At 71.8% G+C, this 56,105-nt stretch carries 53 protein-coding genes and 1 riboswitch (2 of these 54 only partly in view); of the genes, 18 read left to right on the top strand and 35 right to left on the bottom strand.

Translation table 11 applies throughout. From position 1 onward, the window contains the following. From ACFYXV_RS22805 to ACFYXV_RS22790, 4 genes are all read right to left on the bottom strand, one after another. Positions 1–192, bottom strand: partial view of a 6-phosphofructokinase gene (locus tag ACFYXV_RS22805; RefSeq protein WP_385475278.1) — the beginning only. The gene continues 837 nt to the left of window position 1, outside the view; only the first 192 of its 1,029 coding nucleotides appear in the window; it begins with the start codon at positions 190–192; its stop codon lies off the left edge, out of view. Between the two features lie 187 nt (positions 193–379). Next, positions 380–1,024, bottom strand: coding sequence for a response regulator (locus tag ACFYXV_RS22800; RefSeq protein ID WP_385475319.1), 645 nt, complete (start codon positions 1,022–1,024; stop codon positions 380–382). Between the two features lie 62 nt (positions 1,025–1,086). Then, positions 1,087–2,298, bottom strand: a complete 1,212-nt coding sequence (gene macS / locus ACFYXV_RS22795) for a MacS family sensor histidine kinase (protein WP_383344019.1) — start codon at positions 2,296–2,298, stop codon at positions 1,087–1,089. Positions 2,299–2,336: 38 nt separating this feature from the next. Next, positions 2,337–3,068: a lysophospholipid acyltransferase family protein gene (locus ACFYXV_RS22790; protein WP_389383894.1), complete on the bottom strand. Its 732-nt coding sequence runs from the start codon at positions 3,066–3,068 to the stop codon at positions 2,337–2,339. A 157-nt stretch (positions 3,069–3,225) separates the two neighbouring features. Between ACFYXV_RS22790 and ACFYXV_RS22785 the strand changes: the two genes are divergently transcribed. Further along, positions 3,226–4,008, top strand: coding sequence for an alpha/beta hydrolase (locus ACFYXV_RS22785; protein ID WP_383495753.1), 783 nt, complete (start codon positions 3,226–3,228; stop codon positions 4,006–4,008). Beyond that, positions 4,001–4,621, top strand: a complete 621-nt coding sequence (locus ACFYXV_RS22780) for a hypothetical protein (protein WP_389383862.1) — start codon at positions 4,001–4,003, stop codon at positions 4,619–4,621. The genes ACFYXV_RS22785 and ACFYXV_RS22780 overlap by 8 nt, the downstream gene beginning before the upstream one ends. Before the next feature lie 125 nt (positions 4,622–4,746). Here the strand turns inward: ACFYXV_RS22780 and ACFYXV_RS22775 are convergent, their stop codons facing one another. From ACFYXV_RS22775 to ACFYXV_RS22750, 6 genes are all read right to left on the bottom strand, one after another. After that, positions 4,747–5,490, bottom strand: coding sequence for an endonuclease/exonuclease/phosphatase family protein (locus tag ACFYXV_RS22775; RefSeq protein ID WP_389383861.1), 744 nt, complete (start codon positions 5,488–5,490; stop codon positions 4,747–4,749). Between the two features lie 71 nt (positions 5,491–5,561). Continuing rightward, the gene (locus ACFYXV_RS22770) at positions 5,562–6,503 is read right to left on the bottom strand and encodes an ROK family glucokinase (protein ID WP_376015470.1); all 942 of its coding nucleotides are present in this window, start codon (positions 6,501–6,503) and stop codon (positions 5,562–5,564) included. Positions 6,504–6,564: 61 nt separating this feature from the next. Further along, entirely contained in the window at positions 6,565–7,071 is a 507-nt protein-coding gene (locus ACFYXV_RS22765; RefSeq protein WP_389383860.1) for a DUF5304 domain-containing protein, read from the bottom strand. 105 nt (positions 7,072–7,176) lie between these two features. Beyond that, complete coding sequence (locus ACFYXV_RS22760; RefSeq protein WP_389383859.1) at positions 7,177–8,418, bottom strand: ArsA family ATPase; 1,242 nt, start codon at positions 8,416–8,418, stop codon at positions 7,177–7,179. A gap of 3 nt (positions 8,419–8,421) precedes the next feature. After that, positions 8,422–8,862, bottom strand: coding sequence for an SRPBCC family protein (locus ACFYXV_RS22755; protein ID WP_030863550.1), 441 nt, complete (start codon positions 8,860–8,862; stop codon positions 8,422–8,424). Between the two features lie 121 nt (positions 8,863–8,983). Then, positions 8,984–9,766 (bottom strand): metallophosphoesterase, encoded by a 783-nt coding sequence (locus tag ACFYXV_RS22750; RefSeq protein ID WP_385474211.1) that lies wholly within the window; start codon positions 9,764–9,766, stop codon positions 8,984–8,986. A gap of 229 nt (positions 9,767–9,995) precedes the next feature. On the opposite strand from ACFYXV_RS22750, the gene ACFYXV_RS22745 reads away from it, so the two are divergent. From ACFYXV_RS22745 to ACFYXV_RS22735, 3 genes are all read left to right on the top strand, one after another. Then, on the top strand, positions 9,996–11,792 hold the full coding sequence (locus ACFYXV_RS22745) for an AMP-dependent synthetase/ligase (protein WP_389383858.1): 1,797 nt from the start codon (positions 9,996–9,998) through the stop codon (positions 11,790–11,792). Between the two features lie 101 nt (positions 11,793–11,893). Beyond that, entirely contained in the window at positions 11,894–12,295 is a 402-nt protein-coding gene (locus ACFYXV_RS22740) for a hypothetical protein (RefSeq protein ID WP_389383857.1), read from the top strand. Between the two features lie 11 nt (positions 12,296–12,306). After that, on the top strand, positions 12,307–13,878 hold the full coding sequence (locus tag ACFYXV_RS22735) for a caspase domain-containing protein (protein ID WP_389383856.1): 1,572 nt from the start codon (positions 12,307–12,309) through the stop codon (positions 13,876–13,878). 19 nt (positions 13,879–13,897) lie between these two features. Here the strand turns inward: ACFYXV_RS22735 and ACFYXV_RS22730 are convergent, their stop codons facing one another. The 7 genes from ACFYXV_RS22730 to ACFYXV_RS22700 all read right to left on the bottom strand — a co-directional run bounded on the left by ACFYXV_RS22730 (position 13,898) and on the right by ACFYXV_RS22700 (position 22,320). Next, on the bottom strand, positions 13,898–15,514 hold the full coding sequence (locus ACFYXV_RS22730) for a GMC oxidoreductase (protein WP_385474219.1): 1,617 nt from the start codon (positions 15,512–15,514) through the stop codon (positions 13,898–13,900). Between the two features lie 203 nt (positions 15,515–15,717). Continuing rightward, positions 15,718–16,860 (bottom strand): glycosyltransferase family 4 protein, encoded by a 1,143-nt coding sequence (locus tag ACFYXV_RS22725; RefSeq protein WP_385474221.1) that lies wholly within the window; start codon positions 16,858–16,860, stop codon positions 15,718–15,720. Between the two features lie 58 nt (positions 16,861–16,918). Then, on the bottom strand, positions 16,919–18,052 hold the full coding sequence (locus ACFYXV_RS22720) for a hypothetical protein (protein WP_385474222.1): 1,134 nt from the start codon (positions 18,050–18,052) through the stop codon (positions 16,919–16,921). A gap of 36 nt (positions 18,053–18,088) precedes the next feature. Beyond that, the gene (locus ACFYXV_RS22715) at positions 18,089–19,132 is read right to left on the bottom strand and encodes an NlpC/P60 family protein (protein ID WP_389383855.1); all 1,044 of its coding nucleotides are present in this window, start codon (positions 19,130–19,132) and stop codon (positions 18,089–18,091) included. Between the two features lie 247 nt (positions 19,133–19,379). Beyond that, complete coding sequence (locus tag ACFYXV_RS22710) at positions 19,380–20,414, bottom strand: NlpC/P60 family protein (protein WP_383343988.1); 1,035 nt, start codon at positions 20,412–20,414, stop codon at positions 19,380–19,382. Positions 20,415–20,675: 261 nt separating this feature from the next. Further along, positions 20,676–22,040: an NYN domain-containing protein gene (locus ACFYXV_RS22705; RefSeq protein ID WP_389383893.1), complete on the bottom strand. Its 1,365-nt coding sequence runs from the start codon at positions 22,038–22,040 to the stop codon at positions 20,676–20,678. Positions 22,041–22,080: 40 nt separating this feature from the next. After that, positions 22,081–22,320 carry a hypothetical protein gene (locus ACFYXV_RS22700; protein WP_008738811.1) on the bottom strand — a complete coding sequence of 80 codons (240 nt, stop codon included), beginning with the start codon at positions 22,318–22,320 and terminating at the stop codon, positions 22,081–22,083. Positions 22,321–22,447: 127 nt separating this feature from the next. Here ACFYXV_RS22700 and ACFYXV_RS22695 point away from each other — a divergent pair, with 127 nt between their 5' ends. Together ACFYXV_RS22695 and ACFYXV_RS22690 are read left to right on the top strand one after the other, a co-directional pair. Next, a complete protein-coding gene (locus ACFYXV_RS22695) occupies positions 22,448–23,170 on the top strand; it encodes a rhomboid family intramembrane serine protease (RefSeq protein ID WP_383343985.1) in 723 nt (240 codons plus the stop codon). Continuing rightward, positions 23,167–23,448, top strand: a complete 282-nt coding sequence (locus tag ACFYXV_RS22690; RefSeq protein ID WP_008738815.1) for an Lrp/AsnC family transcriptional regulator — start codon at positions 23,167–23,169, stop codon at positions 23,446–23,448. Before ACFYXV_RS22695 ends, ACFYXV_RS22690 begins: the two co-directional genes overlap by 4 nt. 427 nt (positions 23,449–23,875) lie before the next feature. Here the strand turns inward: ACFYXV_RS22690 and ACFYXV_RS22685 are convergent, their stop codons facing one another. From ACFYXV_RS22685 to ACFYXV_RS22660, 6 genes are all read right to left on the bottom strand, one after another. Further along, positions 23,876–25,270: an aminotransferase class V-fold PLP-dependent enzyme gene (locus tag ACFYXV_RS22685; protein ID WP_389383854.1), complete on the bottom strand. Its 1,395-nt coding sequence runs from the start codon at positions 25,268–25,270 to the stop codon at positions 23,876–23,878. A 238-nt stretch (positions 25,271–25,508) separates the two neighbouring features. Continuing rightward, positions 25,509–25,625, bottom strand: a riboswitch (SAM riboswitch). An 88-nt stretch (positions 25,626–25,713) separates the two neighbouring features. Then, positions 25,714–26,778 carry an anthranilate phosphoribosyltransferase gene (gene trpD, locus ACFYXV_RS22680; RefSeq protein WP_385474229.1) on the bottom strand — a complete coding sequence of 355 codons (1,065 nt, stop codon included), beginning with the start codon at positions 26,776–26,778 and terminating at the stop codon, positions 25,714–25,716. A 166-nt stretch (positions 26,779–26,944) separates the two neighbouring features. After that, positions 26,945–28,573, bottom strand: a complete 1,629-nt coding sequence (locus ACFYXV_RS22675) for a cytochrome bc complex cytochrome b subunit (protein ID WP_383343972.1) — start codon at positions 28,571–28,573, stop codon at positions 26,945–26,947. Continuing rightward, positions 28,570–29,628 carry a Rieske 2Fe-2S domain-containing protein gene (locus ACFYXV_RS22670; RefSeq protein WP_382989733.1) on the bottom strand — a complete coding sequence of 353 codons (1,059 nt, stop codon included), beginning with the start codon at positions 29,626–29,628 and terminating at the stop codon, positions 28,570–28,572. The genes ACFYXV_RS22675 and ACFYXV_RS22670 overlap by 4 nt, the downstream gene beginning before the upstream one ends. Further along, complete coding sequence (locus ACFYXV_RS22665) at positions 29,625–30,434, bottom strand: c-type cytochrome (RefSeq protein ID WP_385474232.1); 810 nt, start codon at positions 30,432–30,434, stop codon at positions 29,625–29,627. The genes ACFYXV_RS22670 and ACFYXV_RS22665 overlap by 4 nt, the downstream gene beginning before the upstream one ends. A gap of 76 nt (positions 30,435–30,510) precedes the next feature. Then, positions 30,511–31,131, bottom strand: coding sequence for a heme-copper oxidase subunit III (locus ACFYXV_RS22660; protein WP_048476286.1), 621 nt, complete (start codon positions 31,129–31,131; stop codon positions 30,511–30,513). A 198-nt stretch (positions 31,132–31,329) separates the two neighbouring features. Here ACFYXV_RS22660 and ACFYXV_RS22655 point away from each other — a divergent pair, with 198 nt between their 5' ends. Then, positions 31,330–31,731 carry a hypothetical protein gene (locus tag ACFYXV_RS22655; protein ID WP_048476285.1) on the top strand — a complete coding sequence of 134 codons (402 nt, stop codon included), beginning with the start codon at positions 31,330–31,332 and terminating at the stop codon, positions 31,729–31,731. Positions 31,732–31,902: 171 nt separating this feature from the next. On the opposite strand, the gene ACFYXV_RS22650 is transcribed toward ACFYXV_RS22655, so the two are convergent. From ACFYXV_RS22650 to coxB, 4 genes are all read right to left on the bottom strand, one after another. Further along, positions 31,903–33,150 (bottom strand): Ig-like domain-containing protein, encoded by a 1,248-nt coding sequence (locus ACFYXV_RS22650; protein WP_385474235.1) that lies wholly within the window; start codon positions 33,148–33,150, stop codon positions 31,903–31,905. Positions 33,151–33,266: 116 nt separating this feature from the next. Further along, positions 33,267–33,665 (bottom strand): cytochrome c oxidase subunit 4, encoded by a 399-nt coding sequence (locus ACFYXV_RS22645; protein ID WP_383343959.1) that lies wholly within the window; start codon positions 33,663–33,665, stop codon positions 33,267–33,269. Continuing rightward, positions 33,662–35,392, bottom strand: a complete 1,731-nt coding sequence (gene ctaD, locus ACFYXV_RS22640; protein WP_366104235.1) for a cytochrome c oxidase subunit I — start codon at positions 35,390–35,392, stop codon at positions 33,662–33,664. The genes ACFYXV_RS22645 and ctaD overlap by 4 nt, the downstream gene beginning before the upstream one ends. Then, positions 35,389–36,363 (bottom strand): cytochrome c oxidase subunit II, encoded by a 975-nt coding sequence (coxB, locus tag ACFYXV_RS22635; RefSeq protein WP_383343956.1) that lies wholly within the window; start codon positions 36,361–36,363, stop codon positions 35,389–35,391. Before coxB ends, ctaD begins: the two co-directional genes overlap by 4 nt. Positions 36,364–36,646: 283 nt before the next feature. Here coxB and ACFYXV_RS22630 point away from each other — a divergent pair, with 283 nt between their 5' ends. Further along, the gene (locus ACFYXV_RS22630; RefSeq protein WP_385474237.1) at positions 36,647–38,026 is read left to right on the top strand and encodes a cysteine desulfurase/sulfurtransferase TusA family protein; all 1,380 of its coding nucleotides are present in this window, start codon (positions 36,647–36,649) and stop codon (positions 38,024–38,026) included. Positions 38,027–38,075: 49 nt separating this feature from the next. On the opposite strand, the gene ACFYXV_RS22625 is transcribed toward ACFYXV_RS22630, so the two are convergent. After that, positions 38,076–39,053, bottom strand: a complete 978-nt coding sequence (locus ACFYXV_RS22625; RefSeq protein ID WP_385474238.1) for a carbohydrate kinase family protein — start codon at positions 39,051–39,053, stop codon at positions 38,076–38,078. 133 nt (positions 39,054–39,186) lie between these two features. On the opposite strand from ACFYXV_RS22625, the gene ACFYXV_RS22620 reads away from it, so the two are divergent. Both ACFYXV_RS22620 and ACFYXV_RS22615 read left to right on the top strand, forming a co-directional pair. After that, positions 39,187–39,426: a hypothetical protein gene (locus ACFYXV_RS22620; protein WP_385474240.1), complete on the top strand. Its 240-nt coding sequence runs from the start codon at positions 39,187–39,189 to the stop codon at positions 39,424–39,426. A 92-nt stretch (positions 39,427–39,518) separates the two neighbouring features. Beyond that, positions 39,519–40,976: a hypothetical protein gene (locus ACFYXV_RS22615; RefSeq protein WP_389383853.1), complete on the top strand. Its 1,458-nt coding sequence runs from the start codon at positions 39,519–39,521 to the stop codon at positions 40,974–40,976. 75 nt (positions 40,977–41,051) lie between these two features. On the opposite strand, the gene erpA is transcribed toward ACFYXV_RS22615, so the two are convergent. After that, positions 41,052–41,408: an iron-sulfur cluster insertion protein ErpA gene (gene erpA, locus ACFYXV_RS22610; protein WP_030010511.1), complete on the bottom strand. Its 357-nt coding sequence runs from the start codon at positions 41,406–41,408 to the stop codon at positions 41,052–41,054. 317 nt (positions 41,409–41,725) lie between these two features. On the opposite strand from erpA, the gene nadA reads away from it, so the two are divergent. Beyond that, positions 41,726–42,913, top strand: coding sequence for a quinolinate synthase NadA (nadA, locus tag ACFYXV_RS22605; protein WP_078988697.1), 1,188 nt, complete (start codon positions 41,726–41,728; stop codon positions 42,911–42,913). 97 nt (positions 42,914–43,010) lie between these two features. Here the strand turns inward: nadA and ACFYXV_RS22600 are convergent, their stop codons facing one another. From ACFYXV_RS22600 to ACFYXV_RS22590, 3 genes are all read right to left on the bottom strand, one after another. After that, on the bottom strand, positions 43,011–46,154 hold the full coding sequence (locus ACFYXV_RS22600; protein WP_389383852.1) for an efflux RND transporter permease subunit: 3,144 nt from the start codon (positions 46,152–46,154) through the stop codon (positions 43,011–43,013). Positions 46,155–46,330: 176 nt separating this feature from the next. Then, positions 46,331–47,029, bottom strand: a complete 699-nt coding sequence (locus tag ACFYXV_RS22595) for a response regulator (RefSeq protein WP_383343937.1) — start codon at positions 47,027–47,029, stop codon at positions 46,331–46,333. Positions 47,030–47,063: 34 nt separating this feature from the next. Then, positions 47,064–47,906 (bottom strand): adenosylcobinamide-GDP ribazoletransferase, encoded by an 843-nt coding sequence (locus ACFYXV_RS22590; protein WP_385475671.1) that lies wholly within the window; start codon positions 47,904–47,906, stop codon positions 47,064–47,066. Positions 47,907–47,993: 87 nt separating this feature from the next. Between ACFYXV_RS22590 and ACFYXV_RS22585 the strand changes: the two genes are divergently transcribed. Beyond that, positions 47,994–48,764, top strand: a complete 771-nt coding sequence (locus tag ACFYXV_RS22585; protein WP_385475669.1) for a hypothetical protein — start codon at positions 47,994–47,996, stop codon at positions 48,762–48,764. 55 nt (positions 48,765–48,819) lie between these two features. On the opposite strand, the gene ACFYXV_RS22580 is transcribed toward ACFYXV_RS22585, so the two are convergent. Beyond that, positions 48,820–49,098: a hypothetical protein gene (locus ACFYXV_RS22580; protein WP_385475667.1), complete on the bottom strand. Its 279-nt coding sequence runs from the start codon at positions 49,096–49,098 to the stop codon at positions 48,820–48,822. Positions 49,099–49,110: 12 nt separating this feature from the next. Next, complete coding sequence (locus ACFYXV_RS22575) at positions 49,111–49,908, bottom strand: PspA/IM30 family protein (protein WP_385475665.1); 798 nt, start codon at positions 49,906–49,908, stop codon at positions 49,111–49,113. 262 nt (positions 49,909–50,170) lie between these two features. Here ACFYXV_RS22575 and ACFYXV_RS22570 point away from each other — a divergent pair, with 262 nt between their 5' ends. Continuing rightward, positions 50,171–50,779, top strand: a complete 609-nt coding sequence (locus ACFYXV_RS22570; protein WP_383343922.1) for a DUF3043 domain-containing protein — start codon at positions 50,171–50,173, stop codon at positions 50,777–50,779. Positions 50,780–50,829: 50 nt separating this feature from the next. Further along, positions 50,830–51,588, top strand: a complete 759-nt coding sequence (locus ACFYXV_RS22565; RefSeq protein WP_385475676.1) for a class I SAM-dependent methyltransferase — start codon at positions 50,830–50,832, stop codon at positions 51,586–51,588. A 69-nt stretch (positions 51,589–51,657) separates the two neighbouring features. Here ACFYXV_RS22565 and ACFYXV_RS22560 read toward each other — a convergent pair whose 3' ends face one another. Then, positions 51,658–51,870 (bottom strand): hypothetical protein, encoded by a 213-nt coding sequence (locus ACFYXV_RS22560; protein WP_385475663.1) that lies wholly within the window; start codon positions 51,868–51,870, stop codon positions 51,658–51,660. 114 nt (positions 51,871–51,984) lie between these two features. Between ACFYXV_RS22560 and ACFYXV_RS22555 the strand changes: the two genes are divergently transcribed. The 3 genes from ACFYXV_RS22555 to ACFYXV_RS22545 form a co-directional block, all read left to right on the top strand. After that, entirely contained in the window at positions 51,985–53,190 is a 1,206-nt protein-coding gene (locus ACFYXV_RS22555) for a bifunctional adenosylcobinamide kinase/adenosylcobinamide-phosphate guanylyltransferase (RefSeq protein WP_385475661.1), read from the top strand. 71 nt (positions 53,191–53,261) lie between these two features. After that, complete coding sequence (gene cobT, locus ACFYXV_RS22550; RefSeq protein WP_385475659.1) at positions 53,262–54,371, top strand: nicotinate-nucleotide--dimethylbenzimidazole phosphoribosyltransferase; 1,110 nt, start codon at positions 53,262–53,264, stop codon at positions 54,369–54,371. Positions 54,372–54,407: 36 nt separating this feature from the next. Then, a protein-coding gene (locus ACFYXV_RS22545; protein WP_385475657.1) for a phosphatidylglycerol lysyltransferase domain-containing protein crosses the window boundary here: on the top strand, positions 54,408–56,105 show its 5' portion. 201 nt of this gene lie beyond the right edge of the window; the window shows 1,698 of its 1,899 coding nt (coding positions 1–1,698); the start codon lies at positions 54,408–54,410; its stop codon lies off the right edge, out of view.

The following is a 56,105-nucleotide window of genomic DNA, read 5'->3' as shown; positions in this document are numbered from 1 at the left end:
CCCGCGCGGCAGGATGCCGCGGACGGCGGGGATGCCGAGCGGGACGGTGTCGCCCTCGATCGCGCCGCGCCAGCCGTCCTTGAACCCGGTGAACTCGCACCCGTACTCCTGGGTGCCCTTGCGGACGACGGCCCGGATGACCGCGTTGAGACCGGGGCAGTCGCCGCCGCCCGTCAGCACTCCGACCTTCATGGAATCTCCCTTCGCCACAGGGCCCACTGAGCAGACTGAGCCCGCATGGCGGTCACGCTAGTGGTGACTCAGGTCACAGCAAGTGCCCGGGAAGGGTCAATTCCGGTGGATTCAAGGGGCGTTGCGTCTCCCCGTTCACTCGTACGAGGACATGAGTGCGAGGTACGAGACGGTGAACGTCCCCCCGTTACTCGTCGTCGAGGCCGCGCTCTATCGCGTACCGGACGAGCTCCACCCGGTTGTGCAGCTGGAGCTTGCCCAGGGTGTTCTGCACGTGGTTCTGGACCGTGCGGTGCGAGATGACGAGGCGCTCCGCGATCTGCTTGTAGGAGAGCCCCTTGGCCACCAGCCGCAGCACCTCGGTCTCCCGGTCGGTCAGCTGGGGGACCTTCGGCTCGTCGGGGGCGGCGGGCGCCGGGTCGGTGGCCAGGCGCCGGTACTCGCCGAGCACCAGCCCGGCCAGGCCGGGGGTGAACACCGGGTCGCCGGCCGCGGTGCGGCGGACGGCGTCGATCAGCTCCTGGGCGCCCGCGGACTTCAGCAGGTAGCCGGTGGCGCCGGACTTCACCGCCTCCAGGACGTCCGCGTGCTCCCCGCTCGCGGACAGGACCAGGACGCGCAGCGCGGGGTTGGATCCGACGAGTTCCTTGCAGACCTGCACCCCGGGCATGCCGGGCAGGTTGAGGTCGAGGACCAGGACGTGGGGGGCGGCGGGCGCGGCCCGGCGGACGGCCTCGGGGCCGTCGCCGGCCGTGGCGACCACGTCGAAGCCCGCCGCGGCGAGGTCACGGGCGACCGCGTCCCGCCACATCGGGTGGTCGTCGACGACCATCACCTTGATCTCGTGCGGCTGCGGCTGCGCCTGCGACGGCTGTCGCGGCTCGGCGGTCTGGCTCACTGGGTCCTCCCCCTCGGTACTTTCAGTTCCACTTCGGTGCCCTGCCCGGGGACGGACACCAGCTCGGCGCTCCCGCCGAGGTCCCTCAGCCGGCCGCGGATGGACAGGGCCACGCCCATCCGGCCCTCGCCCTCGGCCTGGTCGAGGCGGCCGGCCGGGATGCCCGGGCCGTCGTCCCGGACGGTCACGATCACCTCGTCGCCCCAGTCCTCGACCAGGATCCAGGCCCTGGCCCCCTCGCCGGCGTGCTTGCGCACATTGTCGAGGGCGGCCCCGACGGCCGCGGCCAGCTCCTTCGCCGCGGGCGCCGGCAGCGGCACGGGCGTGCCCGGCTCGGCGAAGCTGACGCGGGATCCGGCGTGCGGGGCCAGCAGGCTCCGCAGGTCCAGCTCGCCCTCGTCCGCGCCGGACTCCTCCACCTCGTACGCGTCCACCAGCGCGCCGAGCGACTCGTCGCGGGAGATCCGGGAGGTGGGCACCAGCCCGCTGGAGACCAGGGTACGCAGCGCCACCTCCTGGTCCCCGGCCATCCGGCCGAGCTCGGCCGCCTCACCGCCCAGCTCGGTCCCGCGCCGCTGGACCATGGCGAGGACCTGGAGGACCCCGTCGTGGATGTCGCGGGCGAGCCGCTCGCGCTCGCGGGTCGCGGCCTCGATCTCCAGGGCGCGGGCCAGGGTGGCCTCACTGGCCCGGGCGACCTCGACGACGTACCCGATCGCGATGGAGGCGACCCAGACCAGCAGCACGTTGTGCAGGGTGTCGCGGGTGGGCTGGCCGCCGTGGACGACGATGTTGGCCACGGCCACGAAGGTCGAGGCGAAGCCGGCCCAGCGCCAGCCGCCCTTGATGGCGAAGGCGAGGACGGAGCCCGCCGTCCAGATGGAGGGGAGGGTGGGGCCGCCCGCGGCGATCCGCGCGTGGGTGTCCGCGATCGGGGTGAGCAGGATGCCGGCGAGGGCGACGGTGAGGTCGGCGCCCAGGAACCGCTTGGTGCAGCTGGCGGCGTTCGCCACCCGGCGGTGGGTGGCCAGGGTCCAGACGGTGAGGACGGCGAGGTAGCCGGCCGCGACCCAGGGCCGGTCGAAGTCCCGGTACGCCGAGGCGAACAGCAGGGCCGCGTAGACCATGGTGAGCAGCCGGTAGGCGGTCAGCGCCCGCCACAGCGGCTGCTCGACCGACATGCGCACGACACGCTCGCGTTTCGCCATCTCCCCCACCCACCCGTGCGGGCGATGCCGCCCGTGTCCTACTCCGCGGCCTTCTCGGCGTTCTTGTCGGCTGCGGCCCTGGCGGCCTTCTCGGCCTTCTCCGCGTCGGCGATCTGCCGCTTGGCGGCCGTCGCGTAGATGTCGACGTACTCCTGGCCGGACAGCTTCATGATCTCGTACATGACCTCGTCGGTCACCGAGCGCAGGATGAAGCGGTCGCCGTCCATGCCGTGGTAGCGGCTGAAGTCGAGCGGCTTGCCGATCCGGATGCCGGGGCGCATCAGCTTGGGGACGACCTTGCCGGGCGGCTGGATCTTCTCCGTGTCGATCATCGCGACGGGGATCACCGGCGCGCCGGTGGCCAGGGCCACGCGGGCCAGCCCGCCGGGCTTGCCGCGGTAGAGGCGGCCGTCGGGTGAACGGGTCCCCTCGGGGTAGATACCGAACAGCTCCCCGCGCTCGATGACGTCGATGCCGCTCTTGATCGCGGCCTCGCCCGCACCGCGCGCTCCGGAGCGGTCCACCGGGAGCTGGCCGACGCCCTTGAAGAAGGCGGCCGTCAGCTTGCCCTTGACGCCCGGGGAGGTGAAGTACTCCGCCTTCGCGATGAAGGTGACCTTCCGGTCCAGCACGGCCGGCAGGAAGAAGGAGTCCGAGAAGGACAGGTGGTTGCTCGCGAGGATCGCCGGCCCCTCGGCGGGAATGTTCTCGAGGCCCTCCACCCACGGCCTGAAGGCGAGCTTCAGGGACCCCCCGATGGAGAACTTCATTGCGCCGTAGATCAACTCGAAAGCCTTCCTGTGTCTGTCGAACAGACCATATCCCCTGGCTCGGGGCGGAGGGGGCGACGACCCTGGTCGGTGTCACCCCCGTCGCGTACGGTGAAGTCACACAGCGCTACGCACCCCCCACCCGTCGAAGGAGACCCTGGTGCCCGTCCTCCCTGGAGCCGAGCCGTTCCGCCACGAGGGCGGAGAGGTCGGTGTCCTCCTCTGCCACGGCTTCACCAGTACCACTCAGTCCATGCGCCCGTGGGCGGAGTACCTGGCCGAGCAGGGTCTGACGGTTTCCGTGCCGCTGCTGCCCGGGCACGGGACGCGCTGGCAGGACATGCAGCTCACCGGCTGGCAGGACTGGTACGCCGAGGTGGACCGGGCGCTGCGGGAGCTGCTGGAGCGGTGCACGAAGGTGTTCGTCTTCGGTCTGTCGATGGGCGGGGCGCTGACCCTGCGGCTGGCCGCCCGGCACGGGGACGCCGTGGCCGGCATCGTCCTGGTCAACCCGGTCAACAAGATCAACGACCCGCTGGCCTTCGCGCTCCCGGTGGCGCAGCACTTCCTGCGCTCCACCCCGGGCATCGCGAGCGACATCGCGAAGCCGGGCGTCGCCGAGGTCGGCTACACCCGGGTCCCGACCCGGGCCGCGGCCTCGCTGAAGCAGTTCCTGAAGCTGGTCGACACCGAGCTGCCGCAGGTCACGCAGCCGGTGCTGCTGCTGCACAGCGTGCAGGACCACGTCGTGAACCCGGCCGACTCGGCGCGGATCCTCGCGCGGATCTCGTCGACGGACGTCACCGAGACCCTGCTGGAACAGAGCTACCACGTCGCGACGTTGGACCATGACGCGGAGCGGATCTTCGCGGACAGTTTTGCGTTCGTCGGGCGGCTCGCGGAGAGCGTCGGCAGGGAGGGGGCGGCCAGCGGTGGCTGAGCACGAGGAGTCCCCGGGGGGTGTTCCCCCGCTGGACGAGGAGGCGGCCTGGGCGGCGATCGTCGCCGGGTACGGGCAGGAGCCGCCGGACCCGCCGGGGGCGAGGCCGTTCCGGCCGATCGAGAACCTGATGCTGCCGGAGGAGGACGTGGAGCCGGAGCCTCCGGCCGCCGCGTCGCCCGCGCCGCAGCCGGAGCCTCCGGCCGCCGCGTCGCCCGCGCCGCAGCCGGAGGCTCCGGCCGAGCCGCCGCCGGCGCCGAAGGCGCTGGGGAGTTCGGTGGTGTTCGCGCCCGGCGTGGGAGTCGGCGCCGCGGGGCCCGGGAGCGGGCCCCGCGATCACACTCCGGCGGAGCCGGACGAGGCGGACGAGGGCCATTTCGTCCCGCCGGAGCCGGAGCTGCCGGAGGCGGACACGACGGCGAAGTTCGCGTGGCTGGCGGTGGTGGGCGGGCCGGTGCTGCTGCTGGTGGCGGTGCTGTTGCAGTGGGAGATGACCTGGTGGCTCACGGCCCTGGGGATCGGCGGTTTCCTGGGCGGGTTCGCGACGCTCATCGCGCGGATGTCCCAGGGAGACGACGAGGACGACGATCCGGGCCGCGGAGCCGTCGTCTGACCTTCTTTGACGCGCCGCTCGCACGGCCCGGCCCTGGCGGGCCTCCCCGGCTTCGCGCCGCTGCGCCGGCTTCCGACCGACCGGCGGGGCGGGGCCCCGGGGGGCCCGCCCCGGCCCGCCCCGGCCTAGCAGGGTGCCGGCAGGCGGAGGGTGGCCAGGACCGGGAGGTGGTCCGTGGCCCTGTCCAGGTCCGATTCCGTGACGTCCGGCAGCGAGGTCGGCACTCCGCAGCTGAGGACCTCCACGTCCCGCGTCGCGAAGATCGCGTCGATCCGCCTGGGCGGGGCGGAGCGGGTGAAGGTGTGTTCGCCGCCCCAGGGGGCGACCGTCCAGCAGTCCTGGAGCTCCGTGGACAGGCGGCGGAACGCCGGGCCCGTCGGGGGCTCGTTGATGTCGCCCGCCGCGATGGCGTACGGGGCGTCCGCGGAGCCGAGCCGGTCCAGCAGGAGGTCCGCCTGGGCCCGGCGTTCCGCCGCGTCCAGCGACAGGTGCGCGCTGAGCACCGCCACCCGCGCGGCCCCGAACCGGACCACCGCCGTCGCGAAGCCCCGCCGGTGCAGGCCCGGAGTCCGCGGGAGCAGGACGTCCTCCGTCCGCTCCACGAAGGCCCGTAGCGAACACAGGAGCAGCGGGCCCGCGGCCGTGGCGCCCCCGCTCAGCACCACCAGGTCCGTCTTCGAGGCCAGCCGCGCCGCGTGCTTGCGCCAGCGGAAGAACCGCGGGGCCTCCTGGACGAACACCAGGTCGGGGGCACAGGCGCGGATCACCCGGACCAGCGCCTCCTCGTCGTCGCGCATCGAGCGGACGTTGTAGCTGAGGGCTCGGATCACCGCGGAACCGTCGGGTTCCGTCACAGAGTTCGGCAGCATGCACGGCAACATAGCCAGACTGCCCGCCGTGCCACAGGGGGCGCGACGGGCAGTTCGGACAACAGCGGGTGTCAGCCCTGGCGGGCCAGGTCCGCGGCGCCGACGAGCCCGGCCTTGCCGCCGAGCTGCGCGGCCAGCACCTGTGCGTGCGGGCGCCAGGCGCCGCCGACCAGCCAGCGCTTGAAGGACTTGCGGATCGGGTCGAGGACGAGGTCGCCCTCGTCCGAGACCCCGCCGCCGACGATGAACGCCGACGGGTCGAAGAGCGAGGCCAGGTCGGCCAGGCCGGCGCCCGCCCAGCGGGCCAGCTCGCGGAAGGCGTCGACGGCCACCAGGTCACCGGCCCGCGCGGCCTCGCTGATGTGCTTGCCCTCGATGCCCTCGGGGGTGCCGTCGCCGAGCGCGAGCAGGGCCACCGCGTTCTCGGGGGTGGCGTTGGCGCGCTGCTTCGCGTACCGCACGAGCGCGCGGCCGGAGGCGTACTGCTCCCAGCAGCCCTGGCTGCCGCACCCGCAGAGAAGGCCGTCCGGGACGACCCGGATGTGCCCGAACTCGGCGGCCACGCCGAAGCGTCCGCGGCGCAGCTTGTTGCCGATGATGATGCCGCCGCCCAGGCCGGTGCCGAGCGTGATGCAGATGACGTCCTCGTGGCCCTGGCCGGCGCCGAAGCGGTATTCGCCCCAGGCCGCGCAGTTGGCGTCGTTCTCGACGACGACCGGCAGGCCGATGCGCTGCTCGACCTTGTCCTTGAGCGGCTCGTGGCGCCAGTTGATGTTGGGCGCGAAGAGTACGGTCGCGCGCTTGTCGTCCACGTATCCGGCGGCGCCGATGCCGACGGCCTCGATGGTGTGGTTGCTGCTGACTTCGGACACTGCGGCGCAGATCGCGTCCGTCACTCCGTCCGCGGTCGGCGGGGTGGGCACCTTGTACGTCTCAAGGATGGTGCCCTCTTCGTCGACCACGCCGGCCGCGATCTTCGTGCCGCCGATGTCGACGCCGATGGTGAGTCCCATTAGTCCCTCGGTTTCCGGTCAAACCCCGCCACGGCCAACCGTACCCGAGGGCAGCGGCGTCTCAGTCGAGATCGATCCGCTGGGCCGGACCGCTCCCGCCCTCGTCGCGCGGGTCGGAACGGTCGCCGGAGGGACGGTCCGCGGGAGGGCCGGGGGCGGGCTCGTCGCGGGTCCAGCGGCGCTCGTGGCCCTCGACGGCCGAGCGGTACGCGGCGAGCAGCTCGGAGCCGGCGGCCGCGAGGTGGTCGAAGACCTCGGGGTTGCGCTCGACGACGGGCTTGGCGGCGGCCTTCGCCTGGTTGACGAACTGGCGTACGGCGCCCTGGGCGGCGGCGCCGAGCACCGGGTTGTTCAGCGCGGACACCTTGTCGGCGACGGCCTCGAACAGCTTGAACAGCTCTTCGGCGGCGGTCCCGGTGCCGCTCCCGGCGCCGGTGCCGCTCCCGGCGCCGGGGCCGCTCCCGGCGCCCTCGCGGGCCCGGCGGCGCTCCCGCTCCGCGGCGAGGTCCTCGGCGCAGGCCTTGGCCCAGGCGTCGTCGTCGGTGGGACGGTCGGTGGCCTCGCTCATGGCGGACTCTCCTGCGGCAGCTGCTGGGCGTGCGGTACGTACTACCTTCGACGGTACCCGAACGGGGGTACGCGGTTCAGGGCCGCGTACCGCCCCGCGCGGGGTTCAGGCCCGGCGCGGCCACAGGTCCGGGTCCGGTGTGAAGCGGATGCGGAGCACCCCGTCGGCGAGCGCGGCGCCGGAGACCGTGCAGCGGCGCAGCACCGACGGGAGCGGAACGATCCTGCGGTACGGGCCGGCGGCGAGCAGCAGCTCGTCGCCGCGCCGGACCAGGTCGAGGTCCCGCTTGCGGGCGCCGGGCAGCGGCACCACCCAGACGAGTACCCCGTCGTCGGCGAGGCGGTCCTCGACCACCCACTCGCGGCGGGCGCGGGAGTCTGCCGAGACCTGCGGAACGAGCCCGTCCGCCCCGGTGAGCCGGGTCAGGTCGTCCGGCCCCGCCGGATCCCGCCCGAGGTGGCCGAGCGGCAGTACGGGCACGTCCCCGGCCGGTCCGGCCCCGGCCCACTCGGACCCGGCCCACTGGGCGGCGTACTTCTCCTGCTGGGCGCCGAGCCCGGCCAGCCAGGGGTCGGGCGAGCCCTGCGGCACCATCCGGTTGGCGACGACCGCGCGGACCGGGAGCTGTTCGAGGGCGAGTCCGAGCAGCCCGGTCCGCAGGGCGGCGTCGGCGCCGGGCCCGGGCTCCGCGACCACGTGGAGCGAGGTGGTGCCGGCCTCGATGACGGCCTGGACGGCGGCCAGCTCCTCGTCCCAGCGCGCGGCGGCCTCGTACAGCCACTGCGCGGGCATGGGTACGCCGGCCAGCTGGGCCAGTACGGGCCGCAGGGCGCGGGCCGCCTGCCGCTCGGCCGGGAGCAGCCGGGCCAGGTAGCGGCGCAGCTGGGCGGGGAGGGCGAGGGTGGCCACGGTCTGGTGGAGCGGGGGCATGTCCACGACGACGAGGTCGGTGCCGGGGGCCGCGGCGGCCCGCCGCAGCGCGCGCAGCAGGGCGAACTGCTCGGCGCCGGGCAGTTCGGTGAGCTCCTCGGCCCCGAGCGGCCGGGCCCCGACCATGCCGAGGAGAGCCGATCCGCGCTCCTGGAGGGCGACGAGCTCCGCGCGGAACTCCTCGCCGGAGTCCACGCGGGCCACGAGCACCCCGGCGGCGGCCCGTACGGCGGCCAGCCCGGGCGCGGCTTCGACGGGCTCCCCCGCCGGCTCCCCGAACAGCGCGGCGAGGGGATCCCCGGGGTCGCCGGAGAGCAGCAGCACCCGCGCACCGTTCTCCGCGGCGGTGAGGGCGGTGGCGGCGGCCACCGTGGTCCGTCCTGCCCCTCCGGGGCCGGTGACGAGCAGGATGCGCATCGGTCAGGCCGACTCGACGCGCTTCTTCAGGCCCGCCAGGGCGCGGTCGATGATGACCTTCTCGGCCTTGCGCTTGATCATGCCGAGCATGGGGATCTTGACGTCGACGGTCAGCTGGTAGGTGACCTCGGTGCGCTTGCCGCCGTCCAGCGGGGCGAGCCGGTAGGAGCCGTCGAGCTGGCGCAGCATCTGCGACTTGTCCAGGGTCCAGCTGACCTCGTCGGCGCCCTTCCAGCTGTAGGCGAGGGTGTGGTCGTCCTTGATCGCGCCCGCGTCGAGCAGCAGCCGGACCTTCTCGGCGCGGCCCTCGGCGTCGGTGGCCAGCACCTCGGCCTCCTTCACCTCGCCGGTCCACTCGGGGTAGCGCGCGAAGTCGGCGATCACGGCCATCACGTCGGCCGGCGCCGCCTCGATCGTGATGCTCGAGCTGGTGTGTTCGGCCATGGCGGTCGCCCCTCCAGGGAGTTTTCGAGGAAGTGTGCGGCCTGCGGCCGCCGCGTGCAGGCTACCGTGCGTGCGGAGGTCACCACTCCAGGGCCCGGGATCACCACTCCAGGGCCGGGGATCACCACTCCAGGGCCCACGGCCTCCCCGTGGCGGCGAAGTGCCCGACGTTCACGCACTCCGTGCCGCCGATCCGCATCCGCCGGGCCAGCGGCTGGTGGACGTGCCCGAACAGCGCGTACCGCGGCCTGGTCCGCCGGATCGCCGCGAGCAGGGCCTCGCTGCCGCGCTCGAAGCGGCGCGCGACCGTGTCGTAGCAGAGCTCCGGCACCTCCGGCGGGATGTGCGAGCACAGCACGTCCACCTCGCCGAGCGCCTCGACCTTGGCGGCGTACTCCTCCTCGTCCACCTCGTAGGGGGTGCGCATCGGGGACGGCAGGCCGCCGCCGACGAAGCCGAAGACGCGGCCGCCGATCTCCACCCGCTGCCCGTCGAGGACGGTGGTGCCGGGACCGGCGTACTCGGTCCACAGACCCGGGATGTCGACATTGCCGTAGGTGGCGTACGTGGGCTGCGGGAACGCGGCGAACATCTCGGCGTACTGGCGGCGCACCGCGCCTTCGATCAGCCGTTCCCGGTCGAGTCCGGCCCACAGCCGGCGCCCGAGGTCTCGCGCCTCCTCGAAGCGGCGCGCGGTGCGCAGCTCGACGATGAGGTCGGCGTTCTCGACGCCGAACAGGTCGGGGAAGATGCCGCGCGAGTGATCGGCGTAGTCGAGGAAGAGCACGAGGTCACCGAGGCAGATCAGCGCGTCGGCGCCGTCTCCGGCCCGGGCCAGCGCTTCGGCGTTGCCGTGGACGTCGCTGACGACGTGGACTCTCGTGCTTCTCTTCCTGCCACCCATGCGCCCCACCCTAGGGGGGCTTGGGGGCAGCGGGTAGAGGAACCTTCACAGGCTGCCTACCTGCGGTTACTTCCGAGTCGTCAACGGGGTCGACTACTGTCGGCATGGCACGGCCGCGTCATGTGACGCACGGAACATCTGGCCGGTTCCCTCTATCCGGAACCCACTACCGGTGGGTAACGTCCGGTCGGTCCACATGGTGGCGATGGCGCCCAGAGGAGCAGCAGTCTTGCGCGAGTTCAGCCTTCCGGCCCTGTACGAGGTCCCGTCGGACGGGAACCTGACGGATCTCATCCGCCGCAACGCCGCTCAGCATCCCGACACCGCAGTCATGGGCCGCAAGGTCGACGGCGGCTGGCAGGACGTGACGGCGACCGAATTCCTCGCCGAGGTGCGCGCCGCCGCCAAGGGGCTGATCGCGGCCGGGATCCGGCCGGGCGACCGCGTCGCGCTGATCTCCCGCACCCGCTACGAGTGGGTCCTGCTCGACTTCGCGATCTGGAGCGCGGGCGGCGTGACCGTCCCGGTGTACGAGACCAGCTCGCCCGAGCAGATCCAGTGGATCCTCGGCGACTCCGGCGCCGTCGCCGTGATCGTCGAGAGCCCGGCGCACAGCGCGGCCGTGGCCTCCCTGCGCGACCGGCTGCCGGAGCTGCGCGAGGTCTGGGAGATCGAGCAGGGCGCGATCGCGGCCCTGAACGCCGCGGGCGGCGAGGTCACCGACGCCGAGGTCGACGAGCGCAGCTCGCTCGCGAACGCCGACGACCCGGCGACCATCGTCTACACCTCGGGCACCACCGGCCGCCCCAAGGGCTGCGTGCTGACCCACCGCAACTTCTTCGCCGAGTGCGGCAACGTGGTGGAGCGCCTGAGCCCGCTGTTCCGCACCGGCGAGTGCTCCGTGCTGCTCTTCCTGCCCGCCGCGCACGTCTTCGGACGCCTGGTGGAGGTGGCCGCCGTACTGGCCCCGATCCGCCTGGGCTGCGTACCGGACATCAAGAACCTCACCGACGAGCTGCAGTCCTTCCGCCCCACGCTGATCCTCGGCGTGCCGCGCGTCTTCGAGAAGGTCTACAACTCGGCGCGCGCCAAGGCGCAGGCCGACGGCAAGGGCAAGATCTTCGACGCGGCGGCCGAGACGGCGATCGCGTACAGCCGCGCGCTGGACGCCCCCGGCGGCCCGTCCTTCGGCCTGAAGCTGAAGCACAAGCTGTTCTCGAAGCTGGTCTACAGCAAGCTGCACACGGTCCTCGGCGGACGCGGCGAGTACGCGATCTCCGGCGGCGCCCCGCTGGGCGAGCGGCTCGGCCACTTCTTCCGCGGCATCGGCTTCACGGTCCTGGAGGGCTACGGCCTGACGGAGTCCTGCGCGGCCACCGCCTTCAACCCCTGGGACCGTACGAAGATCGGTACGGTCGGCCAGCCGCTGCCGGGCTCCGTGGTGCGCATCGCCGACGACGGCGAGGTGCTCCTGCACGGCGAGCACATCTTCAAGGAGTACTGGAAGAACGAGACGGCGACCGCCGAGGCGCTGACCGACGGCTGGTTCCACACCGGCGACGTCGGCACCCTCGACGAGGACGGCTACCTCGCGATCACCGGACGCAAGAAGGAGCTCATCGTCACGGCGGGCGGCAAGAACGTGGCCCCCGCGGTGATCGAGGACCGGATCCGGGCGCACGCGCTGGTCGCGGAGTGCATGGTGGTCGGCGACGCGAGGCCGTTCGTGGCCGCGCTGGTCACCATCGACGAGGAGTTCCTGGGCCGCTGGGCGGCCGAACACGGCAAGCCGGCCGGGGTCACCGCGGCGGAGCTGAGCCAGGACGCGGACCTCATCGCCGCCGTCCAGCAGGCCGTGGACGACGGCAACGCGGCGGTTTCCAAGGCGGAATCGGTACGGAAATTCCGCATCCTGCCCTCCCAGTTCACGGAGGAGTCGGGTCACATCACGCCTTCGCTGAAGCTGAAGCGGAATGTGGTGGCGAAGGACTTCGCGGACGAGATCGAGGCCCTGTACCGGGGCTGAGGTCGCACGAACTCCCTGACGCGGAGGCCGAGTTCAGGCCATACTTGAGCCGCTCGGCCATCTGCCGCTCCGCGACCACGGGAATCCCATTGGACGCCATATTGGTTGTATCAAGCACCGACCTTGGTGAGGGCGAGAAGTCCACGGCTTCGCTGCTCAAGTGGCTGTCCTACGACTCGGCGGTACGAAGGCACTGCCGGCCCGCTCCCGTGTACGCGCGGCCCGAGACCGGAGCCATGGGGTCCACGCTGGACGCGATCAGCGTGGTCATCCAGGACGTCAGCGCGCTCGGCGGCCTGGCGGCGGCGATCGCCGGCTGGATGGAGCTGCGCCGGCGCTCCGCGACCGTACGGATCACCAGGGGCGACACCGCGGTCGCCATCGAACGGGCCTCGCCCCGGCAAGTGGCCGAGATCGCCGAGGCCCTCGGCATCCCGGACGCGGCGGACACGGCGGACACGGGGCCTGCGGGTGGTCCCGGCCCCGGGACGGGCGGCGAGTAGCCGCCGCGGCCATGACCGTGCTTCCCGATCCGGCGTCCTCGCGATGCCTGCTGGTCGGCGTGTCCGCATACAGCGAAGAGGGCATGGACGACCTGCCCGCGGTCGCGAACAACCTCGAAGAGCTGCGGGCCGTGCTCACGGACCCCGAGGTGTGGGGCCTGCCGGAGGAGCACTGCGTCATCCTCCGGCCCGCAGGCGCCGAGGACGTGCTCGACGCCATCCACTCCCTCACGGAGCGGACCGAGGACACCTTCGTCCTGTACTACGCGGGGCACGGCCTGCTCGACCTGGAGAGCGGCAAGGGCCTGCACCTGGCGATGCCCCGGTCTTCCCTGGACCACCTGCACCGGGCCCTCCTCTACGGATCCGTCGTCGAAGCCCTCCAGGACCCGCGGTCCGGGGTCCGGCGCAACATCGTCGTCCTGGACTGCTGCTACAGCGGAGCGGCTTCGCGCGGAAGAATGGGAAGGAAGCGGCCACCACCCGAAGAGCCGCCCGCGGAAGGCGTCTTCCTGCTGACCGCCACGAAGCGCAACGAGCAGGCGAAAGCCCCCGAAGGGCAGCCGTTGACCGACTTCACCACCGAACTCGTGTCCGTCCTGTCGGAGGGGGTTGCGGGCGATCGCCCGCTCCTGGACCTGGACACCCTGTACCGCGAGCTCTACGGCAGGATGCGCCGACGCAACAAGACCAGTCCGCAGCTGCGCACTTCGAGCCCCCCTGCGGATCTCGCCCTCGCCCGCAACCGGCAGTACCGGGAACCGCCGCCCGGGCCGTCGGCACCGGAGCGGGCCGCCGCCGCGACCGGGGCGCGTTCACGCAGGCTGACCGGCGCCCTGGCCGCGGCCGTGACGGTCCTCGCGGCGGTCACCGTTCTGGTGCTGGACCCCTTCTCCTCCTCCGGCGCGGGCTCGAAGGACGGCGGGAACTCCGCGTCCCCGCCCGCCGCCGGCAGCCTGCTCCGGGCTTCCGCAAGCGGCTTCACCGGGAACGTCGACCTGTCGCGGGAGGGGAGGACCGACTGGGTGCAGTGGGGCTACCTCCCCAAGGACCGCGGCGTCACGGCCGAGTTCACCGGCGGGCCCGCGGAGTCGGAATGCCGCCAGACGAACGTCACTTGCGTCACCCGCAGGGCGGACGCCTTCGTCATCGGGGACTTCACCGCGCTCGGCACCGAGGCCCCGTTCAGGCTGCACGCGAGCCGGCAGCCCGTGTCGTTCTCGTGGACCGGGGGCGCCGCCCCGCACGAGTCGGCGAGCGGAGTCCGTTCGGTGGTCTACCAGGGCGGCCCCGGCGCGGGGTTCCGCATCCTCGTCCCCGCCAAGGGCACGACCCGCGTGTTCCGCCTGTACGTCTCCTACCGCCAGGGTTCGATCCGCTTCTCCGCGTCCCTCAGGAACGGCGGAGCACCCGCCTACTCGGCCTCCGCCGACACCGCATCCGGACCACCGAACGAGAACTACTTCCGGGTGTACGAGATGACCTTCCGGACCCCTGAGCCCTCGCTCCTGGAAGTCGCCGTCACGCTCGAAAGCAACCACGGGGGCGGGAACGTCACCCTGATGGCGGCAACCCTGCAGTGAGCGGATGCGGTGCGCGTGCTCAGCGCGGGTCCTCCGCGAGGATCCGCTCCATGTTCCGCTCGGCGAGCGCGGTGATGGTCACGAACGGGTTCACCCCGAGCGAGCCCGGGATCAGGGAGCTGTCGACGACGTACAGCCCCTGATGTCCCTTGGCCCGACCGTAGTCGTCGGTCGCGTCGCCGAGGACGCAGCCGCCGAGCGGGTGGTACGTGAAGTTGTCGGCGAAGTTCCTGTTGTCGCCGAACAGGTCGTACCGGTAGATCGTGAAATTGGCCCGGTTGATCCGGTCGAAGAGGTTCCTGGCGGCCTGGACGGAGGGGGTGTTCTGGTCGCGGCGCCAGTTGAGCCGCGCCGAGTCGGTGGCCGCGTCGTACGTGAAGTGCCCGCGCTCGGGGTTCTTGGTGATGGCCAGGTACATCGAGATCCAGTGCTCGAAGCCCATCGGCAGCGGGGCGATCTCGGCGAACACGGGGTTGGCGGCGTTGTCCCAGTCGTCGATGCCCAGGGCGGGCATGGTGGCCTGGTTGCAGCCGACCGTGTCCCACAGGTGGTTGGCCCGGGCGGTCATGACGTTGCCGTTGTGGCCCCAGCCGAGCCCGACCTTCTCGTTGAGCCCGGGCAGGGTGCCCCGCTCGCGGGCGCGCAGCAGGATCTCGGTGGTGCCGAGGCTGCCGGCGCCCAGGAAGAGCTGTTTGCAGCCGAGTTCCCTGACCTGGGTGACCTTCCCCGTCACGTCGCTGGTCTGCACGGTGAGCACGTACCCGCCGGCCGGGTCCTGGCGGACGCCGACGACGCGCTGCATGGTCTCGATGGTGACGTTGCCGGTGCCGATCGCGGCCGCGAGGTAGGTCTTGTCGACGCTCTTCTTTCCGAAGTTGTTGCCGTAGATGACCTCGCCGGCGAGCGCGGAGCGGGTGGCGGTGCCGGCGGCCTCGCGCTGCATGTACCCGAAGTCGTACACGTTGGGCACGAAGGTGGTCTTCAGGCCGGTGTTCCGGGCGTGCTTGCGGGAGATCCGGGCGAAGCGGTACCACTCCGTGGACTCGAACCAGGCCGGGTCGATGTCGTTGACGCCGAGCATGGCGCGGGCGCGCGGGTAGTACGTGCCGTACATCTCGTCGGCGTTCACCCGGGGCAGCACCTCGGTGAAGTACGAGCGCCGGGGCGTGGGGGCCATGCCGCCGTTGACGAGGGATCCGCCGCCGACGCCCCGGCCGAGGTAGACGGACATGTCTCCGTGGTTCACACGGTCGAGGACACCGGGGTAGGGGCTGATGTCCCGGTTGACGACGTCGAGCCAGAGGAACTGGGCGAGCGGGGCCTCGGTGCGGGTGCGGAACCACATGGAGCGCTGGTCGGGCGCGGAGGTGGAGGGGAAGACCTTGCCGTCCGGGCCCGGGGTGTTCCAGAGCCGGCCCATTTCGAGGACGACGGTCCGTACCCCGGCCTGGCCGAGCCGGAGGGCGGCCACGGCGGAGCCGTAGCCGGAGCCCACGACGATGGCGGGGGCGTACTGGGCGGCGGGGGGCTCGGCGGCGGCCGCCGACTGGAGCCCGATGCGCGTGAAGCCGAGGGCTGCGGCGGTCTGGAGGGCGCCGATGCCCAGGAAGTGACGGCGCGTCAGCTGAGGTGTCATGGCCGCATCATGGGCGGAATCGGGCCGTCCACCCAGAGGCGGTGTTGACAGACATCTGAGGAACAGTCAGGTGTGGCGGAGGATCACGGGCCCGCGGCGGGCGCGCCGGGGCCTCGGCAGGCGCTCCCGGCCCGCCGCCGACGCGCCCCCGCCGGCGGCGTCCCGCGGCGGATCGCGGACAGCGCCGGCAACCCCGGGCGGCGTCAGAGCAGTGCGCGCAGGCGCTCGGCCAGCAGGTCCCAGCGCCACTTCTCCTCGACCCAGGCGCGACCCCGCTCCCCCATGCGACGGCGCAGCTCCGGGTCCCGGAGCAGGGCGATCACGCGGTCCGCCGCGTCCTCGGGGACGCCGCCGCGGACCACCCAGCCCGTCTCGCCCTCCAGCACCGCGTCCGGGGCCCCGCCCGAATCGCCCGCGACCACCGGCAGGCCCGTCGCCGAGGCCTCCAGGTAGACGATGCCGAGGCCCTCCACGTCCAGCCCGCCCCGCCGGGTCCGGCACGGCATCGCGAACACGTCCCCGGCGCCGTAGTGCGCGGGCAGTTCGGCCCACGGGACGGCGCCCGTGAAGACCACCGAGTCCGCGACACCGGTGGAGACGGCCAGCGCCCGCAGGTCCGCCTCGTACGGGCCGCCGCCGACCACCAGCAGTACGGCGTCCGGCACCGCGGCCAGGATCCGCGGCATCGCCTCGATCAGCGTGTCCTGTCCCTTGCGCGGGACCAGCCGCGAGACGCAGACCACCACCGGCCGGTCCGTCAGCCCCAGCCGGGCCCGGACCTCGGCCCCGCCCGAGCCGGGGTGGAACGTCTTCTCGTCCACCCCCGGCGGCAGCTGCACCATGCGCGCCGCCGCCTGCTCCGTCAGCGCCGAGGCGATCCGCGAGCGCGTGTACTCGCCCAGGTACGTCAGCGTGTCCGTGCCCTCGCCGATCCGGCGCAGCAGCTGCCGCGCCCCCGGCAGCTGCGCCCAGCCCGCCTCGTGCCCGTGGGTGGTGGCCACGATCCGCTTCGCCCCGGCCCGGCGCAGTGCGGGGCCCATCAGCCCCAGCGGGGCCGCCGCCCCGAACCACACCGACTCGCAGCCGTGCTCGCGCAGCAGCCCGACGGCCCGCCGGGTCACCCGCGGGGTCGGCAGCAGCATGGTCGTACGGTCGCGGACCACCTGGAAGGGCTGTTCGGCGTCGAAGGCGGCGGTGGCCTCGTGGCCCTCCGCACCGCGCTTCCACGTGGAGGCGTAGACGACGATCCGGTCGGGATCCAGCCGCAGTGCCATGTTGTGCAGGAAGGCCTGGATGCCGCCCGGTCGCGGCGGGAAGTCGTTGGTCACGATCAGGGTCTTGTGCATCGCCTGCCGACAGTACCGGAAGCCCCCGGGCGGCCCCGCCCCCGCCGTCCGAAGTGCCCTAGGGGGTGCCCAGCTCCTGGCGCAGGCTCGCCTGCCAGGCCAGGGTCAGGCCCGGCAGATCGCCGCCGACGGTGTCCTCCAGGGCCGTCGCCAGGGGCTCGCGGCCCGCCCGTTCGTAGAGGCTCACCAGCGTGGCGTCGCCCCATTTCGCCGCGATCAGCCGGCAGGCCAGCCATGCGCCCTCGTACGCGCGGGCCATCGCCTCCGGGTCGCCGCCGAAGGCGAACTCCGCGTCGCCGGGGAGTTCGGCGGGCAGCTGCCCGGCACGGACCGCCCGGCCCAGCGCCGGGGCGGCCTGCTGCGCGCCGACGGCCCCGCCGCGGTAAGCCGCCCAGTCCGCGAAGCCCTCCGACAGCCACAGCGGGGTCTTGGCGGTGGTCGCGGCCCGGGTGGCCACGTGCGTGACCTCGTGGGTCAAGACGATGCCCCGGCCCGCCGCGCTGAGCTCCGCCCAGCCCTCCGGGTTGACGACGACCCGGTCGGCGGGGGCCGGCGCGGCTCCCACGCGGCCCGTCGTGACGGCGCCCATGCCCCGGTACTCGGCGGCCGGCCTGCCCAGCAGCTCCGCCATCCGCTCCAGGGAGCCCGGCACCAGCACCACCACCCGGCCCGCCCATTTCCCCGTCCAGGCGGCGCTCGCCGCGGGCACGGCCCGCTCGGCCTCCGCCGCGATGTCGGACAGGTCCCGCGCGGGGCGGCCGACGCCGAGCACCAGTGCGTGGGCGCCCCGGACCACCTCCACCGGCCCCTGGTCCCACAGCTGCGGCCGCGCGCCGGGCGCCGGCCGGTCGCCGGTGACCCGCCACCGCCCGCCGTCCGCGCCGTCCCGGCTCAGCAGCACCTCGCGCGCCGAGTCGGCCGGGGCCGCGTCGTAGCCGGCGAGGCGGTAGCGCAGTCCGGCGCGGACGGTGGCCCGGTCGCCTTCGCGGCGGACCGCGGTGACCTCGTACGCCCATCCCTCCAGCGGGATCCCGGCGAGCTGCGCGGGCGGGGTCCGCGACCAGGCGGCGACGGCCTCCCGGACGTCCCGCTCGGCGGGGTCCCGCACCGCGGGCGCCCCGCACGCCGCGAGCAGCACGCCCAGCAGGAGCGGCAGGACGCGTACGAGGAGGGGCCGACGGACCGGGGGCATCCGACGATCGTACGCACGCCCCGCGCCGCGGAGGGGTCAGGGACGGGTCACGGAGGACACCGGCATCATCCCGACCGGGTCGTAGCGCACCCGCGCGCCCGGGTACGGGGCGTGGACCACCTGGCCGTTGCCGACGTACATGCCGACATGGCTGGCGTCGGAGCGGTACGTGACCAGGTCGCCCGGCTGCGCCTGCGAGAGCGGGACCTGGCGGCCCGCGTACCGCTGGGCCTGCGAGGTGCGCGGCAGGGAGACGCCCGCCTGCCGGTACGACCACACCATCAGCCCGGAGCAGTCGAACCCGGAGGGCCCGGTGGAGCCCCAGATGTACGGGCGCCCGACCGCGGCCCGGGCGGCCATCACGGCGGTCGCGGCGCGGCCCGAGGAGGGGCCGGGCGAGTTCGGCTCGGGCAGGCCGTCGGAGCGGCCGCCGGAGCGCGAGGCCCGTTCGAACTCGGCCCGCTCCTCGCTGGGCATGGCGCCCAGGAGCCGGCGGGCGGAGGCCAGCTTGGCCGTGACGGCGCGCTTCTGGCGGGCCACGTCGGCCCGTACGGCGTCGAGTTCGGCGAGCTTCCCGGAGGCCTCGTGGCGCTGCTGGCCCAGCCGGCGCTGCTCCTTGCGCAGTTCGTCGAGCTGCCAGGTCTGGCGGTCCGTCAGCCGGTTGAGCTGGGAGGCCTTGTCGAGGTATTCGTCCGGGTTGCCGGACAGCAGCAGCTCGACGGTGGGGTCGATCCCTCCGGAGCGGTACTGGGCTCCGGCGAAGGTGCCGAGGAGGCCGCGCATGGTGTTGATGCGGTCCTGGCCGCGGGCCAGCGCGTCCTGGGCCCGGTCGATCTCGGCCCGCAGCTTCTCGGCCCGCTCGCCCGCCCGGTTGTAGCGCTCGGTGGCCTGTTCGGCCTCCTCGAAGAGCCGGTCGACCTGGGCGCGGGCGCCGCCCGCCGGTTCCTGCGGCAGGGCGGGGGCCGCGGTGGCCGTCGCGCCCGTCAGGGCCGCCGCGGCGGTGGCCGCGGCAGCGGTCAGGACGGTGACCTTGGAGTTCCTGTCGAGGCTGCCGTGCCCGGGCCGACGATGGGACGCCATGGGAACCGCTCCCTTCCGCTGCGCGGGGCCGGGTCCGCCCCCGTGGACGGCTGTGTGCCGGGTTCCGCGCTGGCAGACAGTAACCGCGCCACCACGCACCGGCCAACGACCCCCGGGACGCGGACACGACGACGCCCCGCCGGAGATGCAGGTCACCGGCGGGGCGTGTGGTCACAGCGGGGCCGCGGAATTCGCCCGGATGGGCGGCGTACGGCGCGTCCCGCGACGGGCGCGCGGCCCTCAGGGGTCAGCCGACGCGGACGCCGAACTGGAAGGGCATGTTCTTCATGGCCTCGTAGCGGACGCCGCCGCGCGGGTTCGAGGCGTGGAAGACCTGGCCGTTGCCCGCGTAGAGGCCCACGTGGTGCAGGTCGCCGTAGAAGAGGACCAGGTCTCCGGGCTGGAGGTCGCTCTCGTTGTAGATGCGCGTGCCGTCGTTGGCCTGCGTGGTGGTGACGCGGCTGATCTTGACGCCGGCCTGGGCGTAGGCCCACTGGGTCAGGCCCGAGCAGTCCCACGAGTCGGGGCCGGTGTCGCCCATGTGGTAGGCGTCGCCCTTCTGGGTGATCGCGGCGGCGAGGGCCGCCCCGGCCCGGCCCGAGCCCTTCACCGCGCCCTTGGCGCCGGCGGCGTCCGCGGCGCTCTGGCCGTCCTTGGCCGCGTCGCTCTTCAACTGGCCCCGCTCCTCGGCGGTCAGCGTGTTGAGGAGGGCCTGGGCGTCGGCGAGCTTGCTCTGGGCGGCCGCCTTCTTCTCGGCGAGTTCCTTGCGGACGGCGTCGAGGTCGGCGAGCTTGCCGGTGGCTTCCTGGCGCTGCTGGGCCAGCGCGCGCTGCTTGGCCTGGATCTTCGATATCGCCTCGACCTGCTTGCCGCTCACCTGCTGGAGCGTGGAGGCCTTGTCGAGGTAGCCCTCCGGGTCTTCGGAGAGCATCAGCAGGACGGACTGGTCGAGGCCGCCGCCGCGGTACTGGGCGGTCGCCATCGAACCGAGGGTGTTGCGCAGGTTGTTGAGCTCGTCCTGGCCGCGCGCCACCCGGTCCTGGAGCTGCGAGATCTCCTTCTCCAGCTGGTCCTGGCGCTCCTTGGCCCCGTTGAACTTCTCGGTGGCCTGCTCGGACTCCTCGTAGAGGGCGTCGACCTTGCTCTTGACCTCGTCCTTGCTCGGCTTGGCCGGGGCGGCCATGGCCGAGTGGGAGGAGAGGGCGACGGCCGCGGTGGCGAGGGCGGTGAGCACGCTCACGCGGGTGCGGGTCGGCGGCTTGGGTCGACGGTGGGACGCCACGAACGCGAGCTCCTTCATCCTGGAGCCGCCGAATTACGGTCGCAAGGCTCGGCAGCGCGCCTCCGCCGTCACCCCGAATGAGTGAACTACCGCACGAAGGTTTGAGCCCGACCCTAGTGACCTCGCTGTGATCAGTTCAAATCCTGTCGGCAAAAAACTTCGCCGCCGACCAGCTTCTTTACCTACAGCCCACGCTCCGTACAGGGCACTTGACGGTACGTTCCCTGCCGGCCCTGCGAAATCGGGCATTGCGCCGAGGAGTTACGAAACGCGCGAAAGCCGCTTCAGCAACAAAGCGGACGCCACGGGCCGGGCGCCGGCCTTCGCCACGCCGTCGGCCACCTCGCGGTCCGTGGAGACCACGACCACCGGCCGGCCGGGGGGCTCCGCGCGCACCAGCTGGCGGATGAGCTCGTCCGCCGTCACGCCCGGCTTCGAGAACAGCACCCGCACCCCGCGCGGCGGCGCGAGCAGCACCGGGGCCGCGAGCTCCGCACCGTCGAAGACGCACGTCATCTCCGCGCCCGTCTGCACGGCCAGCATCGACAGCCCGCCCAGCAGCCGCAGCCGCTGCTTCTCCAGCGGCATCGTCGGATAGCCGGTCTTGGTCACGTTGTAGCCGTCGACCACCAGATGGGCCTGGGGCAGCGCCAACAGCTGGTCCAGCAGCGCCGGATCGGTCTCCGACAGGGCGCGTGCCGCGATGTCCTTGGGGGTCATCCGGCCCGGCTCCACCGCGTCCACGGTGTCGGCCGGCCGCGTGGAGACCGGCGGCAGCGCCAGCTCGCGGCGCAGCCCCTGGGCGGCGTCCAGCACGGTGTCCAGCAGCAGCCGCAGCCGCATGTCCTCCACGCTGCGGCCCTCGCGGGTGGCCCTGCGGGAGGTCTCCAGCGCCGCCTCCACCTCCGCGAGACGGGACTTGAGGCGCCGGGTCTCGCTCTCGGCGGCGGCCACCTGCGCGGCCGCCTCGCCCCGGATCCCGTCGATCTCGGCGGTCACCTTGCGCAGGGCCGCCTCGCCCCGCTTCACATCGCTCTGCGCGCTGCGCAGCTTGCGATGAAGCGATTCCGCTTCCTTGCGCGCCGCGTCCAGCTCCGTCCGTACCGTCTCGCCGCCCAGGCGCTGCGCGTCCCGCGCGTGGGCCAGTTCCTCGCGCAGCCGGTCCAGTTCGCGCCGGGTCTCCTCGCCGACCCGCTCGGCGTCGGCCCGCTGGGCCTCCTCGCCGGCGGCGGCCACCAGCTTCACCCACCCGACCGGGCGCAGGACGTACGCGGCGGCCGCCACGTCCAGCGGGTCCGCGGCGGCGGGCGGGGCGCCGGACTCCAGGGCACCGGTGAGCTCGGCCTGTGCCTCGCGCAGCTTCTCGGCGACGCGGCCCCGGAAGACGGCGTCCGCCTCCACCGCCGCGGCCATGGCGTTGCCCGCGAACTTGGCGCGCCGGGTCGGGGTGAACCGGGCGTACTGGCGCAGCTGCGCCGGGAGGTCCGCGACCGTCAGTCCGCCGAAGGCGTCCGAGACGAGCGCGACGACCCGGCGCCGCACGCCTTCCGGCAGCGGGCGGTCGAGCACCTCGGCGGCGTCGCCGGCCGCGTCGGCCGGCTCAGCGCCGCTTGCTGGCTCCACAATCCGTCACCCCTACCGTCATTCACCTGTGGGCGGGGCTCCGTCAGGAGTCCGCGCCCGGCCTGTCCACGAGCTCGATCTGGTCCACCGCGTTGCACCAGCGGCAGCGGACCGACTCGATGGTCTCATTGACCACCTCGCGCTCCTCGACCTTGGGCTCCCCGGCGAGATCCAGGTGGACGTACTCCACGACCTTCGACGAACGAGTGACGTCGAAACGCGTGAGGTTGCCGCACAGCGTGCAGCGCCACCGGGTGGTGTCGGTCGGCAGGGGAACCGTCATCAGGCCGCTCTCTCCTTCGTAGCTCATTCAATTAAAGCCGCCGTCCGCGTCAATCGGCGGACCGCAGCACGTAACCCTACGGCCTGCCGGTCCTCGCGGCGGGCCCACTTGGGTCATGCTCGATCGCATGATCGTAAGGTGGCAGGCCCTCCGGGAGGCCGCCCGGGGCCCGGTGGTCGTCCACGCGCTGATCGCCGGCTGCTGCGCGGTGTTCCTGTTCTGCCCGGCCTCGGGGCTGAATCCCTCGTACGGGACCGGCGAGCGGTTACTGGAGACGGGGACCGCGTACTTCCGGCACTGGGGCGTCGTCCCGGACGAGCTCTTCACCGGCTCCGCACGGGCCCTGCTGACGCCGCTCACCGCCCTGTTCGTGCACGGCAGCTGGCTGCACCTGCTCGGCAACATGCTGTTCCTGTACGTCTTCGGCGTGATGACGCAGGAGCGGATGGGGCGGCCGGAGTTCCTGACGTTCTACGTCTGTACGGGCTACCTGGCGCTGGCGGCGTACGCGGCGGCCAACGCCTCCTCGGCGCAGACGCTGGTGGGCGCCTCGGGCGCGATCTCCGCGGTGCTGGGCGCCTTCCTGTGCCTGTTCCCGCGCGCACGGGTGACGAGCCTGTTCCCGTTCCTGCTGTTCCTGCCGCTGCGCTTCCCGGCGTGGATGGTCCTGCTGTTCTGGTTCGCCCTCCAGTGGGTGGCCGCGCACCGCGCGGGCAGCGGCCCGGGGGTGGCGTACCTGGCCCACCTGGTGGGCTTCTCGCTCGGCTTCGCCTACGCGTGGGTGCGCTATCGGCGTACGACTAGAGTGAGGCGACCAGCGACGGCCACCGAGGGAGACAGCCAGCCGTGATCACCGCGATCGTGCTCATCAAGACCAGCGTGGACCGCATCCCCGAGATCGCCGAGTCGATCGCCGCGCTGGACAGCGTCAGCGAGGTCTACTCCGTCACGGGGACGTACGACCTGATCGCCCTGGTCCGCGTGGCCCGCCACGAGAACCTGGCGGACATCATCCCGGGCCGCATCAGCAAGATCCCGGGCGTCGAGGCGACGGACACGCACGTGGCCTTCCGCACCTACTCCCAGCACGACCTGGAAGCGGCCTTCGCGATCGGCCTCGACGCGTAGCGAGCCCTCAGAGGCGGGGCAGGCCCTCCCCGGCCCGCGCGGGCCGGCCCTCTGCGAGCCGGAAGACGTACCCGCGCAGGTGGTCCTCCAGGCCGCGGTCGATGTGGGCGACGTACACCCGCGCCCCGGCGGCGGCATCGTTCCTCCAGTCGCCGCGGGCAGTGGCCCACGGAACACGAACTCACTGCCGTACTCGTCCTCGTACATGACGTGGTCGGGCGCGCACTGGCGCCCGGTGAGGCAGGTGTCGGTGCTGGCCGCGTAGAAGGGGCCCGGCACACCGCGCCGGTCCCGCTGCTCCCAGCCGTCGGGCGCCGGCCCGGACCAGTCCCGGCTCACCCGGTCCCCCCGCCACAGCGGATGCTGCTCACCCGCCATGGCGCGAACGGTCGGTACCGGGTCCCAGTACGTCATGATCCGCAGAGTCTCACACGGCCGGGACGCAGCGGCCCTCCTCCGTGCGGTACTGCCACTTGGCTCCGGAGGTGACCAGTTCCTTCACGGCGCCGACGAAGCGGTCGACGTGCTCGTCCGGGGTCCCGGCGCCGAAGCTGACGCGGATCGCGTTGAGGGAGCGCTCGCCCGGGGCCGCCTCGGGGGCTCCGCATTCGCCCTGGGCCTGGGGCTCGCTGCCCAGCAGGGTGCGGACCAGCGGGTGGGCGCAGAACAGGCCGTCGCGGACGCCGATCCCGTACTCCGCCGACAGCGCCGCCGCGAAGTGCGAGCTGTTCCAGCCGTCGACCACGAAGGAGATGACGCCGACCCGCGGGGCGTCGTCCCCGAAGAGGGAGAGGATCCGGACCGCCGGGACCTCCGCCAGGCCCTCGCGGACCCTGTCGATGAGGTGGCGCTCGCGGGCGACGAGGTCGTCGAAGCCCGCCTCGGTCAGGGCCTTGCAGGCGGAGGCGATCGAGTACACCCCGATCACGTTCGGGGAGCCGGCCTCGTGGCGGGCCGCCGTGGTGTGCCACTCGACGTCCACGCCGCCGTCCGCGCGGCGGGCGACCTTCCGGGAGGCCCCGCCGCCGGCCAGGTACGGCTCCGCCTGCTGGAGCCAGTCCGCCCGGCCGGCCAGCACGCCCGAGCCGAACGGCGCGTACAGCTTGTGCCCGGAGAAGGCCACCCAGTCCACGTCCAGCTCCTGCACGGAGACGGGGTGGTGCGGGGCCAGCTGGGCGGCGTCCAGGACGATGCGCGCGCCGTGGGCGTGCGCCGCGGCGGCCAGCTCCTTCACCGGCCACAGCTCACCGGTGACGTTGGACGCGCCGGTGACGCAGACCAGCGCGGGACCGTAGGGGTCCCGCTGCGCGAGCGCCCGCTCCAGGGTCTCCACGGCCTGGGCCGGGGTCCGCGGCGCGTTGAGGTACGTGACCTGCGCGTCCCCCCACGGCAGGAGCGAGGCGTGGTGCTCGGTCTCGAACACGAACACCTGGCAGCCGGCCGGCAGCACGGCGGCGAGCAGGTTCAGCGAGTCGGTGGTGGACCGGGTGAAGATCACCTGGTCGGACGGACGGCAGTCGAGGAACCCGGCGACCGTGGCCCGGCTCTGCTCGAAGAGGTCCGTGGACAGCTGGGAGAGGTAGCCCGCGCCGCGGTGGACGCTGCCGTAGTACGGGGCGTACGCGGCGACGTCGTCCCAGACCCGCTGGAGCGCCGGGGCGCTGGCCGCGTAGTCGAGGGCCGCGTACGTGACCTCGCCGCCGGTGACGAGCGGGACGGTGACGTCCCGGCCGAGGACCGGCAGCGGCCCGGTGCAGGCGGGGTCGGCGGAGTCGGTCACGGCGGTGGCGGCGGTGGTGGTGGCGTTCGGGTACGTGGACATGGCGGTATCTCCCGGCAGGACAGGCTGAATGGCTTCGGACGGCCCGTACGCGGGTGCACGCGGCACACGCATCCCGGAAACGGGTGCGCGGATGCACGGGTGCGAGTGGTACGGGGATTGCCTCGACGCGCGGACGGCTCAGGACCGCACGGAGGGTGAAGAAGGGGCGGAGTCGCCCTATCGCATTCGCTTGCTCACGGAAAAGCTCCTCGAGAGACCAGGACCCCTGGTGTCGAGGGATCCGCGCTTGCCGCAGGCCTTTCTGCCTGCGACCTGGTCATCACCCGGGGCACCCCGCCACGGAAGGAGGGTTGCCGGACAGCAAGCCGGGGCCAAAACGCTGTCACTCGTGACCTGGTCAGCATCCTGCCACAAGATCCCCCGCGCACAAGACCCCGGTCCGCATGGTGATACGCGCGAACCGGGGTCCTGGCCGGAATCGGTCAGGCGTTGCTGGCCGCCACCCAGCGGTCCAGGGCCGCCCGGGCCGCGCCCGAGTCGATGGACTCCGCGGCGCGGGCGATCGCGGTGCGGATCTGGTCCTCCAGGGAGCCCGCGCCCGGGTCCAGGGCCACCAGGGCCGCCGCCGCGTTCAGCAGCACCGCCTCGCGCACCGGGCCGCTCTCGCCGGCCAGCAGCCGGCGGGCGACGTCCGCGTTGTACGAGGCGTCCGCGCCCCGCAGCGCCGAGACGTCGACCAGCGGGATGCCGACGTCGCGCGGGTCGAACGGCTGCTCGTCCACCCGGCCGTCGCGGACCCACCACACGCGGGAGGTCGCCGTCGTCGTCAGCTCGTCCAGGCCGTCGTCACCGCGGAACACCAGCGCCGAGGAGCCCCGCTCCGCCAGCACGCCCGCCACGATGGGCGCCACCCGCGGGTCCGCGACACCCGTGGCCTGCGCCCGTACGCGCGCCGGATTGGTCAGCGGGCCGAGGAAGTTGAACGTGGTCCGGATGCCCAGCTCCTTGCGGGCCGCCGCCACGTGCCGCAGCGCCGGGTGGAACTTCACCGCGAAGCAGAAGGTGATGCCGGCCTCCTCCGCGACCTCGACCACCCGCGCCGGGGTGAGGTCCAGGTTGACGCCGAGCTTCTCCAGCACGTCCGAGGAGCCGCTCTCCGAGGACGCGGCCCGGTTGCCGTGCTTGACGACCTTGGCGCCCGTACCGGCCACGACGATGGAGGACATCGTCGAGATGTTCACCGTCTTGGCACCGTCGCCGCCCGTGCCGACGATGTCCACCGTCCGGCCCGGCACCTCGATCAGGTTGGCGTGGTCGTACATCGACCGTACGAGGCCGTTGATCTCCGAGACCGTCTCCCCCTTGGCGCGCAGCGCCACCACGAAGCCGGCGATCTGGGCGTCGGTGGCCTCGCCGCGCATGATCCGGTCCATGGCCCAGGCCGTCTCGTCGGCGCGCAGGTCCTGGCCGGACAGCAGGGCGTCCAGCACGCCCGGCCAGCCGCGGGCCGCCACGCTGTCGCCGCCTGCCGGGGTCGCAACGTTCATGGTCCGCTCCTGCTGTTGATCGGCCACCCGGTGTCGGGGCCCACTCGTATGGGAAGGGGTTCAGCCTATCCAGCCCCGGGGACGGCAAAGAGCCCCGTCCGGACACTGGACGGGGCTCTTGCCGTGGCGACGCCGGGACTGACCTGAATCAGTCCCTCATGCGGGATCAGTGGTGGCCGTGGCCGCTCTGGATCTCCTTGTACTCCTCCACCGTGGGCTTCGGAATCTGGCTGTCCTCCGCGTAGTAGCCCTTGCTGAGCTTCGCGCGGAGCTTCTCCATGCGGCCGACCTTGCGCTCGACGCCGTTCTCGTCGACCGTCGGGCCGATCTCGACCGGCTTGTACTGCTCGTGCGCGGTCAGCGTGTGCAGCTTGCCCTGCGTCAGCGGCTCGTGGACCTCGACGAACTCACCGTGCGGCAGGCGCTTGATGATGCCGGTCTCGCGACCGTGCAGCACCTTGTCGCGGTCACGGCGCTGGAGACCGAGGCAGATGCGCTTGGTGATGACGAACGCGATGACCGGACCGACGAAGAAGCCGATGCGGGCGAACCACGTGATGTTGTTGATCGACAGGTGGAAGTACTGCGCGAACATGTCGTTTCCACCGGCGATCAGCAGGATGACGTACCACGTCAGCCAGGCCACACCGAAGGCCGTACGGGTCGGGACGTTGCGCGGGCGGTCCAGGATGTGGTGCTCGCGCTTGTCCCCGGTGACCCAGGACTCGATGAACGGGTACACCGCGATCGTGGCCAGCACCAGCGGGAAGATCACCAGCGGGATGAACACGCCCAGGACGAGCGTGTGGCCCCAGAGGTTGATCTCCCAGCCGGGCATCGCACGGATGAGGCCCTCGGAGAAGCCCATGTACCAGTCGGGCTGCGCGCCGGTGGACACGTGGTCCGGCCGGTACGGGCCGAGCGCCCAGATCGGGTTGATCGAGGCGATCGCCGCGATGGCCGCGATGACACCGAAGACCAGGAAGAAGAAGCCTCCGGCCTTGGCCATGTAGACCGGCAGCAGCGGCATGCCGACGACGTTGTTGTTCGTCTTGCCGGGACCCGCGAACTGGGTGTGCTTGTGGTAGAAGACCAGGATCAGGTGGGCCACCAGCAGGCCCATCATGATGCCGGGCAGCAGCAGGATGTGGATCGAGTAGAACCGCGCGACGAAGTCGCCGCCGGGGAACTCGCCGCCGAAGAGGAAGAACGACAGGTACGTGCCGACGATCGGCACGGACAGGATCGCGCCCTCCATGAAGCGGACACCGGTGCCCGAGAGCAGGTCGTCCGGCAGGGAGTAACCGGTGAAACCGGTGAACATGCCGAGGACCAGCAGCAGGAAGCCGAAGATCCAGTTGACCTCGCGGGGCTTGCGGAACGCGCCGGTGAAGAACACGCGCATCATGTGCACGAGCATCGCCGCGACGAAGATCAGCGCCGCCCAGTGGTGGATCTGACGGATCAGCAGACCACCGCGGACGTCGAAGCTGATGTCCAGCGTCGAGGCGAAGGCCTCGGACATCTGGACGCCCTGCATCGGCACGTACGAGCCGTGGTACACGACCTCGTTCATGCTCGGGTGGAAGAACAGCGTCAGGTACACACCCGTGAGGATGATGATGATGAAGCTGTAGAGGCAGATCTCACCCAGCATGAAGGACCAGTGGTCCGGGAAGATCTTGCGCATGTTGGACTTGGCCAGGCTGTAGATGCCCAGGCGTCCGTCGGCCCAGTCGGCCACCCGTTCGCCCTTGGAGGGCGCCGGGCGCTTCGTGTCGGTGGCAGTGCTCATCCGCGCTCCCAGAATGCAGGACCGACGGGCTCTTCGAAGTCGCCGAGCGCTTCGAGGAAGCCTTCACCGTTCACGCCGATCCGCAGCTGCGGAAGCGCGTGGCCGGCCGGACCGAAGATGACTCGGGCGCCGTCGGAGAGGTCGAAGGTGGACTGGTGGCACGGGCAGAGCACGTGGTGGGTCTGCTGCTCGTACAGGCTGATCGGGCAGCCGACGTGGGTGCAGATCTTCGAGTAGGCCACGATGCCCTCGTGGGACCACTCGAGTTCCTGCTTGTCCTTGATGTCCTCCGGCTTGATGCGGACGATCATCAGGGCGGCCTTGGCGATCTGCGTCTGGAAGTCGTGCTGCTCCTCCTCCAGGCCCTCGGGCCTGGCGAAGGTCAGCGAACCGACCAGCACGTCCTCGGGACGCAGCGGCTCGTTCGTGTTGTCGTTGATGAGCAGCTTGCCCCTGCTCCACACGGTCTTGCGCAGCTTCTCCTCGGGCAGCGGGCCCAGGTCGCGCATGATCATGAGAGCGGACAGCGGCAGCATCGACAGCGCGCCGAGCATGGTGTTGCGGATCAGCGGGCGGCGGGCGATGCCCGACTCCTGCGCGCCGTCCGCAAAGTCCTGCATGACCTTCGCCTTGAGCTCCGGCGGCGCCGCGATCTCGTGGCGCTCGTCGGCGACCTCAACGTCGGACATCAGGGTGCGGGCCCAGTGGACCGCGCCCGCGCCGATGCAGAAGAGGGCCGTGCCCAGGGTCAGACCGAGCGCGAAGTTCAGCGCGCTCACCTTCCCGATCGGGAAGATGTAGACGATCTTGTCGACCGGGAGGGTCACGTACGAGGCGATGAAGCCGATCGTGGCCAGCATCGACAGCGTGAACAGCATCGCCACGGTGCGCTCGGAGCGCTTCGCGGCCCGCTCGTCGATGTCCTGGATACGGGGCTTGTGGACCGGAAGGCCCGGGTCGGCGAACGGATCGTCCGCGACGGTTACGCCACCGTGGTGCGCGTCGCCCTGCTCGCTCGGCAGGTGCTTCTCTTCGGGAATGTCTTGGCTACTCATGACTTCTTGGCCTTAGCGGTGTGGGCCGCGACCCAGACGGCGACAGCGATCAGCGCACCCAGGCCGAAGATCCAGCCGAACAGACCCTCGGAGACGGGGCCGAGGCCACCGAGCTTGAGACCACCGGGGCTGGTCGACTTATCGCCGTTCACGTGCTGGAGGTACGCGATGATGTCCTTCTTCTCCTTCGTCGGCATGGTGCTGTCCGGGAAGGAGGGCATGTTCTGCGGGCCGGTGAGCATGGCCTCGTAGATGTGCTTCGGCGAGACGCCCTCAAGGTTCGGGGCGTACTTGCCGTTCGTCAGCGCGCCGCCCTCGCCGGTGAAGTTGTGGCACTGCGCGCAGTTGTTGCGGAAGAGCTCACCACCCCTGGCGATGTTGGCGCCCGCCGGGTCGTACTGCTTCTCGGTCGGCACGATGGGGCCGGCGCCGAGGGAGGCGATGTACGCGGCGAGCTGGTCGATCTGCGCCTGGTCGTAGATGACCGGCTTCTTCGGCACCTGCACGCCGGGCTGCTGGGCGGGCATGCGGCCCGTGCTCACCTGGAAGTCGACGGCCGCGGAGCCGACGCCGACCAGGCTGGGGCCGTCAGAGGTACCCTGACCGCCGGTTCCGTGGCAGCTTGCGCAACCCACGGCGTAGAGCTTCTGGCCCTCCTCGATGGCGAGGGACTGGGCGGTTTCATCGGCCTGCGCCTTGCCCGCGGGGGCGAAGGCGGCGTACAGCCCCCCAGTGGCCGCCAGCGCGAGGAGTAGAACGACGACCGCCGCCAGCGGATGGCGTCGTCGTGCGGAGAGCTTTTTCACGGATTACCCCGGTGTCAGGATCTTCTGCGTCGGTGTTTCTGGATGGAGTGCCGGGTCTGGCCCGGTGACGTGTTCGCTACTTGATCAGGTAGATCGTCGCGAAGAGGCCGATCCAGACGACATCGACGAAGTGCCAGTAGTAGGACACGACGATGGCCGACGTGGCCTGTTCGTGGGTGAACCTCTTGGCCGCGTACGTCCGGCCGAGGACCAGCAGGAAGGCGATGAGACCGCCCGTCACGTGCAGACCGTGGAAGCCGGTGGTCAGGTAGAACACCGAGCCGTACGGACCTGACTTGAGAGACATGCCCTCGTGCTTGACCAGCTCGGTGTACTCGAACACCTGGCCGCCAATGAAGATCGCACCCATGACGAATGTGATCATGAACCACGACCGGAGCTTCTTCACGTCACCGCGCTCCGCGGCGAATACGCCGAGCTGGCAGGTGAGGGAGGAAAGCACCAGGATCGTCGTGTTCGTCGCCGAGAAGGGCAGATTCAAGGCCGAAGCCTGCTCTGTCCAGTACTCGGCACCTGTCACGGATCGCAGGGTGAAGTACATCGCGAAGAGGGCCGCGAAGAACATCAGCTCGGAACTCAACCAGATGATGGTTCCGACGCTGACGAGGTTCGGCCGGTTGACCGTCGGGTGCGCGTGCCCGGTATCTACTGTCGTTGCTGTCGCCACGACCGACATTATGTCGGTCGCTTATCCCGCCCTCACCCCGGGGGGTGCCGTTCGGAGTGTCAGGGGCGTGTGCAAGGCCCGAACGGCCCATCAGATCTGCCCTGGATCTTCATCGGCGAGGCTGTTCGAACCGATGTTGACACGGGGTCGGACGGAGTAGCATCCCGCGCAACATCAACGTGATTCACGGCACCGTGGAGGAACGAAATGCGGTCGACTGCACGGGTTCTGGTCTACAGCGACGACGCGGGCACCCGCGAGCAGGTGCGGCTGGCGGCCGGGCGCAGGCCGGCCGCGGACCTGCCCCCGGTCGAGTTCGTGGAATGCGCCACCCTCCCGGCCGTCCTGAGCGAGCTGGACGCGGGCGGGATCGACGTGTGCGTGCTGGACGGCGAGGCGGTCCCGGCCGGCGGCATGGGCGTGTGCCGGCAGATCAAGGACGAGATCTTCCGGTGCCCGCCGGTACTGCTCCTGATGGGGCGTCCGCAGGACGCCTGGCTGGCCACCTGGAGCCGCGCGGACGCCGCGGTGACCCTGCCGGTCGATCCGGTGGAGTTCGCGGACGCCCTGGCGGGCCTGGTGCGTTCCCGGCTGTCTTCGGCGGCCTAGGGGCGTACGGCGGACCAAGGCCGGGCCCGGAAGGCCTGACACCCCCCTAGGGGACACCGCCAAAGGCCGCCGGCGCGCGGGAGTCCATGTGTTCGTGTGGACTCCCGCGCGCCGGCGGCGGGCCGTACGGGCCCTCCCGGCCCGGGGCCGCGCCGGCCCCGGCGACCGGGCTCAGACCTGCGGGCGCAGCCGGGCCTGGTCGATCGGACTGCGGCCTTCCTGGGTGCCCTTGAGGAGAGCGCTGCCGTCGCGCCACTCCTTCCAGTCCAGGTTCCAGTCGCCGAAGCCGTTGCCGAAGGGCTCCATGTCGTCGCCGATGCTGTTGATCACCCGGACGATGTCGCCCTCGGTGATGTTCTCGTAGAACCAGGCGGCGTTGCCCGTGCTCATGCCGGTGCAGCCGTGGCTGACGTTCTCGGAGCCCTGCGAGTCCACGGACCACGGTGCGGCGTGCACGTATTCACCACTCCAGGTGACACGGGTCGCGTAGTAGACGGGCAGGTTGTAGTACTCGCTGCCGCCGATGCCGACGGTGTCGCCGCGCATCTGGACGAAGTACTGCTTGCCGAGCACCACCTTGACCCCGTTGCGGGTGGAGAACCCGGGCTTTCCGGTGGTCACCGGAATGGTGTTGATCACTTCCCCGTTGCGCTCGAACGTCAGGTAGTGCGAGGACGCGTCGGTGGTGACCTCGACCCGGTCGCCGATCTCCAGCGTCAACGGCGTGGCGGCGGCCCCGTGGAGCTCATCGTTGATCTTGATGCCCTCCAGGTTGCTCCGTACGGAGACGGTGGAGTGCGCGGGCCAGTAGTCCTTCGGGCGAAAGTGCAGGTTCTTGTCGTCCACCCAGTGCCAGGCTCCCTCGACGCCCGGCGGAGTGCTGACGACCAGGCCCCGCTCCACGATCGCCCGGGCGGCCTTGTCCGTGATGGGCTCGTTGAGCACGGCCGTAAGGGGCTGGCCCACGCCGTACTTGCCCTCGTCCGGCCCGAATTCGACCTTGAGGACCTTCTCCGCCGGAGTGGTCTCGAACGTCAGCCTGCGCTGCCCCGGAGCGCCCCGCTCGTCCTCGGTGTTCACCAGGACCGTGTAATGGACGCCGGCGGCCATCGGGGCGGTGCTGTGCCAGCGGTCGCCCTTGGCGCTCAGCTCGCCCGCGAGACGGCGGCCCTGGGCGTCCACGGCGGACACGTCGGTGATCCGGCTGCCGCCGGTGCCCTTGGCGGTGATCTCCAGGGGCTTCTCGGGGTCGACGGGCCGTCCGCCGGGCGGCTGGTTGAAGACGACCTGGTCGCCCGCGTCGTACGGGCGGGCTGACAGCGGGTTGTCTCCGGGCCCGCAAGCGGTGACGCCGGCCCCGAGGGACGCCACCAGCACGGAGCAGCTGAGTACCGTCCAAAGACGCGGTGAGTGCTTCATGGAGCCCACGCTATGAAGGTATGACCATTACTGCGCGCGGGGTGACTGCAAACGAGGGGCCCGGACTCCTCCATCGGAGGTGTCCGGGCCCCAGGTCCTGTCTTGCCGCTGTGGTCCTACTGGTTCTGGTTCTCACCGCGGTAGTACTCGTACACCCAGCCCCACAGGCCGATCAGGATGATCGGGGCCGAGAAGTACATGAGCCACCAGCCGAAGACGACGCCCATGAACGCGAAGGCACCGCCGATGGCCAGCGAGAGCGGCTGCCAGCTGTGCGGGGAGAAGAACCCCAGCTCGCCCGCCTCGTCGGCGACGTCGGCCTCCAGGTTGTCCTGGGCCATCTCGTCCACGCGCTTGGCCGTGAAGGCCAGGTAGTAGCCGATCATGACGCTCAGGCCGAAGGCCAGGAAGAGCGCGGTGGTTCCGACGGGCTCCTTCGACCACACGCCGTACACGACGGCCATGATCAGGATGAAGAAGGAGAGCCAGAGGAACATCTTGCCCTGGATCTTCACTTGCCGGCCTCCTTGCCACCCGCGACGGCCTTGGGGGCCACGCTGTGGTCCTCAAGGTGGTCGAGGGCCGCGATCTCGGGGTGGTGAAGGTCGAACGCCGGGGATTCGGAACGGATCCGCGGCAGGGTGAGGAAGTTGTGCCGCGGCGGCGGGCAGGACGTCGCCCACTCCAGCGAACGGCCGTAGCCCCACGGGTCGTCGACCTCGACCTTCTTGCCGTACTTCGCCGTCTTCCAGACGTTGTACATGAACGGCAGCATCGACATGCCCAGCAGGAACGAGCTGATCGTCGAGATCGTGTTCAGGGCGGTGAAGCCGTCGGCCGCGAGGTAGTCCGCGTAACGGCGCGGCATGCCCTCGGCGCCCAGCCAGTGCTGCACCAGGAACGTGCCGTGGAAGCCGATGAACAGCGTCCAGAAGGTGATCTTGCCGAGGCGCTCGTCCAGCATCTTGCCCGTGAACTTCGGCCACCAGAAGTGGAAGCCGGCGAACATCGCGAACACCACGGTGCCGAAGACGACGTAGTGGAAGTGCGCGACGACGAAGTACGAGTCGGAGACGTGGAAGTCCATCGGGGGCGAGGCCAGGATGACGCCGGTCAGACCACCGAAGGTGAAGGTGACCAGGAAGCCGATCGTCCAGAGCATCGGGGTCTCGAAGGACAGCGAGCCCTTCCACATGGTGCCGATCCAGTTGAAGAACTTCACACCGGTCGGTACCGCGATCAGGAAGGTCATGAAGGAGAAGAACGGCAGCAGCACACCGCCGGTGACGTACATGTGGTGGGCCCACACGGTCACGGAGAGGCCGGCGATCGCGATCGTCGCACCGATCAGACCGATGTAACCGAACATCGGCTTGCGGGAGAAGACCGGGATGATCTCGGAGACGATTCCGAAGAACGGCAGGGCGATGATGTACACCTCTGGGTGTCCGAAGAACCAGAAGAGGTGTTGCCAGAGCAATGCTCCGCCGTTTGAGGCGTCGAATACGTGGGCGCCGAACTTGCGGTCGGCCTCCAGCGCGAAGAGCGCGGCGGCCAGGACCGGGAAGGCGAGCAGGACCAGGACACCGGTCAGCAGCACGTTCCAGGTGAAGATCGGCATGCGGAACATCGTCATGCCCGGAGCGCGCATGCAGATGATCGTGGTGATGAAGTTGACCGAGCCGAGGATCGTGCCGAAGCCGGAGAAGGCCAGACCCATGATCCACATGTCGGCGCCGATGCCCGGCGAGCGGACCGCGTCCGACAGCGGGGAGTAGGCGAACCAGCCGAAGTCGGCGGCGCCGTTCGGCGTCACGAAGCCGGCCACCGCGATGGTCGAGCCGAAGACGTACAGCCAGTACGCGAACATGTTCAGCCGCGGGAACGCCACGTCGGGCGCGCCGATCTGCAGCGGCATGATCCAGTTCGCGAAGCCCGCGAAGAGCGGGGTGGCGAACATCAGCAGCATGATCGTGCCATGCATGGTGAACGCCTGGTTGAACTGCTCGTTCGACATGATCTGCGTACCCGGACGAGCCAGCTCGGCGCGCATGAGGAGCGCCAGCAGACCGCCGATGATGAAGAACACGAACGAGGTGACCAGGTACATCGTGCCGATGGTCTTGTGGTCGGTAGTGGTCAGCCACTTCACGACGACATTGCCCGGCTGCTTGCGCCGCACCGGCAGCTCGTTTTCATACGAGTCGGCGGCGGCACCCTGAGGTTCGTTGAGGATGCTCACAGTTTGTTCGTCTCCGCATTCCGGGCCGGGTCAGTCTGCTTGATGCCGGCCGGGAGGAAGCCGGTCTGCCCCTTCTCGGCCAGTTCCTTGAGGTGCGCCCGGTAGGCCTCGGGCGAGACGACCTTGACGTTGAAGAGCATCCGGGAGTGGTCGACGCCGCAGAGCTCGGCGCACTTGCCCACGAAGACGCCCTCTTCGGAGGGGGTGACCTCGAAGACGTTGGTGTGGCCCGGGATCACGTCCTGCTTGAACAGGAAGGGGACCACCCAGAAGGAGTGGATGACGTCGTTCGACGACAGGATGAAGCGGACCTTCTCGCCCTTGGGCAGCCAGAGGGTCGGCCCCGGGTTGCCCGTCTCCAGGTTCCGGTCGTTGGGAACGCCCTTCTCGTAGACGCCCTCGGCGCCCGCGGGGAATTCCTTGGTGAAGCGGTCCGGAATGTTGGCGAGCTCCTTGGGGACCTCGCCGGCCTTCGGGGTCGCCGCATCTCCGTCGACGTTCTCGACGTAGTTGAAGCCCCAGCTCCACTGGAAGCCGATCACGTTGATCGTGTGCGCCGGCTTGGGGGTGAGCGCGAGCAGCTTCGACTCGTCACGCGCGGTGAAGTAGAAGAGCACCGAGACGATGATGAGCGGGACCACGGTGTACAGCGCCTCGATGGGCATGTTGTACCGGGTCTGCGGGGGGACCTCCACCTTCGTCCGGCTGCGCCGGTGGAAGATGACGCTCCAGATGATCAGGCCCCAGACCAGGATGCCCGTGATGAGGGCAGCTGCCCACGACCCCTGCCACAGGGACAGGATGCGAGGCGCCTCCTCCGTGACCGGATAGGGCATTCCGAGCCGGGGGAAGTCTTGCCAGTTGTACGAGCAACCAGTGGCGGTCGCCAGGACCGCGCCCGCAGTCAGCGCCTGCAGCAGCTTCCGCCGCATCGGGCGCCGCGGCGAGCGGTCGGAGCCGTAGGGACTCACGTAGCGCCTTCCCGAGAGTCTCGGCCCGCGCGGCCGGCCGCGGCCGTATTCGGGTCGGTCGCCGGCCCTGACGCAGGCAGGGGTTTGGATGTTTATGCGGACCAAACCCTACTGGACGCTATTTGGGGTCGCGCGGGGAGGGTGCCCAACGCGCCGCTACTGCCCCCGAAGGGATGGATCCGCCGTACGGGGGACGGCCCAACACCCCCTGAATGGCGGCCTCCGGAGGGCATCTGACGGCCCCTGACCTCGAAGGGTCCCGGCCGCCGGTTAGCGTGGCAGGATGCCGTACTTCGACACCGCGTCCGCCGCTCCCCTGCACCCCGTGGCCCGGCAGGCGTTGCAGGCCTCCCTGGACGAGGGCTGGGCGGACCCCGCCCGGCTCTACCGGGAGGGCCGGCGCGCCCGGCTGCTGCTGGACGCGGCGCGCGAGGCGGCGGCGGAGGCCGTGGGCTGTCGCCCCGACGAGCTCGTGTTCACTCCTTCGGGGACGCACGCGGTTCACACGGGGGTCGCGGGGGCGCTCGCCGGGCGCCGGCGTGTCGGCGGTCATCTGGTCGTATCGGCGGTCGAACACAGTTCTGTACTCCACGCGGCGGACGCGCACGAGGCCTCCGGGGGGACGGTGACCCACGTCCCCGTGGACCGCGCGGGCGCGGTCTCCCCGGCCGGGTACGCCTCCGCACTCGGCCCGTCGACGGCCCTGGCCTGCCTCCAGTCGGCCAACCACGAGGTGGGCACCGTCCAGCCGGTGGCGGAGGTGGCCGAGGTCTGCGCGGCGGCCGGTGTGCCGCTGCTGGTGGACGCGGCGCAGTCGCTGGGCTGGGGCCCGGTGGAGGGCGGCTGGTCGGTGCTCACCGCCAGTGCGCACAAATGGGGCGGTCCGGCGGGAGTCGGGCTGCTGGCCGTCCGCAAGGGGGTCCGCTTCTCCCCCCAATTCCCCGCGGACGAAAGGGAGTCCGGCCGCTCCCCCGGCTTCGTGAACCTCCCGGCCGTCGTGGCGGCGGCCGCCTCGCTGCGGGCGGTACGGGCCGAGGCCGACGCGGAGGCGGCCCGGCTGCGGATCCTGGTGGACCGCATCCGGCGGCGCGTGGCCCGGCTGGTGCCGGACGTGGAGGTGGTCGGGGACGCGGAGCGGCGGCTGCCGCACCTGGTCACGTTCTCCTGCCTGTACGTCGACGGCGAGACGCTGCTGCACGAGCTGGACCGGGCGGGCTACTCGGTCTCCTCCGGCTCCTCCTGCACGAGCTCCACGCTGACCCCGAGTCATGTGCTCCGGGCGATGGGCGTGCTGTCGGAGGGGAACGTACGGGTCTCCCTGCCACCGGGGACGACGGCGCAGGAGGTGAACGGCTTCCTGGAGGTCCTGCCGGGGGTGGTGGCGGGGGTCCGCGCCACGCTCGGCGTGGTCGAACCGGCCTCCGGGGCGCCGGTGTCGGACGCGCTGGAGATCGACGCACTGGGCCTGCGCTGTCCGCAGCCGGTGATCGAGCTGGCCCGCGCGATCGGCACGGTCGCGGTCGGCGGCACCGTCACCGTCCTCTCGGACGACGAGGTGGCCCGCCTGGACATCCCGGCCTGGTGCACGATGCGCGGCCACACGTACGTGGGCGAGGCCCCGCGCGCGGCGGGGGTCGCGTACACGGTCCGCCGGCGGGCCTGAGTCCCGGGCCCGCCGGCGTCCGGTGTCCGCTGTCCGGTGTCCCGGAGGCTTACGCCGCCAGGTGGGCGCGGACCTCGGCGGCCGCGTCCTCGCCGTACGCCTTGGTGAAGCGCTCCATGAAGTGGGCGCGGGCCAGGGTGTACTCCTGCGTGCCCAGCGTCTCGATGACGAGCGTGGCCAGCATGCAGCCGACCTGCGCCGCCCGCTCCAGGCCCACGCCCCAGCCGAGGCCGGTGAGGAAGCCCGCGCGGAACGCGTCGCCGACGCCCGTCGGGTCCACCTTCGCCGTCTCGTCCGGGCAGCCGACCACGATCGGCTCCTCGCCGACCCGCTCGATCCGCACGCCCCGCGAGCCCAGGGTGGTCACGCGCGTGCCGACCTTGGCCAGGATCTCCGCGTCCGTCCAGCCCGACTTCGTCTCGATCAGGCCCTTCTCGTACTCGTTCGAGAAGAGGTACGTCGCACCCTCCATCAGGGTGCGGATGTTCTCGCCGTCCATCCGGGCGATCTGCTGCGAGAAGTCGGCGGCGAACGGGATCCCGCGCGTGCGGCACTCCTCCGTGTGGCGCAGCATCGCCTCGGGGTCGTCGGCGCCGATGAGGACGAGGTCGAGCCCGCCCACCCGGTCCGCGACCGCCTTCAGCTCGATCAGGCGGGCCTCGCTCATCGCGCCCGTGTAGAAGGAGCCGATCTGGTTGTGGTCGGCGTCCGTGGTGCACACGAAGCGCGCGGTGTGCAGCACCTCGGAGATGCGCACCGAGTCGGTGTCGACGCCGTGCCGGTCCAGCCACGCGCGGTACTCGTCGAAGTCGTACCCGGCCGCGCCGACCAGGATCGGGCGGGTGCCGAGCTGGCCCATGCCGAAGCAGATGTTCGGGCCGACGCCGCCCCGGCGCACGTCGAGGTTGTCGACGAGGAAGGAGAGGGAGACCGTGTGCAGCTGGTCCGCGACCAGCTGGTCGGCGAAGCGGCCGGGGAAGGTCATGAGGTGGTCGGTGGCGATGGAGCCGGTGACTGCGATACGCACGGCGTGGACGCTCCTGCGGAGGACGGCGAGGGGGACAGTCAAAACTACCCGGTCGCTGCCCGGCCGCCGACCGCACGAAACTACCCCGTAGTAGGTCTTTCTTCGCCCGCCGCGCCGTGCCTACCGTGCCCCCATGACCTACACCGATGGTTTCGGGTACACGGGCATGCCGAAGGAAGGCGCCGAGAAGGGCGCCGACGGCACACGGCCCGGCTTCGCGCGGCTGCTGGGCGACTGCGCCAGGATGGCCCCGCACTGGGCGGTCCCGGCGGACCCCCGGCCGGACCGGGTGGCGCCCTCGCAGATCCACGGGATCAGCGTCCCGCCGGCCTCGGCCCGACTGATCGCCTCCACGGCCGAGTACGGGGACTAGCCGGGTACGGGACCAGGGGACCGGGGAACCGGTTCGCCGTCTGTTCCGTCACAGCCGCATCAGCCACTGCGGCGAGGGCGAAGGAGCAAGCGGTGACCACCGAACAACCCGACACATCACGCGGCACACGGCGGCGGCCGGCCTGGGCCATCGGCTCGATCGCGGCCGCCGTCCTGCTCGCGGGCGGCGGTACGGCGTACTGGGCCTCGGCCGCCTCCGGCGACGGCAAGGCGGGCGCCCGTACGGGTGACAGCGCGGCCTCGGCGCCCCGCGTGGCGCCGAGCCCCTCCGGGCCTGGCATCGCCCCCGGAGAGCCGGACCCGCACGGCGGCGGGGTGACGTACCGGGCCGACGTGAAGCTCCCCGACGCCCCCGCGGCGACCGCACCGTCCTTCGCCGCGACCGGCGAGGTGGGCGCGGAGGAGGCGGCGCGGCTCGCGGCGGCCCTCGGCCTCCCGGGGACCCCGCGGCTCAGCGGGGAGACCTGGGTGGCCGGTGAGGGCGGCGACGGCTCCGGGCCCCGGCTCACGGTGAACCACAAGGCCCCCGGGACCTGGAACTTCACACGCTTCCAGGGGACCGGCGGCGCCGGTGACGACTGCAAGCGCGGCAAGGACACCTGCGGCCCGGCCACCCTCCCCCAGTCGGACGGCGTGGACGGCAACGGGGCCGCGGAGGCCAAGGGCGGCACCCCGGTGAGCGAGGAGGCCGCCAAGGCCGCCGCCGCCCCGGTGCTCGCGGCGCTCGGCCAGGGCGGTGCCAAGCTGGACGCCCGGCTCACGCAGGGCTCCGTACGCGTCGTGACGGCCGACCCGGTGATCGGCGGGCTGCCCACCCAGGGCTGGACCACGAAGATCAGCGTGGGCGGGGACTCCCGGGTGGTGGCGGGCAGCGGCGAGCTGAAGGCGCCCGTACGCGCGGCGGAGCGGCCGGTGGTGGGGGCCGTGGAGGCGCTGGCCCGGCTGAACCGGGCCTCGGCCGGATCCGGCGGTACGGACCCGGGGCCCAGCGGCTGCGCGACCTCGGTCCCGCTGTCCCCGGACGACCCGGTCGGTCCCGGGGAGACGCCGCCCTGCAACCCGGAGCCGCGGCCGATGAAGCCGCCGCGGACCGAGACCGTGAAGGGCGCGGTGCTCGGGCTGGCCCCGGGGACCGTGGACGGGGCGCGCGGGCTGGTCCCGGCCTGGCTGTTCGAGGTGGCGGGGAGCAACGGCGGGCCCGGCCGTACGGTGTCCCAGCCGGCCGGTGAGGACGCCGCGGGCGTGCCGTCGGCCCCCAAGGGCGGGCGGACCGTGCCGGGGGTCACGTACCAGGAGGCCGACCGGAAGCTGACCGTGAACTTCTGGGGCAGCGTGTGCAGCACGTACGCCCTGGAGGCGCGCGAGGAGGCCGGATCGGTGACGGTGCGGATCACGGACACCCCGAACGAGCCGGGGCGGGCCTGCATCATGCTCGCCCAGGACATGACGGTGTCGGCGACCCTTCAGCAGCCGCTGGGCGAGCGCAAGGTGATCGACGCGACGTCGGGCAAGCCGCTCCCCCGGCAGTAGCCCGGCCCGCACGGCGGGAGGCCCCCGGCGCCGATGGCGCCGGGGGCCTCCCGTGTGTCCGTGCTCGCTTCAGGCTTAGCTGAAGGAGTCGCCGCAGGCGCAGGAGCCCGTGGCGTTGGGGTTGTCGATCGTGAAGCCCTGCTTCTCGATGGTGTCGACGAAGTCGATCGAGGCACCGTGCAGGTACGGGGAGCTCATCCGGTCCGTGACGACCTTCACGCCGTCGAAGTCCTTGACGACGTCGCCGTCGAGGGAGCGCTCGTCGAAGAAGAGCTGGTAGCGCAGGCCGGAGCAGCCGCCGGGCTGGACGGCGACGCGGAGCGCCAGGTCATCGCGGCCTTCCTGCTCCAGCAGGGTCCTGACCTTCTCGGCGGCGGCGTCGGACAGGAGGATGCCGTCGCTCACAGTGGTCTTGTCGTCCTGTACGGACATCTGCATTCACTCCCGAAGTGGGCGGCTCCCCACCCAAGGCGGGGAAACGTCGGACTCTTGCCGTCGATGGCAACGAGCGGGGCCGCGGATTCATTCCGGACCCGACGCATGTTTCAGATTTCCATGCTCGCACACCGTCGCGGGGAGGCGGACCTGACGGACCCGGTGCTTCGTCGCGGGCGAATTCGTCACATCGACACTATCGGCATCGTCAAAGTGACGTGAAGGAGCTATGATAGATAGCGTCAAATAGACGAGAAGTCGAACTCTGCTTCAGAAGCCCCGCTTCGGAAGTCCCTTGTCGCGGAACAGAAAGGGTGCGTGTCGTGACCACCGCCCAGCCTTTGGACGTCCAGCCGACGCCCCTTGCCCTGCTGCTGCTCGGCCGCGAGGCCGACCCCAAGAGCGAGCGCGGGGTGGAGTGCCCCGGCGACCTGCCGTCGCCGTCGGACCCGGACCTGGTCGCGCGCGCCCGCGCGGCCAAGGAGAAGCTCGGGGACAAGGTCTTCATCCTCGGCCACCACTACCAGCGTGACGAGGTGATCGAGTTCGCCGACGTCACCGGCGACTCCTTCAAGCTGGCCAAGGACGCGGCCGCCAAGCCGGAGGCCGAGTACATCGTCTTCTGCGGCGTCCACTTCATGGCGGAGTCCGCGGACATCCTGACCTCGGACGACCAGAAGGTCGTCCTGCCGGACCTGGCCGCCGGCTGCTCGATGGCCGACATGGCCACCGCCGAGCAGGTCGCCGAGTGCTGGGACGTGCTCACCGAGGCCGGCATAGCCGGTGCGACGGTCCCCGTCTCGTACATGAACTCCTCCGCCGACATCAAGGCGTTCACCGGCAAGCACGGCGGCACCATCTGTACCTCCTCCAACGCGAAGAAGGCCCTGGAGTGGGCCTTCGAGCAGGGCGAGAAGGTGCTCTTCCTGCCGGACCAGCACCTGGGCCGCAACACCGCCGTCCGCGACATGGGCATGTCCCTGGACGACTGCGTGCTCTACAACCCGCACAAGCCGAACGGCGGCCTGACCGCCCAGCAGCTGCGCGACGCCAAGATGATCCTGTGGCGCGGGCACTGCTCGGTGCACGGGCGGTTCTCGGTCGACTCGGTCAACGACGTGCGTGCCCGCATCCCCGGCGTGAACGTCCTCGTCCACCCCGAGTGCAAGCACGAGGTCGTGGCGGCCGCGGACTACGTCGGCTCGACGGAGTACATCATCAAGGCGCTGGAGGCGGCCCCGGCCGGCTCCAAGTGGGCCATCGGCACCGAGCTGAACCTCGTCCGCCGACTGGCGAATCGATTCGCCGCGGAAGACAAGGAAGTCGTCTTCCTCGACAAGACGGTCTGCTTCTGCTCGACGATGAACCGCATCGACCTCCCCCACCTGGTGTGGACCCTGGAGTCCCTGGCCGAGGGCACCCTCGTCAACCAGATCCAGGTCGACAAGGAGACGGAGAGCTTCGCGAAGCTGGCCCTGGAGCGCATGCTCGCCCTCCCGTAGCCCTCCGCCCCGTCGGTACGGCCGCCCGCAAGCCCGAAGGGCCGCTGCCCCCTCGATCGAGGGGGCAGCGGCCCTTCGGCGTTCACCGGGCCGTACGTCAGACCTTGACCGGGGACTCCTCGTCCGAGGACTCGTCCGGGGTCCGGACCACCGTCAGGCGGGCCGTGCGCCTGGCCTCGCGCTTCGCGCGGCGGCGCTCCTTGCGGAGCTCGATCATCGTGTAGAGGGTCGGCACCAGGAGCAGGGTCAGCAGGGTCGAGCTGACCAGGCCGCCGATCACCACCACCGCGAGCGGCTGCGAGATGAACCCGCCCCCGCCGGTGACGCCGAACGCCATCGGGAGCAGCGCGAAGATCGTCGCGAGGGCCGTCATGAGGATCGGCCGCAGACGGTGCCGCCCGCCCTCGATGACGGCTTCGACCACGCCGAGGCCCTGGGCCCGGTACTGGTTGACCAGGTCGATCAGGACGATCGCGTTGGTCACCACGATGCCGATGAGCATCAGCATGCCGATCATCGCCGGGACGCCCAGCGGGGTGCCGGTCACCAGGAGCAGGCCGAGCGCGCCGGTCGCCGCGAACGGAATCGACACGAGCAGGACCAGCGGCTGGATCAGCGACCGGAACGTGGCCACCAGCAGCATGAACACGATCGCGACGGCCGCGAGCATGGCCAGGCCCAGGGAGGCGAACGCGTCGTCCTGGTCCGAGGAGACGCCGCCGATGGTGGCCGTGGCCCCCTCGGGCAGGTCCAGCGCCTTGATCTTCGTCTGGAGTTCGGCGCCGATCGCGCCGGTGTTGTCGCCGACCGGCTTCGCGGTGACGGTCGCGGCGCGGGCGCCGTCGATCCGGGTCATCGAGACCGGGCCGGGGACCTCCTTGACCTCGGCCACGTCGCCGAGCTTGACCGGGCCGACCGGGAGCGCCTGGAGCTCGGCCAGGGTGGTGGCCGGGTGCGCGGACTTGATGACGATGTCCCGCTCGGTGTTGTCCAGTACGGCCTTGCCCGCCGGGGTGCCCCGTACGGCCTGGGCGACGATCGCGCCGAGGGCGGCCTGGTTCAGGCCCGCCTCGGCGGCCTTCGGGGTGGCGGTCACCGAGATGCGGGGGACGGACTGGGAGAGGTCGCTCTGTACGTCGGTGACGTCGTCGAGCGTGGCCACCTCGGCCCGGACCTGCTCGGCGGCCTTGGCGAGGACGTCCGCCTGGCCGGCCTTGACGACGACGCTCAGGTTCTGGCTGCCGAAGCCGCCGCCCGCCGAGATGCTCGTGTCGCCGATGCCGTCGAGCTTGCCGAGGGCGTCCTCGATGCGCTGCTTGACGCCCTCGGAGTCGCCGGAGTCCTCCAGGGTGACCTGGTACGAGGCCTGGTTGGAGCCCGTACCGCCGCCGAAGGCGGCCAGGAAGCCGGAGGAGCCGACGGTGACCTGGTAGTCCTTGACGCCCTTGATCTCGGTCAGGGCCTTCTCGACCTTGCGGCTCGCCTCGTCGGAGGCGGCGAGCGAGGTGCCCGGGGGCAGCTGCTGCTTGACCGTCAGGACGCTCTGCTCCCCCTGGTCGAAGAAGTTGGTCTTGAGCAGCGGGGCCATCCCGAAGGTGGCGATGAGCACGACCACCGCGACCGCCAGGGTGGCGATCCGGCGGCGCGTGACCAGGCCGAGCGCCCGTACGTAGAAGCCCTGGAGGCGGCTCTTGGCCTCCTTCTCCTCGGCCTCGCGCCGGGCCTTCGCCGCGCTCTCGGGGTCCCCCGCCGCCACGCCCTCGGGCGCGCGCAGGAACCAGTAGGAGAGCACCGGCACGACCGTGAGGGACACGATCAGCGAGGCGAGCAGGGCCGCGGTGACGGTGAGGGAGAACGGGCCGAAGAACTCGCCGACCATGCCGCCGACGAAGGCGATCGGCAGGAAGACGGCGACGGTGGTGAGCGTGGAGGAGGTGACCGCGCCGGCGACCTCCTTGACCGCGGCGGTGATGGCGGCCTCGCGCTCCTCGCCGTAGCCGAGGTGGCGCTTGATGTTCTCCAGGACCACGATCGAGTCGTCGACGACGCGGCCGATGGCGATGGTGAGGGCGCCCAGGGTCAGCATGTTGAGCGAGAGGTCGCGGGTCCACAGCACGATCAGCGCGAGGACGACGGACAGCGGGATGGAGACCGCGGTGACCAGCGTCGAGCGCAGCGAGGCCAGGAAGACCAGGATCACGATCACCGCGAAGAGCAGGCCGAGCAGGCCTTCGGTGGTGAGGCTGGAGATGGACTTGGCGACGGGCGGGCCCTGATCGCTGACGACGGTCAGCCGGGAGCCGGCGCCGAGCGCGGAGCGCAGCTCGGGGAGCTTGTCCTGGACGGCGTCGGAGATCGCGACGGCGCTGCCGTCCTTGTCCATGGTGAGGACGAGGGCCAGGCTGGGCTTGCCGTTGGTCCGGGTCAGGGATGCGGCCTTGGCGGGCTCCTGCGCGACGGTGGCGACGTCGGCCAGGCGCACGGCCGGCTTGCCGGAGCCGCCGCCGAGGCGCAGTTCCTGGAGCTGGGCGAGGGAGGTGTAGCCGCCGCCGACGCGGACGGTCCGGTTCTTGCCGGCCTCGTCGAAGGAGCCGGCGGGGACGGTCGCGCCGCCCGCCTGGAGGGCCTGCGCGAGCGCGGCGCCGTCGAGGCCCGCCGCCGCCAGTTTGGCGTTGTCGGGGGTGACGGCGACCTGGAGGTCCTGGACCCCGTCGACGCTGACCTGGCCGACGCCCTCGATGTCCTCCAGGACGGGGACGACGGAGCGGTTGAGCTGGTCGGCGAGGGCCTGCTGGTCCTTGTCAGAGGTGACGGCGAGGACGACGGTCGGGATGTCGTCGGTGGAGCCGGCCACGACCTGCGGGTCCACCTCGGCGGGCAGCCGTACGCGGGCCCGGTTCACGGCCTGCTGGACATCGGCGACGAGCTGCTTGGTGCCCTCGTCGCCGTAGTCGAACTTGGCCATGATGAGGGCGTTGCCCTCGCTGGCGGTGGAGGTGATGCCGGTGATGCCGTCGACGCCCTTGAGGGTCGCCTCGATCGGCTCGATGACCTGCTTCTCCACCACGTCGGGCGAGGCACCCTGGTACGGCGCGAGCACGGACACCATCGGCAGTTCGATGGACGGCAGCAGCTGCTGCTTGAGCTGCGGGATGGCTATGGCGCCGAAGAGCAGTGCGGTGATCGACACGAGGCCGATCAGCGCTCTTTGGGCCAGGCTGAAGCGGGACAGCCAGGACATGGGTGGGATCTCTCTGCAGTGGCGTGCGCGGGGCTGGGCCTGAAGGCCGCGGGCCTTCAGCCTTCCGTACGCGGGGGCGGCGCTGCGTCGCTCCCAGGTGTCGCCTCTTTATGTGCCGCATACCGCGTCCGCAGTACGCGGCCGTACTCCACCGCCGGGCCCGCGGCCGTGCTCCCTCAGTCGACCCGGGGTCGGACCAGGCCCGATTCGTAGGCGATGACCACCAGTTGGGCCCGGTCGCGGGCGCCCAGCTTGGCCATGGCCCGGTTCACGTGGGTCTTGACGGTGAGCGGGCTGACTTCGAGCCGTCCGGCGATCTCGTCGTTGGACAGGCCCGCGGCGACGTGGACGAGGACCTCGCGCTCGCGGACGGTCAGCGCGGCGAGCCGTTCGGCGTGCGCGGCGGGGGCGCCGGGGTCGGCTCCGCCGCCCTGGGCGAGGAAGGTGGCGATGAGCCCTTTGGTGGCGGCCGGGGACAGGAGCGCCTCCCCGGCGGCGGCGACGCGGATGGCGTTGAGGAGCTCGTCGGGCTCGGCACCCTTGCCGAGGAAGCCGGAGGCGCCGGCCCGCAGGGACTGCACGACGTACTCGTCGACCTCGAAGGTCGTCAGCATGACGACGCGGACGGCGGCGAGTTCGGGATCGGCGCTGATCATGCGGGTGGCGGCGAGCCCGTCCGTGCCGGGCATCCGGATGTCCATGAGGACCACGTCGGGCCGGGTCTCCCGGGCGAGGGCGCAGGCCTGGGCGCCGTCGGAGGCCTCTGCGACGACCTCCATGTCGGGCTCGGAGTCGACCAGCACCTTGAACGCGCTGCGCAGCAGCGCCTGGTCGTCGGCGAGCAGCACCCTGATGGTCGTCGGCGTCTCTTCCACGTCCCGCACCCTACGCGGATACGCCCCCGGCGGTTCAGCCCAGGGCCAGGACCACGAGGGCCGTGGTCGCCGCGACTTCGGCGAGGGCGCCGAACACGTCGCCGGTGACCCCGTCGAAACGGCGTACGCACCGGCGGAGCAGGGACTCCGCCGCCGCCAGGGCGATCAGGACCGCGGCCGCGCACTGGACGGCGGCGCCCGGACCCACCGGCAGGGCGGCGGCCCCGGCCGCGGCGGCCACCAGTGCGGCGATCCCGGCGGCCGAGCGCGTGGGGAGCACCCCGGCGACCGCCGCCCCCAGTCCCTCGGGGCGGGCCGGCGGTACGCCGTCGCGGGCGGCCATCGTCATGGCCAGCCGGGCGGTGACGGCCGCGATGACCGTCGCGAGGGCTCCGTGGACCCAGCTCTCGGCGTAGAGGTCCGCCAGCGCCCCGGCCTGGACCAGCAGCACCAGCAGCAGTGCCACCACCCCGAAGGGGCCGATGTCGGACTGCTTCATGATGCGCAGCGCCTCCCCGGCGGGCTTCGCGCTGCCCAGCCCGTCGGCGGTGTCGGCGAGCCCGTCGAGGTGCAGCCCCCGCGTCAGGGCGGCCGGTACGGCGACGGTGGCGGCCGCCGCGAGCAGCGGGCCGCCGCCCAGCACCAGCAGCAGCACCCCGGGCACGGCGGCGAGCACGCCCACGACGAGCCCGGCGAGCGGGGCGCAGGCCATGCCGGTACGGGCCGCTGGCCGGTCCCAGCGGGTGATGCGGGCGGGCAGCACGGTGAGCGTGCCGAACGCGAAGCGCACGCCGTCGCGCAGCGAGGCGCGCTCGTCGGGCGGCGTCAGCGGCGGCTCGGGCGGCTCGGAGGGCTGGTCATCGAACGAATCTTTCATCGGCGCGAACGCTACCTGCTCACCGTGGACGGTAAATTGCCGCATACGGGAAGAATCGGGAGCTGCCACAGCAGGGGAGCCGGCGGTATGGGTCACTGGTGGTACCGGAACATCGTCGAGCCGGGCAAACTGCCGCTGCTCCTCGCCCTGCTCTCCTTCGTCCTGTCGTTCCTGATCACCCGTGTGATCACGCGGATGATCCGGGCGGGACGGGGGCCCTTCAAGAACATCACCCCGGGCGGCGTGCACATCCACCACGTGGTGCCCGGCGTCATCCTCGTGGTCATCGGCGGCTTCGGGGCCGTCGGCAGCGGCCGGCACGGTTTCGGCGCCATGCTCTCCGCCGTGATCTTCGGACTGGGCGCGGGCCTCGTACTGGACGAGTTCGCGCTGATCCTGCACCTCGACGACGTCTACTGGAGCGAGCAGGGCCGCAAGAGCGTGGAGATCGTGGTGCTGACGGCCGCGCTGGTGGCGCTGGTGCTGGGCGGGTTCCTGCCGTTCGGCGTCAACGACCTGACCTCCGAGGAGCGCCAGAGCCGCGGTCTCATCATCATGAACACGGCCACCAACTTCTTCCTGGCCCTGATCGCCCTGTGGAAGGGCAAGGCCCGCACCGCCCTCTTCGGCACGGTCATCCCCTTCCTGGCGCTGATCGGGGCGATCCGGCTGGCCCGGCCCGGCTCCCCCTACGCGAAGAAGTTCTACGCGAAACGTCCGCGGGCCCGCGCCAAGGCCAATCTGCGCGCCTTCCACCACGACCGGCGCTGGGCGATCCCGCGCCGCAAGTTCGAGAACTTCATCGGCGGGACCCCCGATCCGGAACGGACACAGATCTCGAAGCCCACGAAGCACTGAAGACGACGGCGCCCGGCCCGGCTCCCCAAGGGGCCGGGCGCCGGTCACATCAGGATCAGCCCGGGATCAGCCCGTCGTCGCTGAGCATCTCCCTGACCTCGTCGAGCGAGGCGTCCGGCGCGGGGAGGATCAGCTCGGACGGTTCCAGGGCGTCGTCCGGCAGCGGCGAGCCGAGCCGCCGCACGGCGTCGAGCAGCGCGCCCAGCGTCCGCCGGAAGCCCTCCTCGTCGCCGCTCTCCATCTCCGCGAGCAGGTCGTCGTCCAGCTTGTTGAGCTCGGCGAAGTGGCTGTCGGCCACCTTCACCTGCCCTTCCCCCATGATGCGGACAATCATGACGGCCCCGTCCTACTGCTTGTCGAAGCGGTGCTGGGTCTGGGGGGACTGCTGGGTGCCGCCCTGGGCACCGCCCTCGATGGCCTGCTGCTGCGCCGACGGGCCGCCGGCCAGCTCCGCCTTCATCCGCTGGAGCTCCAGCTCCACGTCCGTACCGCCCGAGAGGCGGTCCAGCTCGGCCTGGATGTCGTCCTTGGAGCCGAGGCCGCTCTGGTCGTCGAGGGCGCCGGAGGCCAGCAGCTCGTCGATCGCCCCGGCGCGGGCCTGGAGCTGGGCCGTCTTGTCCTCGGCCCGCTGGATGGCCAGGCCGACGTCGCTCATCTCCTCGGAGATGCCGGAGAAGGACTCCGCGATCCGGGTCTGGGCCTGCGCCGCCGTGTACGTGGCCTTGATGGTCTCCTTCTTCGTACGGAAGGCGTCCACCTTGGCCTGCAGGCGCTGCGCGGCCAGCGTCAGCTTCTCCTCCTCGCCCTGGAGGGTCTGGTGCTGCACCTCCAGGTCGCTGACCTGCTGCTGGAGCGAGGCGCGCCGCGACAGCGCCTCTCGGGCCAGGTCCTCGCGGCCCAGCGCGAGCGCCTTGCGGCCCTGGTCCTCCAGTTTGGCGGACTGGCCCTGGAGCTGGTTGAGCTGCAGCTCCAGGCGCTTGCGGGAGGTCGCCACATCGGCGACGCCGCGGCGCACCTTCTGCAGCAGCTCCAGCTGCTTCTGGTACGAGTAGTCGAGGGTCTCGCGCGGGTCCTCGGCCCGGTCCAGGGCCTTGTTCGCCTTCGCGCGGAAGATCATCCCCATACGCTTCATGACACCGCTCATGGGCTTCGCGCGCCCCCTTCTAGACGGACTGTGCTCCAGGTCACCGACAGGACCCACAGTACGGGCCCTGTCTCCATTACCGCACTGTTCCTGTGTGGATGCGCTCCTCCTCCAGGACGACTCCACCCCCGCCCTTGTCAGGCGTAGGGAGTAGGTGCTCCCCCGAGCGCGCCCGCCGCAAGAACCCTGCACAGGGGAAGACGCCCGCCGTTGCCGGATCGTTCCCCGGCGGAGTGGGGTACCCGGCCGCGACCACGTAGGCTTGGGTTTTGTGTTTGGTAGCCGTTCCTCCAAGGAAGAGAAGGCCGCCGCCACCGACAAGGTGAGCGCCGACCTCTCGCAGCCCCGTGACCCGCAGGCCCCGAAGGGCCGCCCGACGCCGAAGCGTGCTGTGGCCCAGTCGCAGCGCAAGGCCGTCGTGGCATCGACCGGCAATCGCAAGGAGGATGCAAAGCGCGCCCGCGAGCGCCGTCGCGAAGAGATGGCCAAGCAGCGCGAGGCCCTCGCCAACGGCGACCAGCGTTACCTGCCGGCCCGTGACAAGGGCCCCGTGCGCAAGTTCGTCCGCGACTACGTGGACTCCCGCTTCTCCGTCGCCGAGATGTTCCTGCCGCTGGCAGTGGTCATCCTGGTGCTGAGCATGGTGCGGGTGCCGTCCATCCAGAACATCGCCCTGCTGCTGTGGCTCGCGGTGATCGCCCTGATCCTCGTCGACTCCGTCGCGCTGGGCTTCCGGCTGAGCAAGGCCCTCGCCGGGCGCTTCCCCGACGAGCCGCGTCGCGGCGCCGTCGCGTACGGCCTGATGCGCACCCTCCAGATGCGCCGGCTCCGCCTTCCGAAGCCGCAGGTCAAGCGCGGGGAACGGCCCTGACCGGAGGGAAGCCCGGAGCGTCGGGGGACGGCTTCGCGGGGGGCGCCAGGCTGTGGCTTGAGGGACTGGGCGGACTGCGCAACGCCGTCCGCCAGGAACTCGTGGGCCGGCAGGTCGACGAACAGATCGCGCACCGCTTCCCGGTCGGGCAGCGGCTGCGCGTCCTCGACGTCGGCATGGGCCAGGGCACCCAGGCGCTGCGTCTCGCGCGCGCCGGGCACAAGGTCACCGGACTCGAACAGGATCCCGCGATGCTCGCCGTCGCCCGGGAGGCGCTCGCGGCCGAGCCCGCCGGGATCCAGGACCGGGTCGAGTTCCTGGAGGGCGACGGCCGGGAGACCGGCGCGCACTTCCTGCCGGGCAGCTTCGACGTGGTGCTCTGCCACGGCGTACTGATGTACGTGCCCGAGCCGGACGCCATGCTGGCCGGGCTGGCCCGGATGCTGGCGCCCGGCGGGCTGCTGTCCCTGCTGGTGCGCAACGGCGACGCCCTCGCCATGCGGCCGGGGCTGGGCGCCGACTGGTCGGCCGCGCTGGCCGCCTTCGACACCGTCGACTACACGAACCGGCTGGGCCTGGACGTACGGGCCGACCGGCTGGCCGGGCTCACGGCCACGCTCTCCGGGATCGGCGCCCCGCTGTCGGCCTGGTACGGCGTACGCGTCTTCACCGACGGCACCGAGGCCGGCGACAAGCTGCCCCCGGACGAGGAACTGGAGCGGCTGCTGGCCGCCGAGGACCGCGCCGGGCGGACCGACCCGTACCGCGGGGTCGCCGCGCTGCTGCACCTGTGCGGCGTACGGGGCTGACCCGGCACGGCACGCGCAGGAGCCCGGACCCCGCACGGGGTCCGGGCTCCTCGCGTCAGCGGCCGCCGCTCAGGCGTCCAGCGCCGAACGCAGGCTCATCGTGTACAGCTCGGTGCCGCTGTCGTCGGACAGCTTCACCGTCTCGGTGCCGCCTTCCAGCAGCTCCTTCCACACCTCGCCGATCCAGGACTCCGCGTCGCCCTGCGTGGTGAACTCCTCCGGCTCGACCGCCGGGCTCGTCTCGGTGCCGTCGCCCGTCTCGAACCGCCACGTCCACGCCATGTCCGCCTCCGTTGCTCGTCCGCTGCTCGCACGTTCCCGCACGCTGCTCCCCTTGAGTCTGCCCGCAGAGTAGCCGGGCGCGCAGCAGTCTCGGGGACGCGGGAGGATCTTCCTGTGGAACTCACTCTGCTCGGCACCGGCACACCCGAAGGACTGCCCCGCCCCGGCTGTCCCTGCGCGGCCTGCGCGGTCTCCGTAGGCTCCCGGTCGCGCGCCGCGACCTCGCTGCTCGTCGACGGTGCGCTGCTGCTCGACCTGACCCCCGGGGCGGTGCTGGCCGGCGCCCGCGCGGGGCATTCGCTGGCCGGCGTGCGGCAGGTGCTGCTCACCCATCCGCACGACGGGCCGCCGGTCGAGCTGCCCCCGGGGCTGCCGGCCGCCGGGCGGGTGCCGGACGGGCGGGAGCTCGCGGTGATCAGCGGGCACCGGGTGCGGGCGGTGCCGATGGACGCACCGGGCACCGGGTACGAGGTGACCGGCCCGGACGGCAGCCGGCTGCTGTACCTGCCGCCCGGCGGGGCACCGGCGGGGACGAACGGTGCCGTCGGGCAGCGGCCGTACGACATGGTCCTCGCGGACGTGCTGGGCCGGCCGGAGGCGCTGGCCAGGCTGCGGGCGAGCGGCGCCGCCGGGCCGACCACGGACGTGATCGCGGTGCACCTGGACCACGACGTGCCGCCGGGCCGGGAGCTGGAGCGCCGGTGCGCGGCGGCGGGAGCGAGGGCGGTGCCGGACGGGACGACCGTGACGGTCGGTGAGTACCACGCGGTGCCGGACCTGCCGCGCCGGACCCTGGTGCTCGGCGGGGCGCGCTCGGGGAAGTCCGTCGAGGCGGAGCGGCGGCTGGCCGGCTTTCCGGAGGTGGAGTACGTGGCCACCGGCGGCACCCGGGACGGCGACTCCGAGTGGGCGGCGCGGGTGGGTCTGCACCGGGAGCGCCGGCCGGCGAGCTGGCGGACGGTGGAGACCTGCGAGCTGGCCCCGCTGCTGGTGGAGGGAGGGCCGCCGCTGCTGATCGACTGTCTGGCGCTGTGGCTGACGGACGCGATGGACCGCGCGGGCGCCTGGGACGACGCGGTCTGGGCGGGGCAGGGGCAGAAGGAGCTGCGGGAGCGGGTGGCGGAGCTGGTGGCGGCGGTGCGCGCGACCCGCCGGACGGTGGTGGCGGTCAGCAACGAGGTGGGCTCCGGCGTCGTTCCCGCGACGGCTTCCGGGCGGCGTTTCCGCGATGAACTGGGGCGCCTGAACAGCCTGGTGGCGGGCGAGTGCGAGCACGTACTGCTGGTGGTCGCCGGGCAGGCGGTGGTCCTGAAGGACTGACCCCGGGCCCCGTCCGGCGAGGTCGCGGGACGGGGCTTGGGGAGGGCCTCACCCGCTGTACGCTCTGGCAGATGACCACGCTTAATCTCGACGACTTCTCCGATCTGATCGAGCGCCCCGACGGGGGCGTCCGGCGTGACGCCGAGGAACGCCGTGAGCGGCTGGCCGTGCCGGCCGGGGCGCTGGGGCGGCTCGACGAGCTCGCCGAATGGCTCGCCGCCGCGCAGGGGCGGGTGCCCGTCCGCCCGATCGAGCGGCCCCGCGTCGTGCTGTTCGCCGCCGACCACGGGATCGCCGCCGCGGGGGTGTCCGCACGGGCCGCCGGCGGCGCGCACGAGCTGGTGCGCTCGGTGCTCGACGGGAACAGCCCGGTGTCGATCCTGGCCGGCCGCCTGGGCGCCGGGGTGCGGATCGTGGACGCCGGCCTGGACTGCGAGCCCGGTCTGCTGCCCGAGGACGTGGTCCGCCACCGGGTGCGCCGCGGCAGCGGGCGCATCGACGTCGAGGACGCGCTCACCCGCGAGGAGGCCGACGCCGCCCTGCGGCTCGGCATGCGGATCGCCGACGAGGAGGCCGACTCGGGCACCGACCTCGTGATCCTGGGGGACTTGAGCGTCGGTGGAACCACGGTCGCGGCGACGCTCGTCGCGGCCCTGTGCGGAACCGACGCCTCCGTGGTCACCGGACGCGGCGGGCGGCCCGTCGACGACCTGACCTGGATGCGCAAGTGCGCGGCGATCCGCGACGCGCTGCGCCGGGCCCGCCCGGTCCTCGGCGACCAGGTCGCCCTGCTCGCGGCGGTCGGCGGCGCGGACGTGGCCGCGATCACTGGCTTCCTGCTCCAGTGCGCGGTGCGCCGTACGCCGGTCATCCTCGACGGGGTCGTTTCCGCAGCGTGCGGGCTCGTGGCCCAGCGCGCGGCGTTCCGGGCGCCCGACTGGTGGCTGGCCGGGCAGGCCAGCGGGGAGCCGGGCCAGGCGAAGGCCCTGGACCGGATGGCGCTCAACCCCGTGCTCGACCACGGCGTCACAGTGGGAGAGGGAACCGGGGCATTGCTGGCCCTGCCCCTGGTCCAGGCGGCCGCCGCACTCGCGGCGGAACTCCCGGAGCGGGCGGTGCAGGAGCCGGAGGAGTCGCAGGAGCCGGAAGAGCCGCAGGGGCCGCGGGGGCCGCAGGACTGAGCGGCCGGTCGGCGGCGCCCCATATGATCGCGTTTCATGGGAGAGGCCGCGTTGACCAGCGCAGACATCGGCCGGACCGCACAAGCTGCCAAGGCAGCGCAGGGATCCGGCAAGGACACGAACAGCAGGAAAGAAGAGAAGAAGGACGAAGGGGGCGGCCGGGAGACCGGCCGGGGATCCGCCCGCTCACGGCGCAGCGCCGCGTTCGCGGTCTGGTACCTGCGCGCCGTCACCTTCGTCAACTTCCTGAGCGCGGTGTGGCTTTCGCTCGGCCAGGACCTGCGCCGGCACAACACCGCCGATTTCTACACCCCGTACCTGCTCACCGCGGGTTTCGCGTCCGGCATGTTCTCGCTGCTGCTCGCGGTCACCATGGGCCGCCGCAAGCGGGCCGCCTGGATCCTGAACCTGGTGCTCAGCGGCATGCTGCTGCTGGCCTTCGCCACCGCGGCCTTCGCCCCGTGCACCAGCGGTGACTTCAACCTCTGCTACCCGGAGTTCCGCGACCACACCCAGAACTGGGTCTCGCTCGCCCTGACCGCGGCCTTCGTCGGCGCCCTCGTGCTCGGCCGCCGCGAGTTCTACGCCAAGGGCGACCGCTCCAACCCCAAGCTGGCCACCGCCGTGGGCGCCGTCGGCCTGCTGTGCACCTCGCTGCTCGCCGCGCTGATCGTCGGCGCGGCCAACACCGACCCGGACGCCGCCGAGGCCACGTTCCTGGCCCGCTGGCGGTACGGCGTGATGCGGCTGATCACCCTGGAGCCCAACGCCCGCGACTACGCCGCGATCACCACGCCCGGCTGGGTGGACATCGTGATCAACGTCATGTCGACGCTGCTCCTGATCGCCGTCCTGCTCGCCGCGTTCCGTTCGCGCCGCGCCGTCGACCCCCTCACCCCCGAGGACGAGGAGAAGCTGCGGGCGCTGCTCGCCAAGCAGGGCGACCGCGACTCGCTCGGCTACTTCGCGCTGCGCCGCGAGAAGTCCGTCATCTGGTCCCCCACCGGCAAGGCGGCCGTCACGTACCGCGTCGTCGGCGGCGTCTCGCTGGCCTCCGGCGACCCGATCGGCGACCCCGAGGCCTGGCCCGGCGCCATCGAGCCCTGGCTGGCCGAGGCCCGCGAGCACGGCTGGGTGCCGGCCGTCATGGGCGCGAGCGAGGAGGCCGGGCAGATCTACGCGCGCCACGGACTCGACGCGCTGGAGCTGGGCGACGAGGCCATCGTCGAGACCGACGAGTTCACCCTGGAGGGCCGCGCCATGCGGACCGTCCGGCAGGCCTACAACCGCGTCAAGCGCGCCGGCTACACCGTCCGCATCCGCCGCCACGCCGACATCCCGGCCGACGAGATGGCCGTACTCCTCACCCGCGCCGACGACTGGCGCGACGGTGCGACCGAGCGCGGCTTCTCGATGGCGCTGGGCCGACTGGGCGATCCCGGCGACGGCCAGTGCGTGATGCTGGAGTGCACCGACGGCAACGGCGATCTGCGCGCCGTCCTCTCCTTCGTGCCGTGGGGCCCCAAGGGCCTGTCCCTGGACCTGATGCGCCGCGACCGTGATTCCGAGAACGGCCTGATGGAGTTCATGGTCATCGAACTCCTCGAACGCTCCAAGGAGATCGGCGTCACACAGGTCTCGCTCAACTTCGCGATGTTCCGTTCCGTCTTCGAGCGGGGGTCCAAGCTCGGCGCGGGTCCGGTGCTGCGCATGTGGCGCTCGCTGCTGAGCTTC

This window comes from Streptomyces sp. NPDC002181, from assembly GCF_042890485.1.
Lineage (GTDB): Bacteria > Actinomycetota > Actinomycetes > Streptomycetales > Streptomycetaceae > Streptomyces.
The sequence above is the reverse complement of the archived record's forward strand: the minus strand, read 5'-3'. Positions and strand labels throughout refer to the sequence as shown.

Coding starts and splice junctions, on each gene's coding strand:
- ACFYXV_RS22800 (WP_385475319.1), bottom strand. CDS start 1,024: ATGGTCGTCGACGACCACCCGATGTGGCGGGACGCGGTCGCCCGTGAC.
- macS (WP_383344019.1), bottom strand. CDS start 2,298: ATGGCGAAACGCGAGCGTGTCGTGCGCATGTCGGTCGAGCAGCCGCTG.
- ACFYXV_RS22790 (WP_389383894.1), bottom strand. CDS start 3,068: ATGAAGTTCTCCATCGGGGGGTCCCTGAAGCTCGCCTTCAGGCCGTGG.
- ACFYXV_RS22775 (WP_389383861.1), bottom strand. CDS start 5,490: ATGCTGCCGAACTCTGTGACGGAACCCGACGGTTCCGCGGTGATCCGA.
- ACFYXV_RS22770 (WP_376015470.1), bottom strand. CDS start 6,503: ATGGGACTCACCATCGGCGTCGACATCGGCGGCACGAAGATCGCGGCC.
- ACFYXV_RS22765 (WP_389383860.1), bottom strand. CDS start 7,071: ATGAGCGAGGCCACCGACCGTCCCACCGACGACGACGCCTGGGCCAAG.
- ACFYXV_RS22760 (WP_389383859.1), bottom strand. CDS start 8,418: ATGCGCATCCTGCTCGTCACCGGCCCCGGAGGGGCAGGACGGACCACG.
- ACFYXV_RS22755 (WP_030863550.1), bottom strand. CDS start 8,862: ATGGCCGAACACACCAGCTCGAGCATCACGATCGAGGCGGCGCCGGCC.
- ACFYXV_RS22750 (WP_385474211.1), bottom strand. CDS start 9,766: ATGGGTGGCAGGAAGAGAAGCACGAGAGTCCACGTCGTCAGCGACGTC.
- ACFYXV_RS22735 (WP_389383856.1), top strand. CDS start 12,307: ATGACCGTGCTTCCCGATCCGGCGTCCTCGCGATGCCTGCTGGTCGGC.
- ACFYXV_RS22730 (WP_385474219.1), bottom strand. CDS start 15,514: ATGACACCTCAGCTGACGCGCCGTCACTTCCTGGGCATCGGCGCCCTC.
- ACFYXV_RS22725 (WP_385474221.1), bottom strand. CDS start 16,860: ATGCACAAGACCCTGATCGTGACCAACGACTTCCCGCCGCGACCGGGC.
- ACFYXV_RS22720 (WP_385474222.1), bottom strand. CDS start 18,052: ATGCCCCCGGTCCGTCGGCCCCTCCTCGTACGCGTCCTGCCGCTCCTG.
- ACFYXV_RS22715 (WP_389383855.1), bottom strand. CDS start 19,132: ATGGCGTCCCATCGTCGGCCCGGGCACGGCAGCCTCGACAGGAACTCC.
- ACFYXV_RS22700 (WP_008738811.1), bottom strand. CDS start 22,320: ATGACGGTTCCCCTGCCGACCGACACCACCCGGTGGCGCTGCACGCTG.
- ACFYXV_RS22695 (WP_383343985.1), top strand. CDS start 22,448: ATGATCGTAAGGTGGCAGGCCCTCCGGGAGGCCGCCCGGGGCCCGGTG.
- ACFYXV_RS22685 (WP_389383854.1), bottom strand. CDS start 25,270: ATGTCCACGTACCCGAACGCCACCACCACCGCCGCCACCGCCGTGACC.
- trpD (WP_385474229.1), bottom strand. CDS start 26,778: ATGAACGTTGCGACCCCGGCAGGCGGCGACAGCGTGGCGGCCCGCGGC.
- ACFYXV_RS22675 (WP_383343972.1), bottom strand. CDS start 28,573: ATGAGCACTGCCACCGACACGAAGCGCCCGGCGCCCTCCAAGGGCGAA.
- ACFYXV_RS22670 (WP_382989733.1), bottom strand. CDS start 29,628: ATGAGTAGCCAAGACATTCCCGAAGAGAAGCACCTGCCGAGCGAGCAG.
- ACFYXV_RS22660 (WP_048476286.1), bottom strand. CDS start 31,131: ATGTCGGTCGTGGCGACAGCAACGACAGTAGATACCGGGCACGCGCAC.
- ACFYXV_RS22655 (WP_048476285.1), top strand. CDS start 31,330: ATGCGGTCGACTGCACGGGTTCTGGTCTACAGCGACGACGCGGGCACC.
- ACFYXV_RS22650 (WP_385474235.1), bottom strand. CDS start 33,150: ATGAAGCACTCACCGCGTCTTTGGACGGTACTCAGCTGCTCCGTGCTG.
- ACFYXV_RS22630 (WP_385474237.1), top strand. CDS start 36,647: ATGCCGTACTTCGACACCGCGTCCGCCGCTCCCCTGCACCCCGTGGCC.
- ACFYXV_RS22620 (WP_385474240.1), top strand. CDS start 39,187: ATGACCTACACCGATGGTTTCGGGTACACGGGCATGCCGAAGGAAGGC.
- erpA (WP_030010511.1), bottom strand. CDS start 41,408: ATGTCCGTACAGGACGACAAGACCACTGTGAGCGACGGCATCCTCCTG.
- ACFYXV_RS22600 (WP_389383852.1), bottom strand. CDS start 46,154: ATGTCCTGGCTGTCCCGCTTCAGCCTGGCCCAAAGAGCGCTGATCGGC.
- ACFYXV_RS22590 (WP_385475671.1), bottom strand. CDS start 47,906: ATGAAAGATTCGTTCGATGACCAGCCCTCCGAGCCGCCCGAGCCGCCG.
- ACFYXV_RS22585 (WP_385475669.1), top strand. CDS start 47,994: ATGGGTCACTGGTGGTACCGGAACATCGTCGAGCCGGGCAAACTGCCG.
- ACFYXV_RS22580 (WP_385475667.1), bottom strand. CDS start 49,098: ATGATTGTCCGCATCATGGGGGAAGGGCAGGTGAAGGTGGCCGACAGC.
- ACFYXV_RS22575 (WP_385475665.1), bottom strand. CDS start 49,908: ATGAGCGGTGTCATGAAGCGTATGGGGATGATCTTCCGCGCGAAGGCG.
- ACFYXV_RS22560 (WP_385475663.1), bottom strand. CDS start 51,870: ATGGCGTGGACGTGGCGGTTCGAGACGGGCGACGGCACCGAGACGAGC.
- cobT (WP_385475659.1), top strand. CDS start 53,262: ATGACCACGCTTAATCTCGACGACTTCTCCGATCTGATCGAGCGCCCC.